We start from the raw sequence: 57,671 nt of genomic DNA, 5'->3' as shown, positions 1-57,671 counted from the left end.
TTTCGATCTCTATATTGATGATTGAACTATGGATTTGTGCAAAACCTCAAGTAAGATAACATTGCCTTTAAATTATGAATTTGATGACTCTGCTAAAAATATACCATGCGGTCTGCGACGATACAAGCCCTAAGCCGGGAACAATCAAGATTCAGCAGCCAATCATAGTACCGTGCCTGTGCCAGTACGGGTATGATTGCGGGTTTCAGGGGCATGAATGATGCTATAATTAGAAGAAGAGGGACAAGCCTGGACGGATAAACGTTAAAGGGGATGACAAAGAATGCATTACGATGATCAGGTGAAGAACCGCGTTAAGCGGATTGAGGGACAGCTTCGGGGGATATTGAAAATGATGGAGGAGGCGAAGGATTGCCGGGAGGTCATTACGCAATTAACGGCTGCCCGAACGGCGATCGACCGCACGATCGGTGTCGTGGTCAGCGCCAATCTGGTGGATTGCGTGCGCAAGGCCGAGTTGGACGGCGAGAATACCGAGAAGCTCGTGCAAGAAGCGGTGAACCTCCTCGTCAAGAGCAGGTAGGCCTCCCGGCAATCCCAAGCGGCGAGAAGGGGAGAAGCACGGGTGCGCTGCGTCTTAAATGTTAATTTGCTGCGAGTGGTTCATGAAATGGATCAGGATCGGACAAAATGGGTAAATAAATGTAATGACTTCTTAAAGGAGGGTACTCATATGTCTGTCAATGAGCAAATTATTCTGGCCAAGCGTCCGCAAGGGATGCCGAATCAGGCGGATTTTGCGTTCGAGGAACAGCCCATGCCCGTTCCGCAGGCCGGCGAAGTGCTGGTGCGGACGGTGTATCTTTCGGTTGACCCGTATATGCGGGGAAGAATGAGCGAAGCGAAAAGCTACGTCAAGCCTTATGAGGTGGGCGAGGTCATTCAGGGCGGCGCGGTCGGCCAGGTCATGGAATCCACGCACCCGGGATTTCGGGAAGGCGATTTCGTTGCAGGCAATTGGGGCTGGCGGCGGTACGCGGTTGTGAGCTCATCCACGCTGCGCAAGATCAATCCGGAGCTGGCTCCCGTATCGACCGCACTGGGCGTGCTCGGGATGACCGGCTTGACGGCGTACTTCGGGCTCCTCGACATCGGCCAGCCCCAGGCTGGCGAGACCGTCGTTATATCCGGGGCCGCCGGGGCCGTCGGCATGATCGTTGGACAGATCGCCAAGATTAAGGGAACCCGGGTGATCGGCATTGCCGGATCGGATGAGAAGATAAGGTATTTAACGGAGGAGCTGGGTTTTGACGCGGCTCTGAATTATCGCTCGGAGACGTTTGAGGACGAGCTTCGGGAGGCTTGTCCCGACGGCGTGGACATTTACTTCGATAACGTCGGCGGGGAAGTTTCCGATGCGGTGCTGCGTCTGATTAACAAAAATGCGCGCATTCCGATTTGCGGACAAATTGCGCTGTACAATCTGGAGAAGCCGGATACGGGTCCGCGGATTCAAAGCCTGCTGCTGACCAATACGGCCTTGATGAAGGGATTTCTCGTCGGCGATTATCAGAGCCGGTACAATGAAGCGCTTCACGAACTGGCCGAGTGGCTGCGGGACGGAAAGATCAAGTATGCCGAGAATATCATCGAAGGCTTCGAGAATACGCCGGAGGCGTTCCTGGGGCTGTTCAGCGGGGAGAATCTCGGAAAACAGCTGGTGAAGGTAAGCGAGGAGCAGAATTGACCTATTGGATTCGGGCATCCGGCAAATAGAAAAAAGAGTGGCGGCCGCACAAAGGCTTGGCTCAAAGGAGCCCTTGCACCGTGCGATCGGCACTCTTTTTTTCGTGACACGCCCTGGCTCACATGGCCGCTTCGGGGCCCGTGATTTGCTGATACTGGCGGTACATGGAGATGCGCCAGTGTACGATCATTCCGTATGCGAGCAGGAAGAACAGCGCCGCGGTCTGCGGAATGGAAATATGCTGCTCAATATACCCGTGCAGCAGGAGCCGGAAGGCCAGCAGGCCAAGCAGGATGTAGACAAAGCTGCGTGACTTCTGCATGAAGATCTGCCCGTCCACCTTCTCGAACCGGGTGCTTCGAATGAGCGGATAGGAGAAGATAAACCAGCCGACAAGAAATGCGATGATCCCCCACCAGATCGGGATTCGCACCTGCTTCTCCACGAACATCAAAAATCCTGTGCTCATCGCAAGCGGCGGAATAATGATCTTCCTAACGGTTACCGGCCGGTGGCTGGCCTTCATCCGAATGAATATCACCGTCAAGGCCATGACGAGCATCGCGACCGTGGAGCCTATTTGAAGAATTGGGGAATTGAAATCAACCACAATTCAGAACCTCTTTCCCTAAGTAAGATGAGATGGCTATATTCTGTTCCTTGATTATAGCATATTCTCATGACAGGCAAAATCAGGGGCGAGAGAAGCTGTTTTTCGGCGAAAGAAGCTGTCGCAAGCTTAGTTGTCCATACGCCGGTTCGCGAGACATCGGGCAGCAGCCATCATTTACCGCGCCGCCTGGCGCCTGAAAGAGGCACCCGGCAAGAGCTTGATCGAGGGTTAATGCTGTCTGCGCTGAGCGTTCAGCCCCTGGATGAATATCTCGATCATGTACGCGAGGCTATCGTCCAGGGACAGATTCATGGCGAACTGGCCGCCGCGTTCCAGGGAGGAAAAGCCGTGGCACAGGCTTCGGAGCGTTCGCACTGCGTGCAGCGCCCCGGCTTCTTCGAGTCCGTAAGGAGCGAGCACCTGCAGCAGCAGCCTGACAATCTCATCGCCGATCTGCTTCGTGTCGGCCTGATCCGGCTGGATCGGCTGAAGAGCGGCCTCATATAGGCCGGGGTGCGTTCTGGCGAACTCGACATAGGCGATGCAAACGTGTCGAAGAGCCTCCTCGCCGGAACGGCCGGCGACAGCCTTCAGCAGCCGCTCATGCAGTATCTGGAGGCCGTACTGCGTTAAAGCGGCATGCAGGCCGGGAAGCCCATCGACATGGTTATACAGCGACGGGGATCTGACGCCTAGCCGCCCGGCCAGCGCGGCCAGCGTAACGGAGTGGAAGCCGCCCTGGTCGGCGAGCTCCGCCGCGGCCTGTAGGAGCTGGTGGCGATCAATGCCGGGTCTTGGACTCATTGCGCAGCCCTCCCAATGCGTCTTTGCGCCTCTTCAATTGCACGCTGCATGCGCGCCTCCGGCTTCACAAGCATTGGACCATGCCCGACGGCCAGAACGGCAGGCTGAAGCGCTGCATGGGCAATCGCGGTCGACAGAGCCAGCTCCTTGCTCCAGGTTGCCATTGCCGGGAAAGGGAACCACGGGCGGAGCACGCCGGAGACTGCCAGCCCGCCGCGGGTCTGCCAGGCGTCGCCGGCGATCAGAATGCCGCTGCGCTGATCCAGAAACGCCATATGTCCCGGCGTGTGGCCCGGGGACGCGAGCGCTTTAAGCGAGCCGACGCTGTCCCCATCCTCAAGCAGCACATCCGGCACCGCCTTTACCGCTTTAGGCTTAGGCACGCCGCCGCGGATCGCGGTTTGCGGCTCGCCCGGGAGCAGATCCCGATTGCCTGCGAGCAGCTGCGCATCCCGCCTGGAGATATAGACGGCGGCCTGAGGCAGCGCCTTCGTCAACCCGTCGAGGGCGCCGATATGGTCATCGTGGGCATGGGTTAACAGGATGCGCATAATCGGCTTTCCGATAGCCGCTGCGGCTTCGAGGATGCCTTTCTCGGAAAACGGCATGCCGGCATCAATCAGCGTCAAGCCGTCATTTTCTTCAACGAGATAGACATTAACGGGAAATAGGCGGGGCAGAAACGAAACTTGGGTAACCTGTTCGATCGTGCGGGTTAACATGGAAATCAATCCCCTCTCGCTCAAACTAATTATGTTAGTATATTAATTAATATTATTAGTTTATGCAAGCCTGATTTTAAATATTTCTTGAACATGCATGAAACGACACTAAAAAATTTATAATTTTACCAAAATTTGAGTGCAATTTTATAGCGTATACGTTACCATAAAGAATAGATATTACGGAAAAAAATGTAGATTATTTTTAAACATTTATGCAAAGGGTGAGAGGGCGGACGAGATGGACTTTTTCAAGCGTATCGTTCTGTTGATGCTGATGTATACCTTCTCGGCAGTGCTGCTGTACGTGGCCAGCGAGCATGCGCCGTATCTGCTTCCGGTCATCTGGTTCTCGGCGCTCTTGCTGTTGCTGTGCGGAATTGCTTACTTAGGCTATCATTATTTATATAAGGGCCGCAGAAGAAGCTAGCAGATGGCCGTATGATTCGCCTGTCCGACCGCCGGATAGGCTTTTTTGCTGTCTTTTTCAAAAAAATAAAACGATTCCCGATGCTGTACGGTCTTTACTATAGTGAGGATTTTGCAAGAATTTAAAGGACAACTTTCCAACAGAGCAACAAATCGAGCGAACGGTTGAGTTCGTAATTTATTGAACCCGGGAGCTGCCGGAATCGAATTTTGCAAAACTCTGATCGTGTGACACTTTATACAAATGCTGCAGGATTCATGGGGGGAAGGAGCGGCGGATGGACGAGAAAGAGCTTGCGCTGGCTGCATGCCGGGGGGATGAAGAAGCGTTTTACACGCTTGTCGCAAAGCACCGGAGACGGTTATACGGGGTCGCGTACAGCTATCTGCATAATGAGATTGATGCGCTGGAGGCGTTACAGGAGACGGTGTGCCGGGCATGGATGAAGCGCCGGAAGCTTAAGCAGCCGGAAGCGTTCGTTCCGTGGCTGATTCGGATCTTGATTCATTGCTGCATCGATGAGCAAAAGCGAAAAGCGCGAACGGTGCCGGTGGAGCATGTGCTGGAATCCGGGACGATGTTCGAGATGATCCATGACAGCAAGCTGGATTTGGAGCGTGCGTTAAGCCGGATGAAGCCCAAATACCGGCATGTGCTGATTCTTAAATACTATCAAGACATGACCGTACCCGAAATCGCCGACATTCTGGACTGCCCTGAGGGCACGGTTAAGACGCGGATCCATCAGGGACTAAAGCTGCTGCGGCAGAAAATCGGGGAACCGGGAGGTGCCTTATTCCATGTTTGAGAAGGAAGAGCGGCTGCTTGCTGAAATGAAGCATGAAACGGAGAAGGAATCCATGATGGTGCCCGATGAGGCGCTGGATTCGGCGATTCGGAGCGGGATTCGAGCGGGGGAGCGGAGATGGAAGAAGCGGTATCGCCTTCGCGCTGCTTCTGCCGTGGTCATCGCTGCCGCCGCAGCGCTGCTGCTGACCCTTTGGGGAGGCGGCAGCACGCCGGGACCCTCGCCGCAGCTCGCCCAAGGGCCGTATCCGCCGCTGACAGGATTCGATATCGCGGGCGATATTACGGCTAGCACGGCGAATCGGCATGGCTTGATTCAGCCTGTGAACCAATCCAAGTCATCAGGCGAGTACACAGTCACTGTTCAAGGTGTACTGACGGGGCCTCAGCGGCTGCAGGTCTTCTACACGATAGAGAATCACTCAGGCCGGAAGGCAATGGTGCTCCGGGAAGAGCTGAAGCAGCCGGGCTCTGACTATAAGTTGTCATACGGATCCAGCACTGGAGGCGGGTCGTTTCTTGAGACAGGTATGTCGACGAAACAGGTGAATTATTATTTTGATGAAAGTACTCCAATACCTGAATCAGTCACCTTCGCCGTTGCGGTAGCCCCGTACTCGACGAATACGGTGTACAGCAGGAAGTCCCCGGACGAGGAGGTCATGGAGATGGACCTGAGCCTCGATCTGGAAACGATGAGACGGTTTACGAGCACCGTGCCGTTAAACCGAGTGATTGAAATCCAGGGGCAGACCATGACGCTTAAGGAGGCCGTACTGTCGCCGGCGGGCATCACAGTGAAGGCAAATATTTCAAGAGAAAATTCGATGAAGGTGTCCGGACTGTTCCAGCCTTATATCGAGTCCAGCAAAGAAGGTTCCTCTGCCGTGCAGCTCGGCAATCCCCTGACGTGGATGCCGGGTGCTCAAGGAGACATGACGTATTTCTTTGAGAGCGATGCACTTGATCAGCCGGACACACTCGTTTTGAAGGCTGGAGGGATGCAAGCTGTAAACCAAGAGGAGATGCAGATCGTCGTGGACGTTAAGCAGAAGAAGGTGCTGAGTTCGCCGGAGGATCGTATTCAGTTCGGAGACTATACGAAGAGCAAGGACAAATATACGCTATCGCTAAAATATGAAGAACGCGATTTCAATCATGGAGCAGTCTCCATCGACTCTCTGGGTTTTACGGATGGGAAAGGAAAGCGACATGCATTTAATGAAGCGGAAGGCTCCAGGACCAATGCGGAATCGACCGCGGGAAACGGCTACCGGTATACTACGTTGTACCTGTATCTGGAGCCGGAGGATTATCCGCAGCCGCTGACCTTTGACGTCAGCAGCTTTCCCGGCGTCATCGAGCAGGCGATCGAAGTACCGATCCAGTAACGGGCTTGATCGGCAATTCAAGTCGGGACCGCGAGAAGTGCGTTCGGTGCAGCTTGGAAGCTCCACGATGCTCACGGTGCAGTCTCTGCCCTTGCTCTGCTCCCGGTGCAGTCGCAAGCCGACGCTCGGCTGCGGGTGCATACGGCCTGCCTTTTTTCCCGCCCCCAAAATGACGAAGCCCTCCGGGATTTCCCGGGGGCTTTTTGTATCATTATCTCAATCGATCTACTTCCTGCGTTCGGTCGGCGAGCTTCCTTCCGGACGCTTGGCGTCGAACAGCTCGATGAGCGGTTTCGGCACGCCGTTCAGCAGCAGCCACTGCCGCAGCGTTTCAATAGCCCGGACGTGGCCGTTCCCCTCGTCCTTCCAGGTCAGCAGCTCGGCGACTTTAATCACCAGGAGCGTAAGCTCGAGCTTGTCCCGTTCGGACTGGTCGGCCCGAACCTTATGGAAGACGGCCTCCTTCTCCCAATCGAGCAGTATTTCTTCCCCAATGGTCGGCCGCATTAGGGAGTAGCTGTGCTCGCAGCGCGGACAGTGAACCGTGGTGAACGGTTCCTCATGGAAATGGGTCTCTACTTCGCAGCCGCACTTGCGGCAGCGGAAGGTGACGCGTACTTCAGTATTGGTCAACATGTCTTGGATGCCTCCTTCGAAGAGAACGGTACCTATCCTTACCCAAAACTTGGAGGAGGTGACCCACACGGATCATGACAGGCTGCCCGCCCGGCACGAAAAAACGGGTCATCCAAGGGGCATTCTGCGTTGAAGCCGCATTCCTTGGATGGCCCGTACAGCTCTTCGCTCGGCCAAGAACAACTCCTACCGTCTTGCACCTTCCCGGACGTTTGCCAACACGTTGTACAGGAAAGCCAGAATACCAAGCGTGACCAGGACTCCGCCTACTGCGACGACCGGCTCGACCGATTCGGTTCCGCTGATCAGCAGGAACAGACCGATCATCATGATGGGCAGGCCGATGTTATGGAGCCAGAAATGAACCTTCCCTGCGGCTGACTCCCCTGCGGCGGGGAACAGATAGTAAACGATCCCTGCCAGAGCCAAAGACGCCCAGCCGAGCAGGTTGATGTGCGCGTGAATCGAGCTGTAGGTATAGCTGTGGGAGATCGACATATACATGCCGAGCAGGACACCGATGACGAAATAGACGGCTGCAATTTTGATGAGTTTGATTCCCATAATAGGCCCCCTTCATGGATAACTACTATGATATATGTCCGCTGCGGTGAAGTAGAACCGAAGGAAGGCGGGATTTATCTATCCAAAATAGAAAACCGGCGATTCCGTAGGGAACCGCCGGTTAAGCATGTGTCCGGTTCATAGGCCGGGCCAGCAGGTTTAATAAGAATTCTATTATTCCAACTCGAGCACATCGTAGATCATCCACTTGCCTTCCGACTTCGTCAGCCAGTATAGATAGGTGGTAGATATCATATCGCCGTCGGCATCATCGCTTTCCTCGATATACAAGACCGCGTCCTCCCCGTCGTAGAAGAGAGGATGGGTCACCTCGGCCTTCAGGTTGAAGTTCAGCTCATCGAAGATGCCGTCTGCGATGCTGCTCTGGAACAGCTCATAATATTCGGAGTTCGGGTGAATGACGGACATCAGCAGCGGGCCATTCTCCGTGTTAAAGCCCTTGTACTGGGTATCGATCACATCCTGAATCGCCTTCAGCTCCGCTTCAGGCACGTTGGCCCGGGAGGCAAGAAATTCGTCGGAGACGTTATATTCCTGCTCGTACTCCCCCGGGAACGCGAGCTTCCAGACGCCGGAGGCATCCTTCTTGAAGTAGTTATAGCTGTAGATCGTAGTGTCCCAAGTGAAGGGCCCCGAGACGCGCTGGACGGTCGTGGCGACGAACGCTTCAGCCGTTGTGCCCGCAAGCATGACGTCCGATACCTCGCTGGATACGTTAAGGTCAAATTGGAATTGATCCTTATAATATTCGTCGAGTCCTGCCAGAAGCGGGGATTGCGGATGGTATGCCGTTTTGGCCTTGGCGAGATCCTTGGCATTCTCGGCCGCATCCAGCGTGCGGTACAGCTTCTCGATATCGGCTTTCGCCTTTGCGGTCGGCCCTTGGCGGTCGATCTTGATCGTGCGCGCCTTGGCATCCCATTTGACCGGCAGGCCGGTCGCTTCCGCGACGAACCGCAGCGGAACGAGCGTGTTGCCTCTTTGCGAAAACGGAGCGCCCGGAAGCTTGCTCTTCACGCTGTTGACATATGCCACGGACTGGCCGAGCGTCATCTGCAGCTTTTGGTCGATGTATGTCCCCGTAATTTGCTTCTTGGCTCCATCCCATCCAACCGTGTAGTTCAGTGCCTGAAACAGCGGCCGGAATTGGACGTAGGTTACCCCGTTCTTCATGATCGGCGGGGCCTGGAACTTGATTTCCTGGCCGTCCAGGTACACGCGGATACGGCTTTGTTCCTTCGCCTGCACGGCCTGGGCAGCACCGCCGAACAGCAGAAGGAAGGCAATGGCGAGAAGGCTGATTTTTTTGTACAAGTTACTGTCATCTCCCTCATCTAATGATAGAATAGAGTAGTAATCGTGGTAATCGTACATGATAAAACCAGCTCCGGCAATACTTTTCTATGGAACTAATATATGGAACGCCCTGCTGTCTACGCTTGCCCGTTTTTTGCTCAAGTAACGGTAAGACCGGGGCGATGCTGGGTAATACATAGTAAGCGAAGACAAACGCTGGTGGATTGGCTTTTCTATCCAATGATAAAGGAGTGGATCACATGACAGCAGGACAGGAACTGATATTTTACATAGGAACGTATAATTCCGAGAAAGAGAATGCCATTCATTGGGGAGCGATGGATCGGAATACCGGGGAGCTGAGGCTGCTTGGCGGTACCGCCGGCATCGAAAATCCGACCTATTTGGATTTTGACGAGTCCATCTCGGTGCTGTATGCCGCCAGCGAGATCGGCGAGAGCAAGGTGGCTGCGTATTCTGCGAATCTCGTAACCGGTGAATTGACCATATTGAACGTCCAGCCTACCGGCTCGTCCGGTGCTTGTCATGTGTCGCGCACGTCCGACGGGAAATATCTGCTTACGACGGGGTACAGCGACGGACATATTTCCGTGCTGGCTTTGGAGAAGGACGGCAAAGTTGGCGAAATCGTCTCCAAGATTAAGCACAGCGGACGCGGGCTTCGCGATGACCGCCAATCCGAGGCGCACCCTCACTCGGTGTTTGAAGACCCGCAGCATAAATATATCGTCGTGAGCGATCTTGGCATGGATGACGTCAATTTATACCGCCTGGATGAAGGCAAATTGGTGACGCACCGCGAAATCAGCCTGCCGCCGGGTTCAGGTCCGCGCCATGTAGCCTTCCATCCGAGCGGGAAATGGGTGTACGGCACCAATGAGCTGAACAGCACCGTAACGGCTTATGCGTATGATGCAACGTTCGGGGATTTGAAAATTCTTCAGCATGCGTCCACGCTGCCGGAGGATGTCGTGATGGACAACAACACGTCCTCCCATCTGCTGGTCTCCCCATGCGGCCGCTGGCTGTACGCTTCCAACCGGGGGCATGACAGCATCGTCCAGTATGTCATCGACCAGGATACCGGCATGCTGAGAGCCGTGAATTGGGTTTCTTCCGGTGGAAAAACCCCGCGCCACTTCAATATTCTCCCGGGAGGATTTCTGCTTGCGGCGAATCAGGACAGCAGTTTGATCGCGAGCTACCGGATCGATCCGGACAACGGAAACCTGGTATCGACCGGCTATACGCTGGAGGTTACACGTCCGGTATGCATCTGCCCGGTGGAAAAGGCGAAAGCGAAAGTGATTAGGGGGTAGCATATTGAAGGAAGACGGCCGAGAACAGAGGCTTCTCCCGCGCATAGATAAAGGGGCAGCGATCACCGCCTGACGGTGCCGCTGCCCCTTGCTGTATACCCATTAACGTAGTTGTAATTCCCGGTCACAGTATGCCCGGAGCAGACCTCGGCCAGCCGGAGGTTATCGGGCGAATATATGCTTGCCGATCTGCACCGTCTGCGGTCTGGACCAGATCCAGGTGCTGGTCGCCGTGACCGGATTGAAATAATAGAGCGACTCGTAGGTCGGATCCCAACCCCGCACCGCATCAAGTGCCGCCCTATAGGCGGTTCGGTTCGGCGTCAGCCAATACTGGCCGTCATCCACGGCTGTGAAGGCCCGCGGCTGGAATACGACTCCCCTAATGTCATTCGGGAATTCGCTCGACTGGATACGGTTCATGACAACGGCTCCGACCGCGACCTGACCTTTATAGGGCTCGCCGCGGGCTTCGCTGTAGATGATTTTGGCCATAATGTCCATTTCGGACTGGTTCAGCGTATATTTTTTCAGCTGTCTCCAGGTTTGCGGACCCGTGATGCCGTCGGCAGGCACGCCGTACTCTTTTTGGAAACGCAGGACGGCTGCTTTGGTGTTCGGTCCGTATTTACCATCGAGCGGCTGGGTATAGAAATCAAGCGTTTTCAAGCGATACTGAAGATCCCATACATCTCCGCTGGCGCTTCCGGGCTTTAATGTGGCTGCTGCCTGTACCGGCTGCGCGAATACGGGGATAAACAGAAGAAAGCTTAAGATAAGAGCAGAAATGTTTTTCCGCAATTTCGTTCGTATGATGATCATCTCCTTTCGGGTTGAATTATAAGGACGGAAGCGGCTGCATACAACCATCAGGATATGGAAAATCGCGTAACGGCGGGGGATTTTCCATGAAAAATGGTGCTTTGGACCGAGCATAAATTTACTGGATTTTATTCAAAAAAAAGGTTTGACAGCAGCACCGTGACTCATTACAATTACAAATAACACACTAAACAGGTAGGAATTATTATATATCGTTCTCACCGTACGGACGGAGGAACGCTCCCAAGCATGAAGCAGGGTCCTAAGCTTTAACAGGCCGGGTCCCACGCTCATTTCATGCTGCCGAGCCTTCCTCTGTCTTTTTTTTGGACTGATGATCCTGCGGCCTGTTTAGTAGAGAAAAATAAGGGAAGTGGTCTGGTATGAACAAAGCGTTGAAATTAGGGGTTCTGTCAGGATTAACGATGCTGCTCGCCGTCATGCTCACGGCGTGCGGATCGGGTACGCAGGGAGAGGGCAAGAATGCGGCGGAAGGAAATGCACCTAAAGCTTCGGAGCCCGCACCAGAGGGCGCCAAGGAGAGCGTAGAGCTGCTGAATGTGTCATATGATCCAACGAGAGAGCTCTACGATCAGTACAATAAGGCATTTGCCGCGTATTGGGAGAAGGAGAAGGGGCAGAAGGTTACATTTAAGCAGTCGCACGGCGGCTCGGGCAAGCAGAGCCGATCGGTTATCGACGGCCTGGAGGCCGATGTTGTAACGCTGGCGCTCGGCTATGATATCGATGCGATCCGCCAGGCCGGGCTAATCGAAGAGGGCTGGGAGAGCAAGTTCGAGCATAACAGCTCCCCGTATACGTCTACGATCGTGTTTCTCGTTCGCAAAGGCAATCCGAAGGGGATCAACGATTGGCCGGATCTGATCAAGGAAGGCGTCGAGGTTATCACCCCGAACCCGCAAACCTCCGGCGGAGCACGCTGGAACTATCTCGCGGCATGGGGCTATGCCCTCAAGGCGAACAACAACGATGAAGCGAAGGCGCAGGAATTCGTGAAGGAACTGTTCAAGCATGTACCGGTGCTCGACAGCGGGGCGCGCGGCGCGACAACCACCTTCGTGGAGCGGGGCATCGGCGATGTGCTCCTGGCATGGGAGAATGAAGCCTACCTGTCCATCAACGAACTCGGTCCCGACAAATTCGAAATCGTCAATCCGTCCGTCAGCATCTTGGCCGAGCCGCCGGTCGCCGTCGTGGATAAGAATGTCGACAAGCGCGGCACACGGGAGATCGCTGAAGCCTATCTGAAGTACCTGTACAGCGAGGAAGGACAGACGATTGCGGCTGATAATTACTACCGGCCGACGCTGGCTAGCGTAAGCGAGAAGTATAAGGACAAGTTTCCGGAGATCGAGCTGTTTACGCTGAAGGACGTCTTCGGAACATGGGAGGAAACGCAAACGAAGCATTTCAATGACGGCGGAATCTTCAATCAAATTTACGTGCCGGGCAGCTGATCGGCCTAAAAGGCCGAAGGCGGAAAGGAATGAGTGAGATAATGGCTGTGCTTAAGCGACAGAAACGGAGCGGCAACCGCAGCGTGCTTCCCGGATTCGGGGTCGGCATGGGAGTTACGGTATTTTACATGAGCTTGATCGTGCTGGTGCCGATGTCGGCTTTGCTGCTGAATCAGACGGGGCTGACCTGGGAGAAGTTCTGGTCGGTCGCAGCCGACCCGCGGGTACTGGCATCCTATCGGGTCAGCCTGACGACGGCCGCATTGGCGGCTCTCGCGGATACCGTGCTGGGCTTGCTGCTGGCATGGGTGCTGGTCCGCTATGACTTTCCTGGCAAAAAGCTGTGGGATGCGCTGATCGACCTGCCGTTCGCCCTGCCGACGGCGGTGGCCGGCGTCGCGCTGACGGCGATCTATTCCGCCAATGGCTGGATCGGGTCGCTGCTTGAACCTCTCGGGATCAAAGCCGCGTTCTCGCCGCTAGGCATTACGCTGGCTCTGATGTTCATCGGCATTCCGTTCGTCGTGCGAACGGTGCAGCCGGTGCTTGAGGACGCGGAGCGGGATACCGAAGAAGCGGCTGCAACGCTTGGCGCGGGGAGATGGCGGACCTTCCGCACGATTATCCTTCCGACGCTGATCCCGCCCCTGCTGACGGGCTTTGCCCTTGCTTTCGCCCGCGGCATCGGGGAATACGGCTCCGTCGTCTTTATATCCGGCAACATGCCGATGAAGACGGAGATCGCGCCGCTCCTGATCATGTCGAAGCTGGAGCAGTTTGATTACGCTGGGGCAACGGCAGTGGCTTTGCTGCTTCTGCTCATCTCCTTTGTGCTCTTGCTCGGCATTAACATCCTGCAGCATTGGACGCGAAAGACCGCGCGCTGACCTTGGAAGGAGGGAATGACGATGGCTGGAATTGTTCCTGCGGCGGCATCCGTGAAGAAGGGGGCCTCGGCGTCCCCGGCGGCCGAGGAGAAGCGCTGGGTGAAGTGGACGTTGATCAGCCTGGCCGGACTCGTGCTGCTGTGGCTGATCGTCCTGCCGCTCGTCACGGTGCTGACGGAGGCGCTTAAGAAGGGCTGGGATGTGTATATCGCGGCTTTGTCCGACCCGGATGCGCTGTCCGCGCTTCGGCTCACCTTGCTGGTGGCCGCCATTGCGGTGCCGCTCAATACGATCTTTGGCGTCATCGCAGCCTGGACGATTACGAAGTTCAGCTTCAAGGGCAAGCAGCTGCTCGTTACGCTGATCGATCTTCCTTTTGCCGTATCGCCGGTGATCGGCGGGCTGATCTTCGTGCTGGTCTTCGGCCGTCAGGGCTGGTTTGGCCCATGGCTTGCGAGCCATGATATCAAAATCATATTTGCCGTCCCCGGCATCGTGCTGGCAACGCTGTTCGTGACATTCCCGTTCGTGGCCAAGGAGCTCATTCCGCTCATGGAAGAACAGGGCACGAAGGAAGAGGAGGCGGCCGTGACGCTCGGCGCGAAGGGCTGGCAAATCTTCACGCGGGTGACGCTGCCCAACATCAAGTGGGGCCTACTGTACGGCATCATTCTGTGCAACGCGAGAGCCATGGGCGAGTTCGGCGCCGTCTCGGTCGTTTCCGGTCATATCCGCGGAGAGACCAATACGCTGCCGCTGCATGTCGAGATTTTATACAATGAATACCAGTTCTCGGCATCGTTTGCCGCAGCCTCCCTGCTCCTGCTTTTGGCGCTAATCACCTTATTATTTAAAAATTGGCTTACTCGGAAAAATGTCCATTGACAGTCGTTTCCATCCCGTGCTAATGTAAAGTTAATTCATAGTATACGGGTTGGAAAAGAGAGAATAAACCTTCGGATGCAGGAATGTTATCTTGTACCCCCGCAAGCATAAACAGATCAAGCATCCGCATATTCACATATTTTGGGCCCTGCCCGTTAAGGAGGCGTATCCATGGCTAAACCTCTTAAAGTAGATGAAAAGTGGCTTGAACGCATTGCAGGTCTGCTAAACGACATGGAATTTGGTTCGCTGCAAATTGTGGTGCATGAGGGACAAATCGTTCAGATGGAACGAACGGAGCGTAAGCGGTTTGAGAATACGGCCTCCGGAGCGGCCAAATCGGCAGGGCAGTCCCGGGGTTCGGGTCAGCAGAACCGGAGTGCCAACGTGAAATAATCGTTGGGGCCGGCAGAACCGGATTGTCAACGTGAAGTATAAGTGACATAGAGAAAAAGAGCACTTCCGCGTATCGTAAGCTAACTTACGAAGCGAAGGTGCTTTTTTTTTGTATCCACTATAACCCGGTTGGCCGGGTACCGTCGGCAGGTCGCGCACATGGAATGAACGCGCACCAGCCTGCGGCATTAGCACGGAAGTCTGCGGCTTTAGCGTCCGCCTTCTTCGTCCGGGGATGCCGGATCGCCGCAAGTCTGAGCGGTGCCCGGCTGCTGCACGAACTGATCAAGCAGCTCCGGATGCCCCGCATACGGACGCTCCCGTCTTCTGCGCGTCACCGTGAAGCGAAATCCGGCAATGTACAGGAGAATCTGGGTTGTCAGTACATAGGGCGAGGCTTCGGCCCATACCAGATTGAGTAAGGCTAAAGCGGCAATCAGCAGATGAAGCAGGATGTAGATCAGCCCGTGGGATTTCTTGCGGGAGTCCATGAGCAGCCGGTAAAAAGAAACGGTAGCAATCATATTCGACAGCCATAAGCACCATTCATAAGGGTTGGTCCAGCCTTGGTGCTCCTGTAGTCCCTGGACAAGGTTTGCGGTCCACACAATAGCCGCCGCCAGGGATAAAGCCGGTATGGCCGGCTTCAGCAGCAGCCACAGTCCCATGCCCCAGCCAGGCTGCTCCAGCCGTTTTACAAGCTCGTCGCGCTCCTGCACCAATTGATTGATCTCGCGGTTCAGCTGCTTATACAGCATCATGAGCCTCGACTCATCGCGATCGCTCAGAAAGATATCGATCTGCCCGTGAAGCTCGTGTGTCAGCCGATCCGCGGTTTTGCATTCCTGCAGCAGCCGGATCAGCTGCTCCTCGGGAACAGCGCTTCGGCCCGGATGATCAATCAGGGTGCTAAGCGGGCCTGCCAGCTTCGTATAGAGCGATAGGGATTGCCGGATGCGGGAGAGCGAGTCCTTGCGCGCTCCCAGCAGGCGTGATGCGCTATATATGTATAGGCCCGAAAATACGGCAGCAGCAAGCAATACCGCCAGCAGCCCGTTCAGCGAGCCGAACAGATCGTAAATCCAATCCGTAAGGGACAAGCGGATCCCTCCTTCATTATTCTATTTTCACTATTGCATAAGAAGGAAATGATTTCAAGCCGATTCGAAGATCGATAGGGACAGATTAGGGGACATAAACGCAAACGACATAATTATGATTAACCCTGGAAAGGGAGAACGCGAGCAGGCAGGGGTTCAGCGGGGGTTGCCTATAACGTTACGTTATAGACTATAGTGGCCTCAGGAGGGGATATGAAATGAAACGGAAAAAAAGATGGATCGTCCTGGGCAGCATTCTCTTTGCAATACTGGCCATACTGACGCTAGTCGGTTTTCTATTCAGAGATGATGGTTTGATGAGCGGCTTTGTTACAGCGGAAGGGCGGAAGGAATATATGACGGCTTATCGCGAGGCGATGGGTTACTTGCCGAAACCGGCGGAATCCCTGAGGTTCCGTACGGATTTCGGAGAGGCGCAGGTCTACAAGTTCCAAAACGGTGACACGCCGGATAAAACGCCGCTGCTGCTGCTTCCTGGAAAGGGATCCGCAACCCCCATGTGGGAAGCCAACCTGAACGATTTCCTTGAGCATCGCCCTGTATATACGCTTGATTTGATCGGAGAGCCTGGATTGAGCACGGAAACAAGCCGCATTCGTACGGCTGCTGATCAAGCCGTCTGGCTGCAGCAAGTGTTGGACCAGCTGCCGGAATCGGAACTCCATTTGCTGGGACTGTCGTTCGGCGGGTGGAGCGCGGCTAATGCGGCACTCAAGCATCCCGGTAACATTCAGTCGCTCATCTTGGTGGATCCGGTCTATGTGTTCGGCCCGATTCCCTTTAAAATGATCTTAGCATCCATTCCTGCGACCGTTCCCATTGTACCCAAACCGATCCGGGAGAAGATGCTCAGTTATATCTCCGGCGGAGCCGAAGTGGATGATAGCGACCCGACCGCCAAATTAATCGAAACTGGGATGCGGACGTTTAAGAGCAAGCTGCCCATGCCGGAAACCATCAAGCCGGAACAATTAGCCGAATTGAAGATGCCGGTGCTCGGTATATTGGCCGGAAAGTCAACGATGCACGATTCGAAGAAGTCTTATGAGACCGGCGTGAATTCCTTGAAAGACCCTTTGAGCAAGATGGTGATTTTTGAAGAGGCCTCTCATGCCATTAACGGGGAATATCCCGATGCATTGTCTGAAACGATAGAAGCCTTCTTAGATAAACTCGAGTGAGGGATGGGATTATGGGAAAAAAATATTCCGTAAAAGAAATCAGCCAATTGTCGGGAGTCACGCCGCGAACCGTTCAGTATTACGACAATGAAGGGATACTGAAGGCGGAACGGGACGAGTCGGGGCATCGGGTTTATTATGAAAAACAACTATATTTGCTGGAACAGATCATGTTCTTTCGGGCAATCGGCTTTTCATTAAGCAAGATCAAAGAACAATTGATCGTAGGTACTGAGGTTAAAGACATCGAGCGTATTCTGGATTATCAGGCATCGGTGCTGTATTCGCAAAAAGAGAGCATACAGGCCAAGCTTGACGGCTTGCATGTGGCCAAGGAATTGATGAGCGAAGGTTACGAGGTTCCTTGGGAGCTGTTATCCCATCTTATGCGATCCCTGGACGAGGTCGATATGTCGACGTGGGGAGAGTACGAATATTCGGAAGAAGACTTGCGTTTGTTTCAGGAAGTTTTTGATTCGGAGCAGGCGGCCCTGGATTTTTACAATAGGTTCCGAAAAATATCGCTCCAAGCGGCAGCGTATAACGCATCCGGCGTTCCCGTCGAGTCCGAATTAGCCAGAACCTTGGCGAAGGAATGGCAGGGAATGGTCCGCCACGCGACACAGGGTGACGAACGGATCCTCTCCGCCTTCACGTCGGTCGACCATAATCGAGACCGATGGAATGCCGGAGAGCGCCGCCTGATCATAGAGGCCGAGGAATATTTGCAAGAAGTCTTGAAGCGCTATCCTGACGACCTGTAAAGCAGAAACGCATTACTTTTAGGTTTTTGGTATTGCCCCAAATAAAAAGTGTTTCCTCAGGGAAACAAAAAGGGGGCGAGCCGCATATATTGAACTAAATCATCACTGCTTGCAGGGAAGAGAGGGAGGGGCGGGATCATGGAAATGCAGGTGAAAAAAGCGCCGTTTTGCCGCGCGAAGATGACGGTGGGATATGTCTTGCTTCTCTTGTTAACCGTTTGAGATCGGACCGGGCGAGATGCACGGCGGAATGGACGAATTGGGAAGCCAGCAAAAAAGATGGCGTCAGAGGAACAGCCTCTTGAATACGCCATCTTTTTTATGTTGTCTGCTGACATTGCAGAAATCTAAGCTTATCGGCAATTTCCAGGCAAGGGGCTGACCCTCTTATCGGCCGGATTCGTACAGCGCTCTCCAGCTTCGGTATTCATGGATCGCAACACCGGAGAAGGAGGAATGTGAGCCCGCCATGGCGTCGACCTTGAGCAGCTGCTCTTCCATAAAGGAGACGCCCTCCTCGTAGAAGGTGATAAACTCCCCTTCATTGCTGGATTTCGTTTCGACGGCGATCAGCGCTTCTTTTCCGAGGGCATCTGCTTCTTTAAGCTCCGCAACCGCCAGGTTATAGATATTCGCAGCCGTGTCGCGGTAAGCCATAATCGCGATTTGATCGAACTGGCCGATCATCCAGCGGCTGATCGTCATCGATTGATCCGGAAGGCTATACGTATGCAGCCAGAACGTAATATCCGCGCCGACCGGCAGGTCCAGGCAGTGGGCCCGGCTGACCAGATAGCGGACATTGGATTGCCACTGCTCAACGAGCCAGTCGCGGTCCGTTTTCCATTGGGGCAGCGTATGCGGCTCGATATCGACATGAATGCCGGTAAAGCGTTCTTCCGGAGCGGCAGCAGCCTGATATTCGGCGGTCCAGTTGAGGAACGTATCGATCCGGTGCCGCTCCGACTCCAATGCCCAATTCGACGCGCCGCCGAGCACATGAACCTGAATTCCGTTCTCCCCGGCAAGCCGGATGAATTTGCGGTAATGCTCGGGACGTACATCTTGATTCATTTGGAGATAGATGAGATTGACGCCTTGACGGGAAGCGAAGCCGATAATATCATCCGCCGAGCTTTGGATCATCGAGGTGTGCCATAACCAGGTGGCTTTGAGATGGGACTGTGCCTTCGCAGGCCCGGGGTGGACGGACATGCCGGTCAGCAGCAGCAATCCGCAAGCGAGACAGAGCGTCAGGAAGCGAAGGGCGTGCTTTTTCATTGTTGAATGGCTCCTTTAATAAAAAATCGGGTCTACCTAGCATAATTCGACAATCGAAGAAACGTTGTCAGGGCGGATGATCGATTTTATATGCAATCGAATTTCGCAATTATGCACTTACGTTTACTATCGGAAATGTACATCATGCTTTATATAGGTCTATAGTCTCTATGTTTGGAGAAAAAATGAAATTGTGGGAGTTTGAACCCCGCTGACTGGGGATAAGTAAATAGAAGGCGCGTCTTGCGTCTTGCGTCAGCCTGCCAAAAGAAGCTTGGTGGTGAATGGATTGTTCCATATTCGATCGACTGAAATGTACTATAATTGTGAACAGAAGGAGCGATGAATGATGAACATAGCATTGATAGGAGCAAGCGGTACGATCGGGCGGCGAATTGCAGAGGAGGCTTTGCGGCGCGGCCATGAGGTGACGGCGATTATGCGCAACCCGGAAGGGCTTGACACCGAGCGTGAGCGGCTGAAAAAGCAAAAGGCGGATGTCATGGACCCTGCCTCGCTGGAAGAGGCCATTCGAGGTCATGAGGCGGTGATTTCCGCCTTCGGCCCGTCATTCGGACAGGAGGAAGAGCTGGTCGCTGCGGCCCGCACGATCGTGGAAGGGACAAGACGCGGCGGCGTATCCCGTCTGCTCATCGTCGGCGGCGCGGGCAGCCTGATCACGGACAGCGGCGTTCCGCTCATGGAGACGCCCGAATTTCCTGAGGAGATCCGGACGCTCGCGCGTGCCCATGCGGATGCTTACGATCTGTACGCGCAGAGCGGTCTTGAATGGACATATGTCAGCCCGGCGGCGATCATAGAGCCGGGGAAACGCACGGGCCAGTTCCGCATCGGGATGGACCGGCTGGTGACGGACGAGAGCGGTGCAAGCCGCATATCCGCGGAGGATTATGCGGTAGCCATGATCGACGAGCTGGAGGATCCGCAGTTTATCCGGGCCCGCTTCACGGTAGCGTACTAGATACGCCTGAGCCTTCTGCTGTAGCTGAATTTGTGTCGAATAAGCTTCAATAAAAGCAGCCCAAGGTTTTGGGATCCTTGATCCTTTGGAGGCATGTTTCAATCGTTGATGGTTCGATCCAGCGAACAAGCGAACCACAGGGCGATTGTGCCAGAACCGAAGCACAGGAATATATCGAAGCGAAGGGGAGAGCTTGGATGTATGTTGTAACATCGGAGCAGATGAGGCTGCTCGACCGCCATACGATCGAGAAGATCGGCATTCCGGCGGCAGCGTTGATGGAGAATGCGGGCAGGGTGATCGCAGAGGAAGTGCTGAAGCTATGCCTGCACAAGAGAGCCGGAAGCGGATGGATGGCGGAAGCCTGGCATGGCCCGGCGGCGAATGATGCTGCGCCGCAATGCGGCGCTGCGGATGGTGCTGCGCGGCGGGGCGTCTGTCCGCCCGCCGACGCATCCGAAGCGGGCGCGTCAGCGCCGCTTCGGGGCTTGGGCCCTGCCTGCCCGCCGCCTGTGGCGGTGGATGAGCTTCTGCCGGCCGAAGCGGCCGGGCAGGAGCACTGGCTCATCCTGGCGGGCAAGGGCAACAACGGCGGCGACGGCGCAGCCGCCGCCCGCTATTTGCGTGACGCCGGCATGCGCGTCACGCTGCTTTACGCCGCCGAGCCGTCGACGCTTGCCGGCGAGGCGGCACTGCAGCGGGATGCCGCAGCTGCGCTCGGCATCCAGGTCCTGGTCCACGGCAGAGATGCCGTGGACTTCCGCGCGTTCACCGGGATCGTGGACGCGCTGCTGGGCACGGGATCGGCGGGCGCCCCCCGCGGGGCTTACGCCGAATTGATCCAGGCCGCCAATGCGAGCGGCCTTCCGATCGTGGCCGCGGACATTCCGAGCGGCCTGGACGCCGACACCGGCGCCTTGCACGAGCCGTGCATCTCGGCCGAGGTGACGGTGTGCCTCGCCTTTCTGAAGCGGGGACTGGTGCAATATCCCGGCGCCGGGGCCGCGGGTCGTGTGGTCGTGCGATCCATCGGCATTCCCGCCTCCCTCTGCCGGGACCTTGGCATCGGCACCTACCTGCTGACGCCGCATGTTCTGCGGACGGTCCTTGATGCCGATGTTGCCCGCCCCCGCTCTCCGGAAGGGCATAAGGGCACCTACGGGCACGTGCTTACTGTAGGGGGCAGCCGCACGATGAGCGGTGCAGGCCTGCTCGCTTCCCGGGCGGCCCTGCGCGCGGGCTGCGGTCTCGTGACCTGGGCCTTGCCCGCAAGCCTGGTGCTGCCGCTAAGCGGTGCGGCCCCGGAGGTCATGCTCGCCCCCGCTACAGGCGAGGAGAGCGGAGGCTATTGGGACGAAGCTTCCGCCGAGCGGGTGCTGGAGCTGGCCAAGACGCGGGACGTACTGGCAGTAGGTCCCGGGCTTGGCCGCTTCGAGGGGGACACCGGATGGCTGCGCAAGCTGTGGGAAGGCTGGGACGGGCCGATGGTCGTGGATGCCGATGCGCTGAACATGCTGTCATCGGCAGACGTCGTTGACGCCTGGAAGGTTCGTCCGGCGGCAACGGTGCTCACTCCGCATCCCGGCGAGATGTCCAGGCTGCTCGGCATCTCTACGGCCGAGGTGCAGCGGGACCGAATCGGCGTCGCTACCGAATATGCGGTCCGGTACGGGGTTACGCTCGTCCTCAAGGGCGCGCGAACCATTGTCGCCTCACCGGACGGCAGCGCCTATATCAACACAACCGGCACCTCCGGCATGGCGACCGGCGGAACCGGGGATGTGCTGACCGGCATCATCGCCGGCCTGCTGGCGCAAGGATATTCCGGTCCCGGTGCCGCTGCGCTCGGCGTGTGGCTGCACGGGCGGGCCGGCGAAGAGGCAGCCAGACGCCGCGGGCACCCGGCTTCCATCCTTGCCGGCGACGTCATCGATGCCCTCTAAAACATACGCTTCCGACGGCACGGGTGCTTAGATCGCCCAGCACAGCAGCGGTACGGCAATGGCAAAGATCGGCGTGATCAAAGAATGGGCAGGGAAGGCATGCTTCCCCCATAGAAACAGCAGCAGCGTCACTGCTCCCAAGGCGGCCCGGATCCACAACTGGTCCGGGCTTCCGCCGTTGAACAAGGCGAAGAAGCCAAATCCGGCCGCCGCATACAGCCCGATTTGCAGGCTTTTGGCGCGCTTGGGCAGAAGGGACAGCAGGGCATCGGCAACCAGCGAGGCAATCAGCGCATAGCCGTAGACCCATTCCTTCTGCTCCATGGAAAGTCCGAGCAGCTCGGCCGGCTTCTCCGTCCCGGAGGGCCATACCTGACCGATTACCGTGAGCAGCAGCAGTACGACGCCGGCGCTGGCCAGCTTGTTTAATGCGTAGAGTCCGACGTCCATCCGTCCACTGGACCATTTGGCATTTCCATTGTTCATACCGACACATCCTCTGTATATGATGACAAAGTTTTGAAGCTATGGAGCTTCTGAAGTTAGCGGCCCCGGATTAGCTGGTCACCATCTGACCTCCGTTTACATGGATTGCTTGACCGGTCACAAACGATGAATCGATGGAGGAGGCCAGGTATACATAAGCCGGAGCAAGCTCATAGGGCTGTGCCGCCCGCTTCATGGGCGAATCGGTGCCGAATACGGCGACTTCCTCGGCCGGGAAGCTGGAAGGAATAAGCGGCGTCCAGACCGAGCCGGGCGCAACCGTGTTGACGCGTATGCCTTGATCGACCAGCGAGAGGGCCAGTGACCGGGTAAGCGAGACGATCGCCCCCTTAGTGGAGGAATAATCGATCAGCTCCTTGAAGCCCGCGTAGGCGGTAATCGATGCCGTATTAATGATCGAAGCGCCGGCTTTCAGATGCGGCAGAGCGGCCTGGATCATAAAGAAGAACGGGAAAATATTCGTCTGGTAGGTCTGGTACAGCTGCTCCTCCGTAATGTCCAAAATACTCTGCTGGACATATTGGACGCCATGATTGTTAACGAGCACGTCCAGCCTGCCGAACTCGGCAAGGGTTTGCCGGATGACAGCCTCGCAATTTTTTTTGTAGCGCAAATCGATTTTAATCGGGATGCAGCGCTGCCCATACTGTTCGATTCGGGCTTTGGTGACTTCCGCATCCGATGTCTCATATAAGTAGGGGATGACCAGATCGGCGCCTTCCTTGGCAAAAGCGATGGCTACCGCCTTGCCGATTCCGCTGTCTCCTCCGGTCACGATGGCGACTTTGCCTTCCAGCTTGCCGCTGCCGCGATAAGCCGGGTCTTCCGTAATGGGAACCGGCTTCATCAAGCTTTCAAGACCGGGCTGAACGGGTTGATGCTGCGGCGGGAACGCAATAGGCTGCTCCTTGCATACCGTTTTGAAGCCGATATAAGGGATGGGCTGCTCAGCATTCATGACAATCCTCCTCGGGCATAGATGACATTGCATCCACGGTGATGTTTTATCTCTATGCATTCGCCCAGTTCGGGGTGCGGCCTCATTACAAGATATTCACAACATCCTGCAAATAGTGTGTTAAACTGTTTCCAAATTGATGGAAGTGTTGGGATTAACGGGAATGGTCCGCGAGGGGAGAATGGGAAGTCATGAAACCGGTGAAACGCTCTAAACTAAGGCTTTGGGCGGGAAAACAGTATTTTACCTGCCGGCGCTATTGGGAATGGCTGAAGCAAGGCAGAAGAGGCATGGCACGGATAAGGTCTTCCGAGCCGCTGCACTATCCCGTCTTCGAGCATCGGACGCCGCTGATGCGCCGGCTAAAGGATGTCGACATGTGGTACCAGCATAATAAAGTAATCAATCTGCGCCTTGCGGTGCGACGTCTGGACGGCCTTCTCATCCGTCCCGGCGAAACTATGTCCTATTGGAGAATGATCGGCCGTCCTACCCGGCGCAAAGGTTATGTGGATGGCATGGTGCTCTTTTACGGCGGCTTTAGGGCAGGCATCGGCGGAGGCCTGTGCCAGCTCTCGAATTTGATATACTGGATGACGCTGCATACGCCGCTTCAGGTGACAGAGCGTCATCGCCACAGCTACGACGTGTTTCCGGATTCTGGCCGCACCCAGCCGTTCGGCAGCGGAGCGACCTGTGCTTACAATTATTTGGATCTACAGATTTATAATCCGACGGAGGATATTTATCAGCTGTCGGTATATGTATCAGACGAGGAGCTGATCGGGGAGTGGCGCTGTACGGCTCAGCCGCTGTACCGCTATCAGGTGTATGAGCGGGAGCACCGCATCACGCAGGAAGCGTGGGGCGGATATGCGCGGCATAACGTGATCGGCCGGAAGGTGTTCAGCCGGGAAGGCGAGCTGCTTGACGATGAATGGATTACGGAGAATCATGCGCTTATGATGTATTCTCCCCTGCTTGCCCAGAACGCAGAGGACACAGAGAGTACAGAGAAAGCACAAGCAGCACAGACAGCAGAGAACACAGAGAAAGCAACCATTTTTACCGGCTGATGAATCGTCCATGTTCATGCACTACCTGCAGAGCGATATATGTCGTAGGCGTCCATTGACAAAGACGCAGACACATTGATACGATGATAATAATTCTGACTAATTTGCTCTGATTTGACATTCCGTAACGTTCCGGGAGGGCTAAAACGGCCCTTATTGATGAACGAAGACTTTGCGGGTGCGTTTATGTAAAGCCTTGGTATATGGAAGTGGAGCATACATACCGTCCGATCGTTCCTGAAGGGGGACATTAGCGAGGTCGTCCGGAAGGGGATGACGGGAAACATTATGAAAATAACCGAGGTGAGAAAAATGGCGAAAGCTGTCATCATTAACGGGAGTCCGACAGCAGGCTCCCGCTTGAATGCGATTATGGAATATGCCGAGCAGGCGCTGACTGCCGCGAATTTCGAGGTGAGCCGGATTGATGTTGCTTCACTTCCGCCTGAGGATCTGATCCATACCAAATTCGAGAGCGAGCATATCGTCAAAGCGAACGGCCTCGTCGCCGAGGCCGATGCCGTCATTGTAGCGAGTCCGGTATATAAGGCTTCCTATACGGGGGTGCTTAAGACGTTTCTGGATTTGATTCCGCAGAAGGGCCTGGCCGGGAAAATCGTGCTTCCGCTCTTTATCGGCGGTTCATTGGCACATTTGCTGGCGATTGATTATTCACTGAAGCCCGTGCTCTCCTCAATCGGAGCCCGCCATATTCTCGGCGGCGTGTATGCGGTGGACGCCCAGGTGGCTCGTACGGAGGATGGCGGCTTTGATGTAGCGGAGGTGCTTCAAGAGCGCCTGGCTCAAGCGATAGAGGAGCTGATCGAGGAGACTCGTTACCGGACCGAGCGCGGTTAACCGCTTGCCGCTGCTGGCCACTTGATAGATGGAACCAAGATACTTTGAACCTATATACATCAAACCTATATACATCAAACCTATATACATGAAACCGTGGAGGGATACCAATTGCAGAAGCTAGTGTTTTTTGTCGGAGTCGCAGGGACGGGGAAAACCACCGTTGCCAAGAAACTTGCGGTACGTATACCGGCCGCTTTTCTTGACCGCGATACGGTAGGCGGCCGTTTTGTTGAAAAATTCCTGGAAAGCAACGGACTGGATCCGAATGACCGGGACTCTTCCTTCTATAAGGAGAATCTGCGCGACCTCGAATATGATACAACGAAGGATATCTGCATCGAGAATTTGAATGCGGGGCAGAACGTATTCATGATTTCGCCGTTTACCGCCGAGCTCAAGAACCGCGAGTGGATCGAGGAGGTCATCACGGCCGCTGGCCTGACGAAGAGCGATGTGGACGTGAAGGTGATCGTGGTGACGTTAAAGGATATGGATCTGCAGAAGGAGCGGATTATCGATCGCCAAACGGAGCGGGACCAGTGGAAGCTGGACCATTGGGATGACTTCAAGAAGCGGGTGGATTTCGTGCCGGAAGTGAATTGGGACATTCCGCAGACGTCGATCAAAGTATTCGACAACAGCGGTGATCTTACCGAGGATAAGGTGGACGAGCTGTACCAATTCATCGTGCAGGAATAGAAAGGCCCCCCTTTTTGGCAAAAGGACCGGCTTTTCGTTCACCACGAAGCTTATGCTGCGCGCATGGCAGGCTATCTTCATGAAGCCGTCATGCGCGCTTGTCGTATAGGGAGATGCAGGATAAGCAGGTGCCGAGCATTATGTAACCCGCCGGATCGTAGATTTTAATCATAGGACGCAAGGAGGGAAGGCCCTTGGAGAGCTCTGCCATGCTGGCTTATTTACGAAGCGTTGTGCTTATGAGAGACCGGATACCTTCATTTCGGGAATATCCTTTCAATCTGCCGGCTGTAAACGCGATGGACGGCTTGACGTTCCATCCGAAGGTCACCTACATCGTTGGGGAGAACGGAATGGGCAAATCGACGCTGCTGGAGGCGATTGCGGCGGCACTCGGCTTCAATCCGGAAGGGGGAACGATGAATTTCTCGTTCGCTACCGAGGAAACCCATTCGAGGCTGTATGAATACATCCGAACGGTCCGGGGCGTCCGCAAACCGCGGGACGGCTTCTTCTTCCGGGCGGAGAGCTACTACAACGTTGCGTCCGAGGTGGATGCGATGGAGCGGGAGATTCCCGGGCTGTACGATTCCTACGGAGGAAAATCCTTGCATGCGCAGTCGCACGGGGAATCCTTCTTTGCCACCTTTTTGCACCGGTTCCGCGGGAGCGGGCTGTACATTATGGATGAGCCGGAAGCGGCGCTGTCCCCGTTTCGCCAAATGGCGCTGCTTCGGAGAATCCATGATCTGGTTCAGGAGGATTCGCAGTTCATTATTTCGACGCACTCCCCGATTGTCATGGCTTACCCGGACTCGGTCATTTATAAGCTGACCTCTGAGGGCGTAGAGGAGTCCAGCCTGGAGGAGACGGACCATTATATGATCACCAAGGAATTCGTAAACAACCGGGGAGCGATGCTGCGCGAACTGTTTGCGGACGATGAGGAATAGCGTGATTTTATTCGTAAAACCCGTGTTTCAGCAGAACGCTGCACTAAAAAAGTCGAACCTTACCATGTAAGGATTCGACTTTTTTAATAGCAGGGTCCCTAACCGTTATACCAGTGATCTTTCCTGTCGGAATGCTTTCCCTTTCCTTTGACCAGCTTTAACGTTGCCACGATCAGAAAGCTGACAATCACCAATAAGAGCCATGAGCTCACCTTCCCCAGATGAACGAGACTCCAGGCTTCGGCCTGGTTTGGATATTTCCACGCGCCAAAGAATGTTGCGATATTTTCGGCAACCCATATAAAAAATCCGATCAGTACAAAAGAAAGGGCAAGCGGCATCCGATAACGAGTCCCGTTCACCTCGTAGGTGACCCAGGATGGCCAAAAGACGAGGATGACGAGTCCGGATAACCACCATCGAACGTCGATCCAATAGTGGTGCGTGAAGAAATTTAAATAAATCGCGGCTGCCAGCGTTACAACGAGCCAGAAAGGAGGCCATTTCACCAGTTCAACCTTCAGCCGCCTCCAAGCCTGGCACAGATAACTTGCTACGCTTGCGTACATGAATCCGCTATACAGAGGCACGCCAAAGATTTTAAAATATCCCTCCTCCGGGTATGACCAAGAGCCCATGTGAACCTTGAAAATTTCAAGAGCGAGTCCGATCAGGTGGAACAACGTGATCACTTTGAGTTCATCCCGTGTTTCAAGCCCGGAACGCACCATCCACCACTGCATCAGCAGGCAGATAATGAGAAGCCAGTCGTAGCGCGGAAGGAAGGGAAGCGGCACGAATTTCGTAAAGGCCAATGAGGCAAAAATAACGACCGGAAACAAGCACGATAAGGCCTGCTCCCAACCAAAACGAACGAGCTGTCGTAGTGCCCTCATGCTGCGCGTCTCCATTTTTGAATGGTCCATGAGCAAGCTCCTCTTCTGGAATGGATTCATTGAACTAACTCCCTGAGGTATGAATCCCGTTTAATCCTGGACGTCTTCATCGCGGTATTCTAAAATATCTCCGGGCTGGCAGTCCAAAGCCTTGCAAATGGCTTCTAACGTTGAGAAGCGAATCGCTTTGGCCTTTCCGTTCTTCAATATCGACAGGTTTGCCATGGTGATTCCTACCCTCTCCGACAGCTCGGTAACACTCATTTTCCGTTTGGCCAGCATCACATCAATGTTGATTATAATTGCCATTGTTTTCACCTCAGACCGTTAAATCATTTTCGGATTTGATATGAATCGCTTCTTGTAAAAGTCTTTGGAGAACAGCGGCAAAGACGGCGATCACGGATGAAGCAAAAATAATGACCAGTCCGAGCACGATGATCCCCGGGGCATCATCTTTCTCCGCCAGGAGATAGAAGAGCGGCATGCCGGCCGCATACAAAATGCTGATCGTAATGGCGCAGTTCCTAATACTCTTTAATGCCTTCACGGACAATTCGGAGAAGGCTTTATTCTGATCGATGTAGTTTAACAGCTTAAAAGCCTGATACAGAGCTAAGTAAAAGGGGATCGCCGATGCATACAAATCGATGGAAACGAGATATTTTAGATAAACATGGTCCGGATACAATTCAGCCGCGAAACTCGCGATATTAGGCACCACAAATATGCACAAAGCAAGAACCGGAATTCCAATCAGAATAACCGCGATTCTTAAAAAGAGTGTTGTTCCTTGTTTCATAACATGCACCTCGCTTATTTATTGTTCATCATAATAACACGACTTTTATCGTTTATCAATAAATTAATATTGATTAATATTATATTATTGTTGTTATGGAATATTCCTGTCGTCATAAATCCATAGCTGCGATTAGACCTTCAGTCCAGGTAGAATCGGGATGGTAAGGGGATGCGGCGGCGATTTGCCAACCGTTTTGAAATGATGTATTCTATGGGGGATTAAGAACGTACGGCAGGTTAGGAAAGTTCATTTTTTAACGAAGAGGAGGAGTATTCGGATGAAGAAGAGATCGCTTGTTTCGTTGTCCCCCGGCATCGGATACTCCACCGCTGTTTTCTTTGATCTTGGCCAATCACGGGAGAAGTGTGTCCACAATTGGAAACTGAACGCGACCGTTATCCTGCGATCGGCCTCATGATCATGTAAGGATACAGTGGAATAAACGCCACAGGTCGCTTACCTGTGGTGCATGGATCGGCAGCGTACGCCACAGGTATAACCTGTGGTGTTTTTTGTTTTGCCGCATAGGAGATGCGGCCATATCATCCTATCGAAGAAGGAGAGATTTGCATGCAGCTGCAAGGGGAACGTATTGTTGTGAAGCCGGTGGAGCTTTCGGATGCCGAGGCTCTGCTGAAGCTGGAGAAGGAGAATCGGGAGTTTTTTCAGCGGTTTACTGGCAAGCGTGACGAGCATTTTTTTACCAAGGAGGGACAGATCGAACGGATCCGGAAGGCGGTGGACGATCGGGAAACGGATCAAGGCTACTTGTATGTCATAGTATTGCGGGACACCGGGCAGATCATCGGTGAAGTCATGCTGACCGAGCCGGTGCGTGGGAATTTGCAGAGCTGCTGGATCGGCTATTTTCTGGATAAGTCATTCAATGGGCAGGGGTACATGACGGAAGCCGTACGGCTGGTCGTCCGCCATGCCTTCGAGGAGCTGAGGTTCCACCGGATCGAGGCGGGAGTCATGCCGCATAATCTCGGCTCGATGAACGTGCTGTTGAAGGCCGGGTTCCATAAGGAAGGCATCGCCCGTAAAAACGTCAACATCAACGGACGGTGGGAGGACCATCAAACGCTGGCGATCCTAAACGAAGCCGATGAGGAGAAGCGGTCCGGAATTGAACGTTGCAACCCGCCCGTCATTGCGCCGCCGCTCGGTCCGTACACCCATGTCACCAAGGTGCCGCAGGGAGCCGCGCTGCTGGTCTTCTCCGGCCAAGTCGGAACCGATCCGGAAGGGAAGCTGCCGGATGACATGAAGCAGCAGGTGGAGCATACGCTTGCAAATATTCAGCGGTTGCTGGAAGCCGAATCGCTCACGGCGGACCATATCGTCAAAATCAATATTTGGGCAGTGGAAGAGGTCGATTGGAGCCATTTCCATGAGGTGTGGGCGAAGTTCCATGGCGGTCGGCCGCCGGCGATGACGATGGCTTATGTGCCGGGGCTTGCGATGCCGGCGCTGAAGGTCGAGATCGAGGTATGGGCGGCTGCCGGATAAAAATCATCATGTCATCCATTCAAGGAAATTCATCATCATCCACCGTGTAATCCATCCATGTAAAAAACCTCCGCCATCCCTTTGCAGGGATGGCGGAGGTTTTGTCTATGAGCGATAGAAGCTTAGCAGATCCGAGCTCACCGGCTGGTGCAGCTTACAGATCGTCAAACCCGTTATCGTCGCCGACTTTCCCGTAGTTGCGAGACTTCGCTTCGAAGAAGTCGGTCTTCGTCGCATTCAGCGCTTCGTCGGAGAACGGCTTGATCCATGGCATGCAGTTCACGTCCACGCCTTCATACGCCTTCTCCAGTCCCATCATGGTGATGCGGCGGTTGGCGATGTATTTGATGTAATCGGACAGCTCGTTCAGATCGATGCCGCGCACATTGCTCAGCGTGTAATGCGCCCAGTTCGTCTCCAGCTCGACCGCGCGATCGATCGTGCGGTACACGTAATCGATGTTCTCCTTCGTGTTCAGCTCAGGGAAGTCCTTGAGCAGCTGCTTGAACACTTCAGCGAAGAAGTAGCAATGCTGGTTCTCGTCACGCTGAATGTAGGAGATCATTTGGCTCGTTGCCATCATCTTCTGATCACGGGCCAGGTTATAGAAGAAGGCGAACGTACTATAGAAGAAAATGCCCTCGAGAATCAGGTCGGCGACCATCGCTTCAAAGAAGGATTGCGGCGACGGATTGTCCCGGAAGCTCTGGTAAATGTTCGAGATGAACTGATTGCGCTCCAGGAGAACCGGATCATGCTTCCAATATTCGAAAATTTCCTTTTGCTCCTGCTCCGTAACGATCGAGGAGAGCACATAGGAGTAGGATTGGTTATGAACGACTTCCTGCTGCCCGATAATGGCCGAGATGGCCTCAAGCGAGGAGTCGGTGAAATAGCGCTTCACGTCGCCGACAAACATCGTCTGCATGGAATCCAGCACAGCCAGTAGGGAGATGTTGATCTTGAAGGTGCGCTGCTCCTCCGGATCAAGGTGCGGGAATTGCTGCGCATCCTTGGACATCGGGATTTCGTCCGCGATCCAGTGGTTCAGCAGCAGCACCTTGTACAGCTTGTACATATGAGGCATCCGAATATCGTTCCAGTTGAGGATCCCTGAGCATTCGCCCTCAATGATCCGTGTGGAGCGGTTAGGTGCTTCGGTATTGAATATTTTTTGCATTTGCATAACCATTCTCTCCTTGCATTTATAGTAGGGCGGGTATCAACAGGACGGGTATCCACTCTCCGGCCGCTGTTGTCCGCCCTTTGCCTGAATGTATTGTGAAGGGTGCAAAGGGCTCCCAAAGGCGGACGTAAACTCCTCCGATTGGATACCCTTACCCTTGTAGTCTTTTTTATAGCTTACTCAACGGATGTTCGCTTCGCGCTCGACTAAACGCAAGCAGCCCGCTCATTGTGTTTGCGCCACATGAGCAGCGAATCCCCAAAGGGAGAGCGATCCTTGCAGGAAGTTGCACCAAACACGCAAGCAGCCCGCTCATTGTGTTTGCGCCGCATGAGCAGCAAATCCCGAAGGGAGAGCGATCCTTGCAGGAAGTTGCACCAAACACGCAAGCAGCCCGCTCATTATGTTCGCGCCGTATGAGCAGCGAATCCCAAAGGGAGAGCGATCCTTGCAGGAAGTTGCACCAAACACACAAGCAGCCCGCTCATTATGTTCGCGCCGTATGAGCAGCGAATCCCAAAGGGAGAGCGATCCTTGCAGGAAGTTGCACCAAACACGCATGCAGCCCGCTCATTATGTTCGCGCCGCATGGGCAGCGAATCCCGAAGGGAGAGCGATCCTTGCAGGAAGTTGCACCAAACACGCAAGCAGTCCGCTCATTGTGTTCGCGCCGCATGAGCAGCAAATCCCGAAGGGAGAGCGATCCTTGCAGGAAGTTGCACCAAACACGCAAGCAGCCCGCTCATTGTGTTTGCGCCGCATGAGCAGCAAATCCCGAAGGGAGAGCGATCCTTGCAGGAAGTTGCACCAAACACGCAAGCAGCCCGCTCATTGTGTTTGCGCCGCATGAGCAGCAAATCCCGAAGGGAGAGCGATCCTTGCAGGAAGTCGCACCAAACACGCAAGCAGCCCGCTCATTGTGTTTGCGCCGCATGAGCAGCGAATCCCAAAGGGAGAGCGATCCCCGCTGGAAGCATCGCCAAAAACGCACGCTTTAACTCATTCGTCCCTGCGCCAACATTCCAGCGTTCCCGCAGGGAGAAAGCGCTCCTAGCACCAAAGTACCTGGAAGAAGCGCCGCATCCGTCTCATTTCACAAGCTTGCGGGTGTCCAGAGGGCAGAGCCCTTGGGGCCCTCCCTTGGAAGGGAGGGTTTGGGTGGGTTCGTTAGCTAGCACAGCTTTCGCATTCCTCAATCGTCAGCGCACGGCTGCGCACATAGTACGTTGTCTTGATGCCGGCTTTCCAGGCATGCAGGTGCAGGTCCAGGAATTCCGATGCCCGGATGTCAGGACGAACATACAGGTTGAAGCTTTGCGCCTGGTCCACATGACGTTGACGGGCAGCAGCCATTTTAATGGACCAATGCTGGTCGATCAGGAAGGCTGTTTTGTAATACCAGATTGTTTTTTCAGACAGATCCGGAGCCGGGTTGGCTACTTTATATGTCGTCTTTTCTTCATAAGACAGCAGCTCATACAGCGGGTCGATGCTTGCCGTAGAACCGGCAATGATCGACGTGGAGCCGTTCGGTGCGATCGCGAACATCCACGCGTTGCGGACGCCATTCTCTTGAACTTCCTTCTGCAGCTCGCGCCACTGCTCGGTCGTTACGAATTTACCTTCATGCTCGCCGTCGGTGTAACCGCGGAACGTAAAGTATTCGCCGCTTTCCCAGGCAGAGCCTTTGAATTTCGGATAGTGGCCTTTTTCCTTGGCCAGCTCCATGCTGGACTTCACGAGCAGGTAATTGATGTGTTCGTACAGATTATCATTGTATTCAACCGCTTCGTCGGATTCCCAGCGGATGCCTTCGAGAGCCAGCAGATGATGCAGGCCGAAGGTGCCGAGTCCGACAGCGCGGTACTGGCTGTTCGTATATTGAGCTTGCAGCACTTCGATATTGTTGATGTCGATTACGTTGTCCAGCATGCGAACCTGGATCGGTACGAGCCGCTCCAACACGCCGGCAGGCACTGCACGCGCCAAGTGAATGGAGTTCAGGTTGCAGACAACGAAATCGCCAGGGATTTTCGAAATCACGATCCGGGTTTGGCCGTCTTTGGTGACGAGCTCTTCTTGCTCAACCACGGTTGGCGACTGGTTCTGCATGATTTCCGTGCACAGGTTCGAAGAGTAGATCATGCCGTGTGCGGAGTTCGGGTTCGCACGGTTTACCGTATCGCGGTAGAACATGTACGGAGTTCCGGTCTCCAGCTGGGATTTCATGATCCGCTTCATAATATCGATCGCTTGTACGGTAATGCGCGGCAGGTTCGGATTCGCCAAGGCCTCCGCATATTTCTCGCGGAACGCGCCTTGACCCGGCGTTTGATCGTAGAAGTCCTCAAGACCGAGCGGGCGGCCGTTCTCATCTTTCCAGCCCATGATCTTCTTCACTTCATGCGGGCAGAACAGGCTCCATTCTTCACGGGCTTCAACAGCCTCCATGAACAGGTCAGGCAGACATACGCCGTGGAACACGTCATGCGCTCTCATGCGCTCATCGCCGTTGTTCAGCTTCAGATCAAGGAAGGACAAAATGTCCTTGTGGAACACGTCCAGATAGACCGCAATGGCGCCTTTGCGTGTGCCGAGCTGGTCAACGCTCACCGCCGTGTTGTTCAGCTGGCGGATCCAAGGGATGACGCCGGAGCTGGTGTTCTTGTGGCCGCGGATATCGGAGCCGCGTGCGCGGACCTTGCCGAGGTAGACGCCGATGCCGCCGCCCATTTTGCTAAGACGGGCTACGTCGGTGTTGGAATCGAAGATGCCTTCCAGGGAATCGTCAACGGTGTCGATGAAGCAGCTGGAGAGCTGGCCTGCGACCTTCTTGCCGGCGTTGGACATCGTTGGCGTTGCGGCCGTCATGTACAGATTGCTCATTGCCCAGTACGCTTCCTTAACAAGCTCGAGGCGTTTGTCTTCAGGCTCCTGGTGCATGAGGAACATGGCAATGACCATGTAGCGCTCCTGCGGGAGCTCCATCACGCGCCCGTCGAAATCCGTTGCAAGGTAACGCTCGGCCAGCGTCAAGAGACCGATGTAATCGAACAGCAGGTCGCGGCTTGGATCAATGCACTCGCCAAGCTCCTCGATTTGCTCCTTCGTATAGCAGGTCAGAAGGTCTTCACGATAGATGCCCTTCTGGACGAGCTCCGTAATGAGCGGATAGAAAGCGCCGTATGGCTCTTCCGGATAGGCTTTGTAGCGGCGGTTGTGGGCCGCCTTTTTATATAAAGATGTCAGGAATGAACGAGCCGCCGCAAATTTCCAGTCAGGCTCTTCCTTGGATACGAGCTCAAGCGCGGACATCGTGAAGGCATTGCTGATTTCCTCGCCGGTAACTTGCTCACCGCGGAGTTTGGAATTCACGCCTCGAAGCAGGCGCTCCTTGTCTAGCATGTCCAATCCCTTCAGGATCCGGTCGGCATAGACGGAGAGGCGGATTTCATCGAAGGCAAGCTGACGGTTGTTTGGTTTAACTACGAGCTGGGGCATACAAAAATCCTCGCTTTCTTTGGGGGAAATTGAAAAAAGAACATGAAAAAAACATTTTCTAAAACCTAAGGGCAGGCTTGAAAATGTCCGTGCGCTGTGGATGGTTTGAATAAAGCTGACATAAGCCCATATGCGGGCATGATGTTATGTACAGACGCAAGTTTCACGAACACATCCCTATAACCCCGTAGGTCGGTGTCTGAAGTATACAGGCAGGTCTCCTGACTTAGGCCGTACATATTCGGCGTCTTCCCAAAGTTCGCTTTCGGGGAACTTCAGTGACGTATTGCCAAACTGCCGGCAGCTGCGTATGCATAACAGCCCCGAGGCCTTTACAGTGGCGGGTCCGTGATGGATTTTCACCATGCTTCCCTATTAAGCCGGGCTGCCTGATAGGCTAGCGCGGCACCTGTATACACTATATTTGGTTGTCGTTAATCTAATTTAACCCAATATCTTGTATCTGTAAACCAATTTCTTAAAAATAAACGCAAGGAGAATTATAGCAAACGGACAGGTAATATGCTAGTTGGCCAACCGTCAAAACCGCTCAAGATTCCATGGATTGTGACCAAATGCGACGGTTTTTGCGCGGATTCCGCATCGGTTGCGTTTTGACAACGGATCGTATGACCCATATAAAAATTTGATCTTGGACATACAAGATATTGTGTGTTGACGACTTTGCGAAATTTTGAAAAGACGCCCCGGAATTTGATATGATATCTATATCGGATTCAACCACGGTGTGGATGAATGGAATGCTTCGAGGGAGGTTATTGTGATGGCAATTGCAGAAGTAACGGTCATTCCGATCGGAACGGCAACGACCAGCTTAAGCTCATATGTGGCGGAAATGCAGCGTATATTGAAGCAACAGGAGGGAATTACGTACGAATTGACTTCGATGAGCACGATTATTGAAGGGGAGCTCCCTATGATTTGGCGTGCGATCGAGGCGTTGCACGAGGCGCCGTTCTTGTCAGGGGCTAAGCGGGTATCCACCTCCGTCAAAATCGACGACCGGCGCGACCGGGCATCCTCAAGCAAGCAGAAGATCCAATCGGTGCAGGAGAAATTAGGCGGGTAATGCAATCCCTCCTGTAGGGTGTTTTTTCCATTAATGAGGGGCTTGCATTTTCCCGCCGAAGGAATATAATATATTTTGTTGTTTCAAAAACGAATGACAACTTCAATAAATTTGCTGGTGTAGCTCAGGGGTAGAGCAACGCACTCGTAATGCGTAGGTCGGGGGTTCAATTCCCTTCACCAGCATCCTTAGAAAGTCAATAACGGCGCGGTTTTCCGAGTTTTCGGAGACCGAGTCTTTTTTGTGTTTTTGGCCGATCTTCTACCATTTTTCTACCCTTTAGTCAAGTAAAGTGGGTTTTTCGCCATCAATTAGGGATTCAATATCCTTTTGAAAAATAAATTCTAGACTAACACACAGAAAACTAAGCGGGAACGTAGGTCAACCTGATCACCTGCTCGCCAATGCGATCGCTTGCCACGAGGCGCAGCGGCGGCCGCGGACCGGCGAAGAACGGCTTGCCGTGACCCAGCACGACGGGATGGAGATAGAGTCGATACTCATCAACGAGACCGAGCTCCGTTAGACTGTGCGCCAACTCCGGCCCGGCAACTTCAATATCCCCTTCATGCTGAGCCTTCTTCAGCCCCCGTATGGCCGCTGAGAGGTCGCCCTCGATCAGAGAAGCGTTCGGTCCGACGGACTTTAACGTCCTCGACACCACCCACTTCGGTTTGCTTTGCCACGCAGCTGCGTATTCCCGTTCCTGCGCATCCCATTCAAAAGGGTCTCCGTCCCAATATCGCATAGTCTCGTACATACGGCGCCCGTACAGCATACCCGTCAGACCGCGCACGTCTTCGATGAAATGAAGGAATAGCATGGGGTCGCGCTGAAGTGCCATGTGGTCGACGAACCCGTCCAGAGACTGATTCAACGCGAAAACGATTTTTGCCATGTGATTGACTCTCCTCCCTGTTTTTCTTGCACATTCATCATCAGGATTACACGTTCTATATGCAGCCTCCTCTATGTCTAAAATTTTATCATCCAACGGCATGCCCGGTTTCTCATGGATTGCTAATGTGCACAGCCCGACCGGATACCAACGTTAGCTTAGACGATTCAACCATTTATCCCGATTTACATTGCTGATGTTATATCATTGACTTCAACCATAAAATCCGAATACCCATTAAAAATCCCCGAAGTATTAGCTCACGGGCTTCAGTCTTCTAACAGAACTTCTAACAAATCTTCTAACGGCCAAGAAATACTTCGAGAACCTTAAACGGATTTAGGCGCATAAAAGCCCATAACTAATAGACCTCCGGAACCCTGTAGAACCTTTCCGAAACCTACGGTGTCGCACTTGTAATGCGTAGGTCGGGGGTTCAATTCCGCGTTTTTTTATTTCCTGCAGGGGCGTGATAGTTCGTGAAATGAATTAAATGGTTGATCAGAAATCTATCTCCATGATACATTCGCACATTCTGAACATTATTACCGAAATGTCCAGTCTAAGGGCGTCTATGCTCATAAACTGTACTATTCCAAAATGCGAGGAGGTAAATATCAGTGGGTTACGAAAAACCTTGTTACAACGGCTATGGGAATACAGTAGGTATTGTCCTGGTTTTATTTATTCTCTTGGTTATTATCTTAGGAACTTTTTGGATTTAATCACACAACGGCAAGAAAAACATTGTAAATTTGTTTAGAATTCATTATCTCTGTTGTGATGTCATGTCAAACTCATGGATCATCCCTTTGGTTTGGGGGCGGCGATTTACCGTCCCCATGAAAGCTCTCCTACACGATAGTCAGCTTATTCGGAATGCCAAATACATAAGCAAGAGGCAAAATCATCGACAGAAAGCTTTTTCGACGTTGTTCAGGTTAGTAACTGCTTAAAAAGTAAGAGTATCGTCAATAGACCAGTCGCTTATAAACGCCCAAGCATATATTGAGTTGAACGATTGGTGAAAGGAGGTGTTGTTTTGCCGATTTCCGACTTGTATAAACTTCAACCAAGTGCTCCAGTTACCGTAGATGGACATGAAGAAGAGAGTGTCAATTTAGCACTTCAAGCCTCACCCAACACCTCCGTTGGTGTCGTGCAGGGGACAGTGCTGCTGCCGAATGGAAATCCGATCCCCTTTGCCACAGTACAGTTATATACTTCTCAAGGGGTGCCATTTGAGCATGTTAACAGCAACCCTCAGGGGCAATATATCATACCAGATATTCCAGTAGGCTCTTATTTAATCACTGCTGCTGAACCTGGCTACCTGACACCTGTCCGTATTCCGCTAACAGTTACCCAAGGTCGACCAACACAAGTTTCGATTACTTTACAGCCAAACCCCGCAGCAACGAGAGGAGCATTGTTTGGCATCGTAAGGAACGTTTCGAATAATGAACCTGTGAATAATGCTTTGGTTAGTCTTTTTCAAATCAATGGGGGCACGGTTACTCCGATCGGAACCTTGACATCCAACGCATCCGGACAGTATTTGTTTGCTGAGCTTCCGGACGGTACCTATTTCGTTCAGGCTACCCTAGCCGGATTTTTATCAAGCCAAAGTGCCACTGTAACGATCCAAGGTCCTGAATATGCCCCCCTTGACATCAACCTGACAGTCGATCCGGATGCAAATACAGGGACTGTAAGTGGTATCGTGACAGACCAAGCAACTGGAGCAGCGATACCCAATGCCCTAGTGGCGCTCTATAGGTTAAACGCAGGAGTGGAACAGATCATCCAGATTACGCGTACGAATCAAGGGGGGCTCTACCTATTTGGCGATTTGCCCCCGGGAACCTATCGTGTGAAAGGGACCGTTCAGGTGAATACAGGATGAAGGAGACTAAAATTCTTACAGGCAGTTCTGTTTTTTCAATCGGTGCTGAAGAAAGTAGATGGGTTCCGCTGGCGCTTAAGGGCAAGAATCATTCCGTCCGGCATGGCTTCAGTCCCGTTCGAGTCACGTTTTGTTTGGTTGTCAGAAAAAAACGAACCGTCTATAAGCATCGGTTTCAGCTCTACATTCGCAGCAAAGCAGGTTGCAGAAACACAATAAAATGGAGCAGTAAAAGAGAGCGAAACTCATGCCTAAAATACCGTAGAATATGCCCGGTAGACATCAAACTGGGGGTGTCGGTGAGGAATAATAAACGGGTAAGCCGCAAGAAAACTAAAGCTGTTATATAAAACACATTTTTTAATCATCCGAATAAATTAAAGTGCTAAAGGTGTTCTTCGGCAATTAGAAGAACGTCTTTATTTTTTGTGGCTAGCTTCCATGTGATTTGAGCGTTGAAATGGACGCTCTTTCTATTTGGGGAGGCACCGGTCAGGCAGTGGAAGTACCAAGATAAGCGGGCTTCCGATTTGAAAGGTAACGTTAATAAACGCGCCGCTCCCAAAGGGAACTAAAACGCGACGGGAAACCCCGGCGAAATTTTCCTGTCCCAGCAGGATATCTGATGAGGAATTTTTGTGAATTAGCTCTTTAATTGATTTTTTGTTCTCCAGTAGCATATTGAAACATGCCATCCTCATACGCTCTGATAACATGACAATATCTATGGTTGTCTTGTAGTGTGCTGAAAGGTGGGAGATGGTTTGTCGGATCCTTTTGTAATCAGATCATTAGACGAAATACGTTTTTGGTCACGCATTATGAAAGAACATTCTTTATTTCTTCGACTTGGATTTAGGTGTGAAGATACGCAGTTAATTAATGAGGCTAACCAATTCTATGCAATATTTGAGGATATTGAAAGAAGAGCACATTCATATCAAGCAGATACGGATCCCGAAACCATTAGACAGTTTAATTCAGAAGTCCGCAATGCAGCTTCACACATTTGGGCATTTAAGAGAAAGGTCCTTGGGCTTATACTTAGGTGCCAGCTTCCTGGGGGAAACAATTTTCCCTTGCTTGTCGATCATGTTAGCCGGGAAGCAAATTACTTTAGAAATCGGTTGGAGGAGCTCAATAGCGGGAGACTTGAACCATTGCCTGATGCGATTATTGATGAAAATGTCTTTTTCCTGAAAATAATGGCTGACCATGCAAAATTTATAGGTCATCTGCTTGATCCATCCGAGCGAAAATTAGTGGAACAGGCTAGAGAGTTTAGCCAAGAATTCGATACGTTGATGTTTCAAGCCATCGACTTAAGTTCCATGCGTCCACAATCGCAAACACATCCACTGCTTAGTCAATTTGTTGATGAAAACCGCGTTTCAGTCAAATCCTTGCGAGATTTTAAGAAGACTGCGCGCGATTTGATTGAGCAGTGTCGAATCAAAAGCATCATTCACCCTCTATTAGCAGATCACGTGTTTCGTGAAGCCGAACGATTCTTATTCATACTCGACATGTTCGACCGGTCATTGAGCGGCATGAAGGTAAACAAAAAAGAAATCCTGTTTTAATGTAAGGGAGGCCTTAAGTGATGGAAATACAAGTAACGGGATTTGTTGTTCATTCCGATGACTCCGGTTCCGGACATTCACATCAACTTTTTCTTACATCTTGGGATGGAAGGCCAGTTAACGTTCATGTTCATCCCTTTGAAGGAGATACATCCTTTGATGTTGGACATTACCATCATTACGTGGGTGTAACTGAACCAGCTCCGAGTGGTGTTCCACACGTCCATAACTATCATGCTCAAACATCGTTTAATGACCAGCACAAGCACATGATTAGAGGAACAACGGGTCCTGCCATTCCCTTGGCAGGTGGTGGGCACTATCATTATTTTGAAGGTTATACCACCGTTGATGGCAGAATCCCGCATGCTCATCGATATAGTGGAAATACAGGCAATGAATACGGCTGACCAGTGATTCGGTATAGATGCATTTTGTATGAGGTTGGTTCTAATGATCAGAAAAAGAAAAAGCTTGATTAACGAAAGAAAGCAAACACAGATTTTCCTTTAGGGAAAGTGTTTGCTTTCTTTTTCATTGAAATAACAAGATCGCCCAATCCAGAGCATGTACCATTCATTGAGATGTTTCACGGTTGATATTATGCATGATTGCACTGTAGAGAAAATCGGCTAACTCTTCATTGCCATATTGATTAAAATAGTTTTTGAATCGTGCATCGAATTTGTAAGTATGGGCAATGCAAGCCAGTAACTCTGCATCACAGGTCATGAATTGCATCAGATTATTTTTCCATTCCTCGATTAATCGCTGAACTTCATCGGAGGAAGGATCCTGATCGATACAAGACGCAATTCGTTTGAATATGTCCTTCATGGCTTGAAAGCTTTCCTCTTTATCATCCGGTGACAATTCTTCCAACGATTCATTAAACTCTTTATACGCCTCGGTTTCGCCATAAAAGAATCTCGCCTCATTTGCATACTGCTCTTTCAATGGCAGGACGGAAGTGCCATTGAAGAGCTGCAAATCACTAATATCATTTCCCGAAACGTATTCTTCGAGAGCCGCCATGATCGTTTCTATTCTTTGTTTTCTCAATAATAAGGCTTGACGCTGCTCCTTTAATATTTGATTTTGCTCTTGTCTGGGCAGCTTTAAAATGTCCGCAATTTCTTTCAAGGAAAAATCCAATTCCTTTAGGAACAAAATCGTTTGAAGTTTTTCCAAACTGCTTTGTTCATATAGTCGATACCCTTTTTCCGTCAGATGTGTCGGTTTGAATAAATCAATTCTATCGTAATAATGCAAGGTCCGACTTGTAATGCCTGTAATCTGAACAATATCCTTAACCGCTAATAATGGTTTCTTCATCCCAGAATCCTTTTACTTCGTCCAGTATTTGAGCAGCAGGCGTGATGGTGGCCTCAAAAATCGTTCTTCCTGTTTTTCTTAAATAATATTGGATCAAATAATATCCGCAGGCGTATCCGGCACTATAAGGCATATTGACTGGTTGAGAATTTTGAAGCTTCGCGATCTCGTCACCGTAAAGATACGGAGCAATTTGATCAAACCCCGTTAACTGCAGCTGCTCTCTAAGCACAGGTTTTATGCGCCGGTTAAGCGTTTCTGCGTTTGTTTTCGTTACCCAAGGACCGAGCAATCCTTTCCCAAACATAAACGTAGCATAATTTTCAGCCAATCCTTCACTTACAATGAGCTCGCCCAAATTCACGGTGTGATCCCACTGGATAAATTGGTATCGCACATTATGGTTGCATTCGTGCGCCAGCGCAGCCTTCATTCGAGGCATCGTGTATTCATTTGGCAAGAGCGTACCCCAGATAAACCCGGGAATGCCACCAAAACCGCTATATCCTTCGTTTATGGTTAAGGCACGGTTTTCCGGATTCCCGAGTTGAATGGTAAACAAATAATCGGAAACGGGAAGATTTATATCGTGCTCAACAAATAGATTCAAGCTTTTCTTCACGGCATGCTCACACTCTAACCAAAAGGCTTCGGACGAAATCAGCTCGATCTCTGCCGAAATCTGCGGGCTAATCTGATGAGGGGCTCGATGCATCATACTATTAAACGTAATCACGTCAAAACCGTTGGCCTCTTCAGCTTTAAAAGGGAGCTGTTGAATTTGCCACTGCTTCATAAAGGGAGCCATCATTTCGTTTCTGAATAATTCTAGCTTTTCCTCGGGCGGAGCTTGGGCAACTTTTTGATAAATTTTGTCTGAACGCAGTGTTTGTATGTTCATATCTTTCACTCCTAGTTTTGTTTTCATAGCGAGATTATGCACTATGACCTAACGTCATAGTCAAGCGCTTTGAATCAAATCATGAAAAATTAGGTAAAGACGTACCCAGATGCATTCATCTTCCAGCTCCCCGTTCAATAAAAAAACGGAAGCCGCGTATCGTTCGATCGCTGCGTCCGTTCTGTGCGAAATTATTCGTGTAATGGTTGTGAGTCGCGAATACTTTGATCATCATTCTTAGAATGGAAGCTCTTGTTTACAAGCATATTCGCCTGATCCATTGTTTGTTTGACAATTGCAGCGGCAGATCGGTCTTTAGCCAGTCTCAAGCCTTGTCCAGCCCACAGTGACATATACTCCGGCTTATTCGCCATTGCCGCAGCCTGCCTGATATCCCGTGTCATGACGTGCTGAATGGGATAAGGGGGAATCTTACCGGGATACATATGCATACCGCGTATGAATTCTGTACGAATACCACGCGCTGCTTTGCCTGAGTAAGCACATGTAATTACTGTAGCGTCCTCGTTTGCCGAAAGTATCTTTTGTTTGTACGTAGGATGTGCGCCACTCTCTGTACAGGCCAGGAAAGCAGTGCCCATTTGAACCGCTGCTGCTCCTAAAGCAAGGCTGGCTACGAGACCCCGTCCATCCATGATCCCCCCTGATGCGATCACGGGAATCGAAACATGATCACAAATTTGGGGAACCAGAGCCATGAGTCCTATTAAAGCATCGGAGCCGTTCTTCAGAAATGTTCCTCGGTGTCCCCCTGCTTCGCTGCCCTGCGCTACAATAGCGTCAACCCCCGATAGCTCCAATTGTATAGCTTCATCTACTGTGGTAGCAGTACCCATTACAAATGTTCCACGCTGCTTCATACTTTGAATAACACCCGGTGATGGTATACCAAACGTGAAACTAAAAACGGGAACGCGCTCCTCCAGCAGTACTTGCACCTGCTCTTCAAACGATTCCGAATATTGGGGAAGTGGTGGATTTTGCGGGATTCCAAGCTCCTTACGGCTGGAGTTCAGGTATTCAGCCATTTTGGCAATGGTTTCTTCGGATTCCTCCGGTTGCTCCAGGACAAACAAATTCACTCCGAAAGGCCGGTCGGTTAACGCTCGGATCTTACGGATGGCATGACGGAGTTGTTCAGGGGTTAAATATCCGGCCCCTAGGTTGCCTAGTCCACCTGCGTTTGAAACGGCTGCGACTAACTCAGGAGTCGTTGGCCCGCCTGCCATCGGTGCCTGAAAGATCGGATAGCGAATGTTGAGCTTGCTTGTGATCGCTGTTTCAAACATTTTTAATGCCTCCTGTTAAATGTATATTTCGTGCCTCCATATGGGCGAGGACATGTTTAGCTTATGACTGCAGATAAAGGCTGAGCTTGAGATCGAGCGCCATCACCACGGCAACCATTACGAAGCTGGATGATGAAACGTAGGTAAGAATCACTGCCTATTTTACCTGCCTTCATATATCAAGTAAAATGAATCTAAATGATGTTTAACATTAAAAATTTTAATGCCTAATACGGAGGTATGCAGTGGACATCCGGGACATGCAGATTTTTTTGGCTGTAGCCAATGAGGGGAGCTTTACCCGAGCAGCCGAGAAGTTAGAATACGTTCAGTCAAGCATAAGCATAAGGATTCAGCAGCTTGAAAGCGAACTAAACACAGAACTGTTTCATCGCGGTCGTCAGGGAGTTCGGCTCACATCATCCGGAGAAGCGTTAAAATCTTATGCCGAAAAAATTATCATCCTTACTCAAGAAGCACAGCGCGTTGTATCCGATCGTTCAATCCCTCGGGGGCCTCTTCGAATCGGATCGCTTGAAACCACAACGGCGATTCGGCTTCCATTGATTCTCGCTGAATACCATAAGTCGTATCCCAATGTCGATTTAGTACTCAGAACGGGAACGACGGAGGAGCTCGTCCAATCGGTACTGAAATACGAGCTGGACGGTGCTTTTGTGTCCTCACCAGGTGAGCATCCAGAGCTTGAAACCGTAGAGGTTGGGGTTGAGGAGCTAGTTCTTCTATCAGGCGGGCAAACTGACCCGATCCATCGGCCGGAACAACTACGCCATCTGACCATATTGGTATTTCGTGTTGGATGTCATTACCGTCGAATACTCGAGGATTGGCTGCATGGTAAGGGCAATTCCGCAAAAATCATGGAATTCGGAACTCTGGAGGGGATTCTGGGATGTATTCATGCCGGGCTCGGCGTTTCGCTTTTGCCTCGGTCGGTAATCGAAAGAGCCATGATGAAATATAACTTACAAGCTCACAACATCTCGGATGAGTTCCTCAGAACACCTACATTGTTTATACGACGTAAAGATACCTTTAAAACAGCAGCGGTATCCGAATTCATTAGGATTTCCAAAGAAAGATTCAACGATATTTAATAAACAAGACGTAGAGAATGCGGATTTTCTGGATTTGGGGGGCCGTGTCTTTGTGGTTGCTGCAGCAGGGAATCAGCTATCGGTCCTAACTTATACTTTTTGTTCTCAGCATCAGGTGAGTGATTAAGGAATCGGGAGATTCTAAAAGAGACCTGTCGCCTCTATGCGACAGGTCTCTTTGCTATTATGGCAGTTGTCCAGAACCCTTATATTTAAGCTTATTTGGGTCCCAGGTGTAAACCGCTTTAGCGGCTTCCCATCCGCCTTCCGGGAAGTACTTCTTCCAGTACTCGACAACTCTGCTTTTAGAGTCTATGAACACTTGCAAATCCCCCATAATGTTTAGTTTCTCTATCAAGGTTCCGTTTTGTAATCGGTATACGTACATTCTTGTATTGGAAGGGAAATAGTTAAACGAGACCGCAACATGCATTTCTTTCTTCGTAGCGGAGAAGATCTGAATCGATGGGTCATCAGCGTCATCATCGCTCAAAATTCCTGTATTTATCAATACAAGGATTCCTTTTGAATTAAGAAGATAAAAGTTACCCGCTTCGGTAAGTATGAAGTACTCTTTTTTGTTGTCGTTATTAAGGTCGGCAGATTTTATTATCTTTACTCTTTCATTAGGGTATTTCTGATTCAGTATTTTCATTGGATTGTGTGGTTCAGCGTAAGACAAGTTCGCTGATAAAAAGATGAGGCTTAGCGCAAAAATAGACAATGTAAGTTTCTTGAAAATAGGCAATGGTCCCTTCTCCTTTACAGCAGTAGTAGGTATATTATACCAAATTGCGTCGGATAGGTTCATAAAAATTGCAGGTGAGATTATGGCTGAAAGCGGAGCGGGCAAGTGTTTTTTTATCTTTCACTAATCCAGCTTTAAGCTTCCTTTAAGATTCGAGAACTATGATAAAGACACCCCTTACAATAGATTGGAAGCCCCGCCGAGTGAGCATCGGCGGGGCTTCTTCGCGTATAGGGCTTATGCAGCGGATTAGGCCTTCTTACACAACAATCTTATAATCCCAGCAATCGGGTGATGTAGGCGGTCACGGCCTGGTCTTGGAATGCCTGCCAGTTATCAAATGGTGTGTGCTCCGCCATGAACCGGCTAATCGAGGAATGCTGAATGAAGCGGTCGAAATCCTCGTCGGTTGTTCCTTGATATCCGGCGGACTTCAGAAGCTCTCCAATGGAGGGAAATCCGGTATGCCGCTGCACGAAAGCATCCGTGAACACTTCCTCAACGGGCACTTCCTGCTGCATCTCGGACAGCTTCGAGGCGTTATCCCGAATTTCCTGCAGCTTCTCTTCATTAAGCCCATCCAATGGGTTTATCTCCGTATTCATGATGTGCACCTCCGGTAAGATCACGCAGCGATGGCGTACGTGGTATTGATCCATTCATTATATCTACGAGTTTATAAATATCCGACTTCGATTTTTATGCATAAGGTGGTTGTTATGTGTTGGGAAGGTCAGCTTTTTTGCTTATTTAACCTCATGAACCATCATCAGAATCAACGGAAGCGTTAGAATCTCCTTTCATGACCGATCTACATGACAGACTGTTGTCAATGATCCATATACTATACCACTGGCTGCTTGCGCCGGGAAGGAACTTTATAATCATTCTTTACCTAGGAAAGGCCGGGTTTATCATGTAAACTGGTAATGATTTACTGGTGAGCGGCTTGATCCGATCATGGCTTCGTAAAGGTCGACATCCATATTGGTTGCATAATGGGGGTGGGCACTGTGCCCAAAAAAGAAAAGATATCCATGTCCTGGCTCCTGCGGTACTTGAGTCCGGTCAAGGGAAGGCTGATCATTCTGCTCGTCATGCTGCTGACATCAAGCGGTCTGCAGCTATTGAATCCGCAGATCGTGAAGCGGTTCATCGACACGGCAGCGGGCGGAGGGCTGCTTGGCACCCTGCTGCAGCTGGCAGGGCTGTTTCTGATTGTCGCCGTTGTTAATCAGCTGATTACGGTGGCGGTCAGCTATTTAGGCAACGACATTTCCTGGCGGGCGACGAACCGGCTGCGCGGAGATCTGCTGAAGCATTGCCTCCGCTTGGATATGCGGTTTCATAATACGAAAACGCCCGGCGTCATGATCGAACGCGTGGACGGCGATGTGACCAGCATCTCCAATTTTTTCGCGATGTTCATCGTGCAGGTTATCGGCAGCTTCGTGCTTCTCGCCGGCATATTAGGATTCATGTTTACGGTCAATCTGCCGATTGCCATTGTCATGACCGTCTTCACGCTGCTGTCGATTATGTTTATGGTGATCATCCGCAACCTGGGCGTTCAATCGTCCAAGAACGAGCGCGAAGCAAGCGCATCCCTGTTCGGGCTGATTGAGGAGCGCATTGCCGGGATCGAGGATGTGCAGGCAAATGGTAACGTACCGTATGTGATGAACCGGTTTTACCGTTTGATGCGGGCCGTGTTCCTGAAAGGGCGGAAGGCCTGGATGCTTCGCGTCATCCCTTGGAACACCACGGTTATCCTGTTCGCGCTTGCGGTCACGGGCGTGCTTCTGCTCGGAGTTCGCTACTATCTCATCGGCGAGATCAGCCTCGGGACGTTGTTTCTCATCTATCAATACACGCAGATGCTGAACGATCCGATTGAGATGCTGGGCGACCAGGTGCAGGAATTTCAAAAAGCCAAGTCCGGCATGCTCCGCTCCAGGGAACTGCTCTCGAATCGCAGCGAGATTGTAAACGGGAAGAAGGAACAGCTGCCGGAGGGGCCCCTCGGCCTGGAGTTCGAGCGGGTGAACTTCAGCTACAACGAGGATAAGCCTGTCCTGAAGGACATTACGTTTACCGTGAAGCCAGGGGAGCGCCTCGGCATCATCGGACGCACCGGAAGCGGAAAGTCGAGCCTGAGCCGGGTGCTGCTGCGGCTGTACAATATCGACGGCGGGGTCATTCGCGTGGGCGGCACGGATATTACGGAGCTGACGCTCCCGGCCCTGTACCGGCGGGTCGGGATGGTGACGCAGGACGTTCAGCTGTTCGACGGCACGCTCCGCGACAACTTGACGCTGTTCGATGCCGGCGTATCGGATGACTTCATCCTGGAAACGACGGAGCGGCTTGGACTTCGTCAATGGATTGATGCGCAGCCGGAAGGGCTGGACACCCATCTATCGACGGGAGGGTCATCCTTGTCTGCCGGGGAAGCCCAACTGTTCGCGTTAACGCGAGTCTTTCTGACACAGCCGAGTCTCGTCATTCTGGATGAGCCTTCCTCGCGCCTGGATGCAGCCACGGAGACGATGCTGCAGGCGGCTGTGGATCAGCTGATGCGTCAATGCACGGGAATAATTATTGCGCACCGGCTGGCAACGCTGGAGCAGGTGGATAAAATCATGGTGCTCGGCGACGGACGCATCCTGGAATTCGGGGAGCGTGAGGCGCTGGCCCAGGATCCGTCTTCCCATTATGCCAGACTGCTGACGACAGGCAGAGAGGAGGAGCTTGCATGACGGTAGCCGGTTTTATCGGGCGATTGTTTCGTTTCCGCCCCGCATTGTTTTTGATTAACGGCGTCTTGTGGTGCGTATTCCACTCTTTGCCGCTGTTGATCGGGCTCGGGATGCAGTGGTTCTTCGACCGGGCGACTGCAAGCTCCGGGGCTGCCGACTACCTGTGGCTGGCTGTGCCGCTGATTTTTATTGCGGCTGTGCGGGTCGCGAGAGTCGGGACTTTCTTCGCCGCGTTCTATGAATGGGTAACCTATATCTACCACATTCAGGCGATTCTGCGCACGAATATGCTGGCCGGCATTATGCGCTGGCCGGGGCGGAATCTGCCCGCTTCGCCGGGCGAGGCGATGAGCCGCTTCCGCGATGACGTGGATGAGGTTGTCGAATATGTCGAGTCCTGGGTGGATTTCTGGGGCCGTCTCGTATTTGCATTGGTGTCCGTTGTCATTATGGCGAGCATTAACTGGAAAATCATGCTGGTCGCGGTGCTGCCGCTGGTCATCGTAACGCTGCTGAACAATCTGTCCGGCAACCGGGCGCGGAGATACGGTCAGAAGAACCGGGAAGCGACCGGTAGAATCACGAGTTTTATCGCGGAGACCTTCGGCGCGGTTCAGGCGCTCAAGCTCGGCCAGGCTGAGGATCACGTGCATGAGCGCTTTACGAAGCTGAACGAGGAGCGCCGCCAGGCAGCGCTCAAGGATAATCTGTTCAAGCAGTGGATGCGGTCGCTGAACCAGCATGTGCTCAGCATTTGCACAGGATTAATCCTGCTGATGTGCGCTGCGGAAATGCAGGCCGGACGGTTTAGCGTCGGCGACTTCGCCTTGTTCACGAGTTATTTGGCGAACATCGGATTCAGCATTTCCTTATTTGGTTACATGGTGTTCCAGCATAAGCGGCTGAAGGTATCCTTCGACCGGATGCGGATGCTGTTCCGGCCGGGCGAAGAGGACCGGCTCATTGAAGCGCGGGAAACGTACCTGAACGGGGAGCCGCCGGAACTGCAGGAGCCCGTCAGGGATCCGAAGCTGCAGCTTAAGGAGCTTACGGTGAGCGGGCTAACTTACCGGTATCCGGGTTCCGAGAGCGGAATATCGGATATCAGCTTCCGGCTTGAGCGCGGCAAGTTCCTGGTGGTTACAGGGCGGATCGGTGCGGGCAAGTCCACGCTTGTGCGGACCCTGCTCGGTCTGCTGTCGAAGCAAGAGGGGGCAATCAGCTGGAACGGCACGGAGGTGGATCCCGCTGTGTTCCTGGTTCCGCCGAGAGCCGCCTATACGCCGCAGGTGCCGCGTTTGTTCAGCGATACCTTGAGGGAGAACATCGTCCAGGGCAAAAGAGACCATGCGGACGAGGCGTTGAATCGCGCAATCCGTCTCGCCGTTATGGAGAAGGATATCCAGGACCTCGACCAGGGCCTCGAGACCTTCGTCGGCCCGCGGGGCGTCATGCTCTCGGGAGGACAGATCCAGCGTGCGGCTACGGCGCGCATGCTAATGACGGGGGCGGATCTGTATATTTTCGATGACCTGTCAAGCGCGCTGGATGTCGAGACGGAGCAGCAGGTATGGGAGGGGCTCTTCCAGGAAAGCGATGTTACCTGCATCGCGGTATCGCACCGGAGGGCGGCGCTCGCCAAAGCGGATCATATCATCGTCATGAAGGACGGCCGGATTGAGGCGGAAGGCACGTTATCCGAGCTGCTCGCGACAAGCGAAGAAATGAGGCTGCTGTGGGCGGGAGAACAAACGGCCGCGGAGCGTGAAGAGCCGAAGGTCACGGTAAGCGAAAAAGTCGTTCTCAGGTAACGAACGCAACACGTAAGATTTTATTGGAATTGGGAATTGGCAAGAAGAAGATGACGCGTACCCGTATAATACGGGGCGCGTCTTTTTTTATGTGGTCGGGCAAGGGCTGAAGCGGAAGCAAGGATCGATCAAGTTGTGCTATATCCATCCGCTTCTTCTCAAAAACTCTGAATATTCCACCTCCTGTCCCGCATACCTTGATAGTAGAGGAAGAGTACGTTAAGTAACCCTAAGTACCCAAGCGAAATTCTTCATTACGCATTGGGTGCTTGGCAGCTATGGACGGTTAACAGTGGCGCAGAGACTGCTTGGCATGCCTCAAAAATGCACTCAGAAATGCAAAGAATCAAACAATGACAGCCAAATAAAGGCTTGGTTAGCGGGACTGCACAAGGTAGGGGGTTACAGGGCATGAGTCCAAGCAAATCGATAGATTCCGAGAATAGGATGTAGTAGAAAGACATCAGAGGAAGGGTAGGGATATGCCATGGAATGGAGCATTATTGCACAGATGATCGACCCGAGGCTGTCCTTGGTAGTTGTCGCCTGCTGGGTCATCGGCTACGTGCTCAAGCAAACGCCAAAGGTTCCGAATTGGAGCATCATCTATGTCGTTATCGTGGTATCCATTTTGTTCACGGCAGGCCTTATAGGCTGGAGCGTTGAAAATATCATACAAGGTATTATCGCGGGCGCATTTGCCGTATTCGGCCATCAGGCTGTAAAGCAGACGGCAGAGGCGATTTCCGGAAAGAAGAAGTAAATGCCCGGCTTATCTTCGAGTACTCCAAGCGATTAGAGGCGGATATACGGCTTGGAGGCATAAGGACTGATAAAAAATCCAGCTCTTCTTCCTAAACAGCATCGGACAAGCAGACGAGGGAGGAATCGTTACGGGCGGGTGTCAAACGCAATCTGGGTAATCGCTCGAATCCCGGGAAGAAATGCTTCGTGCACCGAAGCATTTCTTCCCACAAAAAAGAAGGTGTTTCCTAAGATCTATCGATCTTATGGGGCACCTTCTTGTGTTATGCTCGGCATTTTTAGACTGTAATAAGGTAATGAGAATTACGGGACTGCCTCATAAAATCCTTACATGCGCTGAAACATAGCCGTATCCCGGCTGTAGTGGCTGACCAGACCGGTTTCTTCATTCCGGACACGGACTACGTCGGGCGTATAGCATTCGATGTATCCACGCTCAACCTCCACATACACGCTGGCGGGATCCTCTTCCCATACGGATACGAGCGTTTCCGACAGCGCAGCTGCAAAGAAATGAACGTCTTGCGACAAGTACCTACTATTTCGTTCTATATTCATTGTTTATCCCCTTGAGTGTTATTTTTCGGACAAAATCCGGCCGACCAATTCGTTCATGCCCTTCCAGGAATCCTTCAGGATGAATTCATGCTGAATATGCGCATTCCATGGACGCGGGATAAGGATCGTCTGCTTCCCCGCTTCCCTTGCCGCAATCGCGTTATGCGGACCGTCGTCGATCAGGAGATCGAACTCTACTAAATATTTGCGTTTGGCGACGAAAAAATTATCGAACGGTATAAACGGCATATGCGTCTGCAGCCATTTCCATTTCTCGGGCACGGAGGACGGGCGGGCAGCCGTAATGATAATGACGTCATAATCGTGCGTCATCCGCTCGACTTCGTCAATGGTATATTCATCAAAAATGTCGAGCTCCTCATATAAACCGGGCTTTCCGAAGAAGAAATCCTCCGAGCATTCGGGATGCCAGATTTCACTCAGGTTGTAGTCCGTAATCTGATCCAGCGTAAGCTGCGGGTCTTTATACTGTAAATTATGATAGTGAATGGCTTTGGGAATCAGGTGGCAGATCGTGTCATCCATATCAATCGCTACGATTTTTTTACTCATATCTCTATTATTCTCCCATAATCCGGAACCGGAATAAATATGATTTTCCCGTAATTGTAACGGACTGGATGAGCAATGGCAAACCATTCATTATTTTTTGGTCTTTTCCTTCAATTAAGACAGTACATGTCATGATTCATTCTTATAATGGAAGCACATTACAGGGCATAGGAGGATTTTAGGATGTCACATTCGTTTATCGACATTCAGGGAGCAAGGGAGAACAACCTGAAGAACGTGTCACTGCAAATTCCGAAGCGGAAAATCACGGTGTTTACCGGCGTGTCCGGTTCCGGCAAATCATCGATCGTGTTCGATACAATCAGCGCGGAGGCCCAGCGCCAGCTGAACGAGACCTTTACCGCATTCGCCCGCAATCGCCTTCCTCGGCATAAGCAGCCGGATGTCGATTCGATCGATCATCTGTCCACGGCCATCGTCATCGATCAAAAGCGGCTGGGCGGCAATTCCCGGTCGACGCTTGGAACGATTACGGATCTGTATTCGATTCTGCGGCTGCTGTTCTCCAGAGTGGGGAAGCCGTTCATCGGGTATTCCAACGCGTTCTCGTTTAATGACCCGCAAGGGATGTGCCCGGAATGCCAGGGGATCGGCAAGAAGGTCGAGCTGGATCTTAATAAGCTTCTGGATCCGTCGAAATCGCTGAACGAGGGAGCGGTGCTGTTCCCGATCTTTTCGGTAGACAGCTGGTATTTAAGAAACTACACGTATTCCGGTTTCTTTGATAATGACAAGAAGCTCTCGGACTATACCGACGAGGAGTGGGAGCTGCTGCTGTACGGCAAGGATCGCAAGGTGTCGTTTCCGTCCAAGGGCGGGCCGATCGAAGCCGAATTTGAAGGGCTCGTTCATAAATTTAATCGGCTCTACATTCAGCGGGACAGCAGCGAGCTGTCCGAACGGACGATGAACCATGTCAAAAATTTCATCACGCACGCCCCTTGCCCGTTATGCAAAGGGACCCGGCTCAGCCAAGCGGCTTTAAGCTGCCGGATCAACGGCTACAATATTGCTGAGTGCACGGCGATGGAGATCCCGGAATTGAAGAAGGTCATTGAGAGCATTCGGGAGCCGAGCGCGCAGACGATGGTGGACAGCTTAACCGAACGGCTGCAGCATTTGATCGATATGGGTTTGGATTACCTGACCTTGAATCGGGAGACGACCACCTTGTCCGGCGGCGAGTCCCAGCGGGTCAAGATGGTCCGTCATCTGGGCAGCAGCTTAACCGATATGATGTATGTCTTCGATGAGCCGAGCGTCGGGCTCCATCCGCGGGATGTGCAGCGACTGAACGGGATGCTGCGCAAGCTGCGCGATAAAGGGAACACGGTGCTGGTCGTGGAGCATGACCGGGATGTGATCGAAATCGCCGATCATGTGGTGGATGTCGGGCCTTACGCGGGAACCCGTGGGGGAGAGATTGTTTTTCAAGGAACGGTGGAAGAGCTGTACAGCCAGGAGGACACCTTAACCGGGCGCTTCATGAAGCAGAGCTTGCCGATTAAAACAAGCTTCCGAAAGCCCTCCGGCCATATGAGGATTTCCGGCGCGAACGTGCATAATTTGAAAAACGTGACGGTCGATATTCCGGAAGGCGTGCTGACGGTTGTCACTGGGGTAGCAGGGTCGGGCAAAAGCTCGCTCATTCACCATGCCTTCCTGCCGGAGCATCCCGAAGCGATTGTCATTGACCAGTCTGCCGTAAGCACCTCGATTCGCTCGAATCCGGCCACCTACACCGGAATCATGGACGATCTTCGGAAACGGTTTGCCAAGGCGAATGGACAGAGCCCGTCGCTGTTCAGCTTCAATTCGAAGGGAGCCTGCCCGGAATGCCAAGGGTTGGGCTTTATCTACACGGACTTGGCCTTTATGGAAGGCGTTGTGTCGCCATGCGAAACATGCGAGGGACGACGCTTCAGGGACGAGGTGCTCCAATACAAGCTGAATGGCAAAAGGATCACCGAGGTGCTGGATATGACGGTGCTGCAGGCGCTGGATTTTTTCGAAAACAAGGAGATCATCCTTCGTCTCCAGGCGCTGCATGATGTCGGGCTGCATTATTTGACGCTTGGTCAGCCGCTCAGCACCCTCTCCGGGGGAGAGAATCAGCGCATCAAGCTGGCGAGCGAGCTGCACAAGCAGGGCAAGGTGTACGTGATGGACGAGCCGACGACCGGGCTGCATATGTCCGATGTCGGGCATTTGATCGAAATCATGAACCGGCTGGTGGATAACGGTAGCTCGGTGATCGTCATCGAGCATAATCTGGACGTCATCCGGCAGGCGGATTGGATTATCGATATGGGGCCGGAGGGCGGCAGCCGGGGCGGAACGGTTGTGTTCGAGGGTACACCTGCGCAGCTGGTGAAGGCGAAGCATTCGCTCACCGCCAAGTATGTGGTGTGATTAATCATCCTTAAGACCTGCGATGCTGGAGTTGTCCTAAACAGTGGTGTTTACTGCTGCGGGGCAGCTCTTTTTCAGTAAGTCCCCCAGCAGCTCCGATTCAGGAGGCCCCCCAACGTCTCCGATTCACACGAAGTCCTCAAACAGTGCCAATGAAGAAGTCGCCTTAACAGCTCGTTTCAGGAAGCCTCACCGACCAACTCAGGATGGCCTCCCACATGGAGGGCTTATAAGCAGGGCAATCCGGCAATACTGGATGCAGCGGCAGGTACAGGAGAGGCATGGAGAGCAGTTTCCGAATGATGAGCGGGCCGCTCTTACGCCGGGTGCAGATACGCCGGCTGAAGATGCGTCAACTGAAGTTACGTCAACTGAAGATACGCCGGCTGCAGTTAGGTTAGCTGCAATTACGCCAGCTGAAGTTCCGTCAGCTGAAGTTACGTTAGCTGCGATTACGCCCGCTGCAGTTACGCCAGCCCTCTCCTGCCTGCACCATTCAATCATTGCAGCGTCCTGTCAGCTACCGCACGGGCCGCATACATAACGGGGGATACTAACAATGCGAACAGTATGGTGGAAAGAAGTTGTCGCTTATGAGATATACCCGCGCAGCTTTATGGATACGAACGAAGACGGCATCGGCGATCTTCCTGGCGTCATTTCCCGCCTGGATTATTTGAAGGAGCTCGGCATCGACGTGATCTGGATCTGCCCGATCTATAAATCGGCCAATGATGACAATGGCTATGATATCAGCGATTATCATGCCATCATGGAGGAATTCGGCTCAATGGAGGATTTTGACCGGCTGCTGGCGGAAATTCACGACCGGGGCATGCGGGTGATCATGGACCTGGTCCTGAACCACACGTCGGATGAGCATCCGTGGTTCATTGAATCCCGGTCTTCCCGGGACAACCCCAAACGGGACTATTACATATGGCGCGACTCCAAGGAAGGGGCAGAGCCCAACAATTGGGCGTCGATGTTCAACGGCTCCGCCTGGGAGTACGATGAGCAAACCGACCAATATTACCTGCATCTTTACTCGAGAAAGCAGCCGGATCTTAATATGGAGAATCCGGAGGTGAGGCAGGAGCTGATCCGGATGATCCGCTGGTGGCTCGACAAGGGCATTGACGGCTTCCGCGTGGATGCCATAACGCATATCAAAAAAGCGCCGGGTCTCCCGGACATGCCGAATCCGGGCAATTTCCGCTATGTCGATGCGAATCCGGGCCACCGCAATATTGAAGGCATTCATGACTTTTTACAGCAGTTCAAGCGCGAAGCCTTTGCGGAGTATGACATTATGACGGTGGGCGAGGCCAGCGGAACCGATGTCTCCGAGGCCGATCTGTGGATCGGTGAGGAGAACGGGGCCTTCAATATGATTTTTCAATTTGAGCATGTCAGCATGGATTTCGGAGCGGAGGGCCGCTGGGATTTTGCCCCGTGGGATTTGGCGGAGCTGAAGCGTATTACCCGCAAGTGGCAGAAGGGACTTGAGGGCGTCGGCTGGAATGCGCTGTTTATGGAGAATCATGATCAGCCGCGCTCCGTCTCCCGTTTCGGCGATCCCGTGAATTTCCATAAGGAATCCGCCAAGATGCTGGCTACCTTCTTCATGCTCCAGCAGGGGACGCCGTTCATTTATCAAGGACAGGAGATCGGCATGACCAATGCGGATTTCAGCGAGCTGAGCCAATACCGGGATGTAGAGATCTACAACTATTACCGGGAGCGGCTGCTGGACGGGAAGGACGTGGAGGAGACGATGCGGAGAATCGCATATCGGGCACGCGATAACGCAAGAACCCCGATGCAGTGGGATGACTCGTTGTACGGAGGCTTTTCGACCGTTGTGCCGTGGATCCGCACGAACCCGAATTACCATGAGATCAATGTACAGCAGCAGGAGAAGGATCCGGACTCGATCCTGAACTTTTACAAAGCATTGATTCGCCTGCGGAAATCCAGTCAAACGCTCATTTACGGCACCTATGACGATTGGCTGGAGGAACATCCGGAAATTTTCATGTATTCCCGAAGCTTAGAGGATGAGGCTTATTTGATCGTCTTGAACTTTTTTGGAAACACCCCCGAGCTTCGCATGCCCTCCCCGTGGCGGGAGCGCAAGCTCGAAGTCGTTCTCTCCAATTATACGCCAGCCGAAATTCTACAGGACCGATTCACGCTGCGCCCTTATGAAGCGGTTGTATATCGTGTTACACTACAGGGGAAAGCGATTACTTGAGATTCGAGGTGTTGTCAGTATGTCACAATCGAAAATGATGGCAGCGGCCGTTCTGGACAAGCCGATGTCGATCGGCGTGAAGCAGGTTCCCGTTCCCGAGCCGAAGCCGGATGAAGCGCTCATTCAGGTTTACTGCATCGGCATTTGCGGTTCGGATGTCCATTACTATGAACATGGGCGCATCGGCAGATATGAGGTTAAGGAGCCGCTGATTCTGGGACACGAGCTAGCAGGCATTGTGGTTCAGACCGGGGATCGAGTGACGAACGTATCGGTAGGAGACCGTGTCGCCGTCGAGCCGGGCGTAACCTGCGGTCGCTGCGCGTATTGCAAGAGCGGCCGGTACAACCTCTGCCCGGATGTCGTATTCATGGCTACCCCTCCGGTGGATGGGGCATGGGCGGAATACGTGGCGGTTCGCAGCGATTTTCTGTTTAAGCTGCCGGACGATATGTCTTTTGAAGAAGGGGCGCTGCTGGAGCCGCTGTCCGTTGGTCTCCATGCGGTTCGCCGCGGCCGGATCCGCCCGGAGGACCGGGTGCTGGTGCTCGGCCTCGGACCGATCGGCCTCTTGGCCATCGAGGCGGCCAAGCTGTCCGG

Annotated in this window: 54 protein-coding genes, 1 tRNA gene, 1 pseudogene and 1 riboswitch (1 of these 57 cut by a window edge); of the genes and pseudogenes, 32 read left to right on the top strand and 24 right to left on the bottom strand. The window is 52.6% G+C overall.

From position 1 onward, the window contains the following. The first annotated feature begins 283 nt into the window (after nt 1-283). Nucleotides 284-544, top strand: coding sequence for a metal-sensitive transcriptional regulator (locus NST44_RS02445; protein WP_007130503.1), 261 nt, complete (start codon nt 284-286; stop codon nt 542-544). Nucleotides 545-694: 150 nt separating this feature from the next. Continuing rightward, on the top strand, nt 695-1,708 hold the full coding sequence (locus NST44_RS02440; RefSeq protein WP_007130502.1) for an NADP-dependent oxidoreductase: 1,014 nt from the start codon (nt 695-697) through the stop codon (nt 1,706-1,708). 118 nt (nt 1,709-1,826) lie between these two features. On the opposite strand, the gene NST44_RS02435 is transcribed toward NST44_RS02440, so the two are convergent. The 3 genes from NST44_RS02435 to NST44_RS02425 form a co-directional block, all read right to left on the bottom strand. Next, nucleotides 1,827-2,318: a CcdC family protein gene (locus NST44_RS02435; RefSeq protein WP_007130501.1), complete on the bottom strand. Its 492-nt coding sequence runs from the start codon at nt 2,316-2,318 to the stop codon at nt 1,827-1,829. A gap of 231 nt (nt 2,319-2,549) precedes the next feature. Beyond that, a complete protein-coding gene (locus NST44_RS02430) occupies nt 2,550-3,125 on the bottom strand; it encodes a TetR/AcrR family transcriptional regulator (RefSeq protein ID WP_340897644.1) in 576 nt (191 codons plus the stop codon). Continuing rightward, the gene (locus NST44_RS02425) at nt 3,122-3,847 is read right to left on the bottom strand and encodes an MBL fold metallo-hydrolase (protein ID WP_340897642.1); all 726 of its coding nucleotides are present in this window, start codon (nt 3,845-3,847) and stop codon (nt 3,122-3,124) included. The genes NST44_RS02430 and NST44_RS02425 overlap by 4 nt, the downstream gene beginning before the upstream one ends. Before the next feature lie 241 nt (nt 3,848-4,088). Between NST44_RS02425 and NST44_RS02420 the strand changes: the two genes are divergently transcribed. The 3 genes from NST44_RS02420 (at nt 4,089) to NST44_RS02410 (ending at nt 6,475) form a co-directional block, all read left to right on the top strand. Continuing rightward, a complete protein-coding gene (locus NST44_RS02420; protein ID WP_007130498.1) occupies nt 4,089-4,277 on the top strand; it encodes a hypothetical protein in 189 nt (62 codons plus the stop codon). A gap of 277 nt (nt 4,278-4,554) precedes the next feature. Then, a complete protein-coding gene (locus NST44_RS02415; RefSeq protein WP_340897640.1) occupies nt 4,555-5,085 on the top strand; it encodes a sigma-70 family RNA polymerase sigma factor in 531 nt (176 codons plus the stop codon). Continuing rightward, complete coding sequence (locus NST44_RS02410; protein WP_028404754.1) at nt 5,078-6,475, top strand: DUF4179 domain-containing protein; 1,398 nt, start codon at nt 5,078-5,080, stop codon at nt 6,473-6,475. Before NST44_RS02415 ends, NST44_RS02410 begins: the two co-directional genes overlap by 8 nt. 225 nt (nt 6,476-6,700) lie before the next feature. On the opposite strand, the gene NST44_RS02405 is transcribed toward NST44_RS02410, so the two are convergent. The 3 genes from NST44_RS02405 to NST44_RS02395 form a co-directional block, all read right to left on the bottom strand. Further along, on the bottom strand, nt 6,701-7,111 hold the full coding sequence (locus NST44_RS02405; RefSeq protein ID WP_007130495.1) for a hypothetical protein: 411 nt from the start codon (nt 7,109-7,111) through the stop codon (nt 6,701-6,703). A gap of 186 nt (nt 7,112-7,297) precedes the next feature. Next, a complete protein-coding gene (locus NST44_RS02400; protein WP_340897636.1) occupies nt 7,298-7,675 on the bottom strand; it encodes a cytochrome-c oxidase in 378 nt (125 codons plus the stop codon). A gap of 174 nt (nt 7,676-7,849) precedes the next feature. Further along, the gene (locus NST44_RS02395) at nt 7,850-9,010 is read right to left on the bottom strand and encodes a copper amine oxidase N-terminal domain-containing protein (protein ID WP_340897634.1); all 1,161 of its coding nucleotides are present in this window, start codon (nt 9,008-9,010) and stop codon (nt 7,850-7,852) included. A 242-nt stretch (nt 9,011-9,252) separates the two neighbouring features. On the opposite strand from NST44_RS02395, the gene NST44_RS02390 reads away from it, so the two are divergent. After that, complete coding sequence (locus NST44_RS02390; RefSeq protein WP_028404757.1) at nt 9,253-10,332, top strand: lactonase family protein; 1,080 nt, start codon at nt 9,253-9,255, stop codon at nt 10,330-10,332. Nucleotides 10,333-10,494: 162 nt separating this feature from the next. Here NST44_RS02390 and sleB read toward each other — a convergent pair whose 3' ends face one another. Next, entirely contained in the window at nt 10,495-11,154 is a 660-nt protein-coding gene (gene sleB, locus NST44_RS02385; RefSeq protein ID WP_028404758.1) for a spore cortex-lytic enzyme, read from the bottom strand. Between the two features lie 383 nt (nt 11,155-11,537). Here sleB and NST44_RS02380 point away from each other — a divergent pair, with 383 nt between their 5' ends. From NST44_RS02380 to NST44_RS02365, 4 genes are all read left to right on the top strand, one after another. Further along, nucleotides 11,538-12,632: a sulfate ABC transporter substrate-binding protein gene (locus NST44_RS02380; protein ID WP_340897632.1), complete on the top strand. Its 1,095-nt coding sequence runs from the start codon at nt 11,538-11,540 to the stop codon at nt 12,630-12,632. Nucleotides 12,633-12,661: 29 nt separating this feature from the next. Next, on the top strand, nt 12,662-13,519 hold the full coding sequence (gene cysT / locus NST44_RS02375; protein WP_007130489.1) for a sulfate ABC transporter permease subunit CysT: 858 nt from the start codon (nt 12,662-12,664) through the stop codon (nt 13,517-13,519). Nucleotides 13,520-13,540: 21 nt separating this feature from the next. After that, a complete protein-coding gene (gene cysW / locus NST44_RS02370) occupies nt 13,541-14,404 on the top strand; it encodes a sulfate ABC transporter permease subunit CysW (RefSeq protein ID WP_007130488.1) in 864 nt (287 codons plus the stop codon). 171 nt (nt 14,405-14,575) lie between these two features. Beyond that, a complete protein-coding gene (locus NST44_RS02365; protein WP_007130487.1) occupies nt 14,576-14,800 on the top strand; it encodes a YezD family protein in 225 nt (74 codons plus the stop codon). Between the two features lie 209 nt (nt 14,801-15,009). Here the strand turns inward: NST44_RS02365 and NST44_RS02360 are convergent, their stop codons facing one another. Beyond that, nucleotides 15,010-15,900: a hypothetical protein gene (locus tag NST44_RS02360; RefSeq protein ID WP_340897628.1), complete on the bottom strand. Its 891-nt coding sequence runs from the start codon at nt 15,898-15,900 to the stop codon at nt 15,010-15,012. A 218-nt stretch (nt 15,901-16,118) separates the two neighbouring features. On the opposite strand from NST44_RS02360, the gene NST44_RS02355 reads away from it, so the two are divergent. Both NST44_RS02355 and NST44_RS02350 read left to right on the top strand, forming a co-directional pair. After that, on the top strand, nt 16,119-17,102 hold the full coding sequence (locus NST44_RS02355) for an alpha/beta fold hydrolase (RefSeq protein WP_340897626.1): 984 nt from the start codon (nt 16,119-16,121) through the stop codon (nt 17,100-17,102). An 11-nt stretch (nt 17,103-17,113) separates the two neighbouring features. Next, complete coding sequence (locus NST44_RS02350; RefSeq protein WP_028404762.1) at nt 17,114-17,866, top strand: MerR family transcriptional regulator; 753 nt, start codon at nt 17,114-17,116, stop codon at nt 17,864-17,866. 387 nt (nt 17,867-18,253) lie between these two features. Here NST44_RS02350 and NST44_RS02345 read toward each other — a convergent pair whose 3' ends face one another. Continuing rightward, a complete protein-coding gene (locus NST44_RS02345; RefSeq protein ID WP_340897623.1) occupies nt 18,254-19,147 on the bottom strand; it encodes a hypothetical protein in 894 nt (297 codons plus the stop codon). Nucleotides 19,148-19,496: 349 nt separating this feature from the next. On the opposite strand from NST44_RS02345, the gene NST44_RS02340 reads away from it, so the two are divergent. Further along, nucleotides 19,497-20,129 carry an NAD(P)-dependent oxidoreductase gene (locus NST44_RS02340; RefSeq protein WP_340901411.1) on the top strand — a complete coding sequence of 211 codons (633 nt, stop codon included), beginning with the start codon at nt 19,497-19,499 and terminating at the stop codon, nt 20,127-20,129. A 197-nt stretch (nt 20,130-20,326) separates the two neighbouring features. Next, entirely contained in the window at nt 20,327-22,072 is a 1,746-nt protein-coding gene (locus tag NST44_RS02335; protein ID WP_340897621.1) for an NAD(P)H-hydrate dehydratase, read from the top strand. Between the two features lie 27 nt (nt 22,073-22,099). Here the strand turns inward: NST44_RS02335 and NST44_RS02330 are convergent, their stop codons facing one another. Further along, on the bottom strand, nt 22,100-22,558 hold the full coding sequence (locus tag NST44_RS02330) for a hypothetical protein (RefSeq protein ID WP_340897619.1): 459 nt from the start codon (nt 22,556-22,558) through the stop codon (nt 22,100-22,102). 70 nt (nt 22,559-22,628) lie between these two features. Further along, entirely contained in the window at nt 22,629-23,537 is a 909-nt protein-coding gene (locus tag NST44_RS02325; protein WP_340897618.1) for an SDR family oxidoreductase, read from the bottom strand. A gap of 191 nt (nt 23,538-23,728) precedes the next feature. Between NST44_RS02325 and NST44_RS02320 the strand changes: the two are divergent. From NST44_RS02320 to NST44_RS02305, 4 genes and pseudogenes are all read left to right on the top strand, one after another. Beyond that, a pseudogene (locus NST44_RS02320) lies at nt 23,729-24,544 on the top strand (VanW family protein); the annotation flags it as partial. Between the two features lie 381 nt (nt 24,545-24,925). Then, entirely contained in the window at nt 24,926-25,471 is a 546-nt protein-coding gene (gene ssuE, locus NST44_RS02315; protein ID WP_007130476.1) for an NADPH-dependent FMN reductase, read from the top strand. A 111-nt stretch (nt 25,472-25,582) separates the two neighbouring features. Then, nucleotides 25,583-26,173, top strand: coding sequence for an AAA family ATPase (locus NST44_RS02310; RefSeq protein ID WP_007130475.1), 591 nt, complete (start codon nt 25,583-25,585; stop codon nt 26,171-26,173). Between the two features lie 194 nt (nt 26,174-26,367). Further along, nucleotides 26,368-27,126, top strand: a complete 759-nt coding sequence (locus tag NST44_RS02305; protein ID WP_340897616.1) for an AAA family ATPase — start codon at nt 26,368-26,370, stop codon at nt 27,124-27,126. 98 nt (nt 27,127-27,224) lie between these two features. Here the strand turns inward: NST44_RS02305 and NST44_RS02300 are convergent, their stop codons facing one another. The 3 genes from NST44_RS02300 to NST44_RS02290 all read right to left on the bottom strand — a co-directional run bounded on the left by NST44_RS02300 (nt 27,225) and on the right by NST44_RS02290 (nt 28,824). Further along, nucleotides 27,225-28,022 carry a DUF817 domain-containing protein gene (locus NST44_RS02300; RefSeq protein WP_340901409.1) on the bottom strand — a complete coding sequence of 266 codons (798 nt, stop codon included), beginning with the start codon at nt 28,020-28,022 and terminating at the stop codon, nt 27,225-27,227. A 90-nt stretch (nt 28,023-28,112) separates the two neighbouring features. Then, on the bottom strand, nt 28,113-28,331 hold the full coding sequence (locus NST44_RS02295; protein ID WP_007130472.1) for a helix-turn-helix domain-containing protein: 219 nt from the start codon (nt 28,329-28,331) through the stop codon (nt 28,113-28,115). Between the two features lie 10 nt (nt 28,332-28,341). Continuing rightward, entirely contained in the window at nt 28,342-28,824 is a 483-nt protein-coding gene (locus NST44_RS02290; protein ID WP_007130471.1) for a DUF2975 domain-containing protein, read from the bottom strand. A gap of 280 nt (nt 28,825-29,104) precedes the next feature. Here NST44_RS02290 and NST44_RS02285 point away from each other — a divergent pair, with 280 nt between their 5' ends. Then, on the top strand, nt 29,105-29,245 hold the full coding sequence (locus tag NST44_RS02285) for a hypothetical protein (RefSeq protein ID WP_007130470.1): 141 nt from the start codon (nt 29,105-29,107) through the stop codon (nt 29,243-29,245). A gap of 152 nt (nt 29,246-29,397) precedes the next feature. Beyond that, nucleotides 29,398-30,339 carry a GNAT family N-acetyltransferase gene (locus NST44_RS02280; protein ID WP_340897615.1) on the top strand — a complete coding sequence of 314 codons (942 nt, stop codon included), beginning with the start codon at nt 29,398-29,400 and terminating at the stop codon, nt 30,337-30,339. A 154-nt stretch (nt 30,340-30,493) separates the two neighbouring features. Here NST44_RS02280 and NST44_RS02275 read toward each other — a convergent pair whose 3' ends face one another. Continuing rightward, a complete protein-coding gene (locus NST44_RS02275) occupies nt 30,494-31,525 on the bottom strand; it encodes a ribonucleotide-diphosphate reductase subunit beta (RefSeq protein ID WP_007130468.1) in 1,032 nt (343 codons plus the stop codon). A 1,167-nt stretch (nt 31,526-32,692) separates the two neighbouring features. Beyond that, complete coding sequence (locus NST44_RS02270; RefSeq protein ID WP_007130467.1) at nt 32,693-35,026, bottom strand: ribonucleoside-diphosphate reductase subunit alpha; 2,334 nt, start codon at nt 35,024-35,026, stop codon at nt 32,693-32,695. Nucleotides 35,027-35,220: 194 nt separating this feature from the next. Further along, nucleotides 35,221-35,454, bottom strand: a riboswitch (cobalamin riboswitch). Between the two features lie 356 nt (nt 35,455-35,810). Between NST44_RS02270 and NST44_RS02265 the strand changes: the two genes are divergently transcribed. Both NST44_RS02265 and NST44_RS02260 read left to right on the top strand, forming a co-directional pair. Then, nucleotides 35,811-36,116, top strand: coding sequence for an MTH1187 family thiamine-binding protein (locus tag NST44_RS02265; RefSeq protein WP_007130466.1), 306 nt, complete (start codon nt 35,811-35,813; stop codon nt 36,114-36,116). Between the two features lie 113 nt (nt 36,117-36,229). Beyond that, nucleotides 36,230-36,301 (top strand) — tRNA-Thr (locus tag NST44_RS02260). A 179-nt stretch (nt 36,302-36,480) separates the two neighbouring features. On the opposite strand, the gene NST44_RS02255 is transcribed toward NST44_RS02260, so the two are convergent. Next, a complete protein-coding gene (locus tag NST44_RS02255) occupies nt 36,481-37,014 on the bottom strand; it encodes a dihydrofolate reductase family protein (RefSeq protein WP_340897612.1) in 534 nt (177 codons plus the stop codon). 1,042 nt (nt 37,015-38,056) lie between these two features. Between NST44_RS02255 and NST44_RS02245 the strand changes: the two genes are divergently transcribed. The 3 genes from NST44_RS02245 to NST44_RS02235 all read left to right on the top strand — a co-directional run bounded on the left by NST44_RS02245 (nt 38,057) and on the right by NST44_RS02235 (nt 40,913). Beyond that, a complete protein-coding gene (locus NST44_RS02245; protein ID WP_007130464.1) occupies nt 38,057-38,920 on the top strand; it encodes a carboxypeptidase-like regulatory domain-containing protein in 864 nt (287 codons plus the stop codon). 764 nt (nt 38,921-39,684) lie between these two features. After that, nucleotides 39,685-40,503 (top strand): DUF2935 domain-containing protein, encoded by an 819-nt coding sequence (locus NST44_RS02240; RefSeq protein WP_028407332.1) that lies wholly within the window; start codon nt 39,685-39,687, stop codon nt 40,501-40,503. Nucleotides 40,504-40,523: 20 nt separating this feature from the next. Further along, nucleotides 40,524-40,913, top strand: coding sequence for a YmaF family protein (locus NST44_RS02235; RefSeq protein WP_007130461.1), 390 nt, complete (start codon nt 40,524-40,526; stop codon nt 40,911-40,913). Nucleotides 40,914-41,079: 166 nt separating this feature from the next. Here NST44_RS02235 and NST44_RS02230 read toward each other — a convergent pair whose 3' ends face one another. The 3 genes from NST44_RS02230 to NST44_RS02220 all read right to left on the bottom strand — a co-directional run bounded on the left by NST44_RS02230 (nt 41,080) and on the right by NST44_RS02220 (nt 44,049). Then, complete coding sequence (locus NST44_RS02230) at nt 41,080-41,838, bottom strand: MerR family transcriptional regulator (RefSeq protein ID WP_340897604.1); 759 nt, start codon at nt 41,836-41,838, stop codon at nt 41,080-41,082. After that, nucleotides 41,813-42,739 (bottom strand): DUF2268 domain-containing protein, encoded by a 927-nt coding sequence (locus NST44_RS02225; RefSeq protein WP_007130459.1) that lies wholly within the window; start codon nt 42,737-42,739, stop codon nt 41,813-41,815. The genes NST44_RS02230 and NST44_RS02225 overlap by 26 nt, the downstream gene beginning before the upstream one ends. Nucleotides 42,740-42,930: 191 nt before the next feature. Next, nucleotides 42,931-44,049, bottom strand: a complete 1,119-nt coding sequence (locus NST44_RS02220; protein ID WP_213613126.1) for an NAD(P)H-dependent flavin oxidoreductase — start codon at nt 44,047-44,049, stop codon at nt 42,931-42,933. Nucleotides 44,050-44,294: 245 nt separating this feature from the next. On the opposite strand from NST44_RS02220, the gene NST44_RS02215 reads away from it, so the two are divergent. After that, nucleotides 44,295-45,167, top strand: coding sequence for a LysR family transcriptional regulator (locus NST44_RS02215; protein ID WP_213613124.1), 873 nt, complete (start codon nt 44,295-44,297; stop codon nt 45,165-45,167). Nucleotides 45,168-45,351: 184 nt separating this feature from the next. On the opposite strand, the gene NST44_RS02210 is transcribed toward NST44_RS02215, so the two are convergent. Beyond that, on the bottom strand, nt 45,352-45,915 hold the full coding sequence (locus tag NST44_RS02210; protein ID WP_213613122.1) for a hypothetical protein: 564 nt from the start codon (nt 45,913-45,915) through the stop codon (nt 45,352-45,354). Between the two features lie 272 nt (nt 45,916-46,187). Continuing rightward, nucleotides 46,188-46,520, bottom strand: coding sequence for a hypothetical protein (locus tag NST44_RS02205; RefSeq protein WP_144872333.1), 333 nt, complete (start codon nt 46,518-46,520; stop codon nt 46,188-46,190). A gap of 408 nt (nt 46,521-46,928) precedes the next feature. Here NST44_RS02205 and NST44_RS02200 point away from each other — a divergent pair, with 408 nt between their 5' ends. The 3 genes from NST44_RS02200 (at nt 46,929) to NST44_RS02190 (ending at nt 51,248) form a co-directional block, all read left to right on the top strand. Further along, entirely contained in the window at nt 46,929-48,674 is a 1,746-nt protein-coding gene (locus NST44_RS02200) for an ABC transporter ATP-binding protein (protein WP_007130455.1), read from the top strand. Beyond that, on the top strand, nt 48,671-50,485 hold the full coding sequence (locus NST44_RS02195; RefSeq protein ID WP_210094197.1) for an ABC transporter ATP-binding protein: 1,815 nt from the start codon (nt 48,671-48,673) through the stop codon (nt 50,483-50,485). The genes NST44_RS02200 and NST44_RS02195 overlap by 4 nt, the downstream gene beginning before the upstream one ends. Nucleotides 50,486-50,972: 487 nt before the next feature. Next, nucleotides 50,973-51,248 carry a phage holin family protein gene (locus NST44_RS02190; protein ID WP_007130453.1) on the top strand — a complete coding sequence of 92 codons (276 nt, stop codon included), beginning with the start codon at nt 50,973-50,975 and terminating at the stop codon, nt 51,246-51,248. Between the two features lie 329 nt (nt 51,249-51,577). Here NST44_RS02190 and NST44_RS02185 read toward each other — a convergent pair whose 3' ends face one another. Both NST44_RS02185 and NST44_RS02180 read right to left on the bottom strand, forming a co-directional pair. After that, complete coding sequence (locus NST44_RS02185; protein WP_007130452.1) at nt 51,578-51,808, bottom strand: hypothetical protein; 231 nt, start codon at nt 51,806-51,808, stop codon at nt 51,578-51,580. Between the two features lie 18 nt (nt 51,809-51,826). Beyond that, nucleotides 51,827-52,381: a 5' nucleotidase, NT5C type gene (locus tag NST44_RS02180; RefSeq protein ID WP_007130451.1), complete on the bottom strand. Its 555-nt coding sequence runs from the start codon at nt 52,379-52,381 to the stop codon at nt 51,827-51,829. A gap of 183 nt (nt 52,382-52,564) precedes the next feature. On the opposite strand from NST44_RS02180, the gene NST44_RS02175 reads away from it, so the two are divergent. From NST44_RS02175 to NST44_RS02165, 3 genes are all read left to right on the top strand, one after another. After that, entirely contained in the window at nt 52,565-54,814 is a 2,250-nt protein-coding gene (locus NST44_RS02175; RefSeq protein WP_210094195.1) for an ATP-binding cassette domain-containing protein, read from the top strand. A 559-nt stretch (nt 54,815-55,373) separates the two neighbouring features. Continuing rightward, a complete protein-coding gene (locus tag NST44_RS02170) occupies nt 55,374-57,071 on the top strand; it encodes a glycoside hydrolase family 13 protein (protein ID WP_007130448.1) in 1,698 nt (565 codons plus the stop codon). 19 nt (nt 57,072-57,090) lie between these two features. After that, a protein-coding gene (locus tag NST44_RS02165) for an NAD(P)-dependent alcohol dehydrogenase (protein ID WP_007130447.1) crosses the window boundary here: on the top strand, nt 57,091-57,671 show its 5' portion. The gene runs 481 nt beyond the window's last position; only the first 581 of its 1,062 coding nucleotides appear in the window; its start codon is at nt 57,091-57,093; its stop codon lies off the right edge, out of view.

The organism is Paenibacillus sp. FSL W8-0919 (genome assembly GCF_038003785.1).
In the GTDB taxonomy this organism is placed as follows: Bacteria; Bacillota; Bacilli; order Paenibacillales; family Paenibacillaceae; genus Paenibacillus_AQ; species Paenibacillus_AQ lactis.
Note: the sequence above shows the minus strand (reverse complement) of the source record. Positions and strands in the feature narration are given on the sequence as shown.

Excerpts from the sequence above, each read along its gene's own strand:
- NST44_RS02445 (WP_007130503.1), top strand. The coding sequence starts at position 284 with ATGCATTACGATGATCAGGTGAAGAACCGCGTTAAGCGGATTGAGGGA.
- NST44_RS02440 (WP_007130502.1), top strand. The coding sequence starts at position 695 with ATGTCTGTCAATGAGCAAATTATTCTGGCCAAGCGTCCGCAAGGGATG.
- NST44_RS02430 (WP_340897644.1), bottom strand. The coding sequence starts at position 3,125 with ATGAGTCCAAGACCCGGCATTGATCGCCACCAGCTCCTACAGGCCGCG.
- NST44_RS02425 (WP_340897642.1), bottom strand. The coding sequence starts at position 3,847 with ATGTTAACCCGCACGATCGAACAGGTTACCCAAGTTTCGTTTCTGCCC.
- NST44_RS02420 (WP_007130498.1), top strand. The coding sequence starts at position 4,089 with ATGGACTTTTTCAAGCGTATCGTTCTGTTGATGCTGATGTATACCTTC.
- NST44_RS02415 (WP_340897640.1), top strand. The coding sequence starts at position 4,555 with ATGGACGAGAAAGAGCTTGCGCTGGCTGCATGCCGGGGGGATGAAGAA.
- NST44_RS02410 (WP_028404754.1), top strand. The coding sequence starts at position 5,078 with ATGTTTGAGAAGGAAGAGCGGCTGCTTGCTGAAATGAAGCATGAAACG.
- NST44_RS02405 (WP_007130495.1), bottom strand. The coding sequence starts at position 7,111 with ATGTTGACCAATACTGAAGTACGCGTCACCTTCCGCTGCCGCAAGTGC.
- NST44_RS02400 (WP_340897636.1), bottom strand. The coding sequence starts at position 7,675 with ATGGGAATCAAACTCATCAAAATTGCAGCCGTCTATTTCGTCATCGGT.
- NST44_RS02390 (WP_028404757.1), top strand. The coding sequence starts at position 9,253 with ATGACAGCAGGACAGGAACTGATATTTTACATAGGAACGTATAATTCC.
- sleB (WP_028404758.1), bottom strand. The coding sequence starts at position 11,154 with ATGATCATCATACGAACGAAATTGCGGAAAAACATTTCTGCTCTTATC.
- NST44_RS02380 (WP_340897632.1), top strand. The coding sequence starts at position 11,538 with ATGAACAAAGCGTTGAAATTAGGGGTTCTGTCAGGATTAACGATGCTG.
- cysT (WP_007130489.1), top strand. The coding sequence starts at position 12,662 with ATGAGTGAGATAATGGCTGTGCTTAAGCGACAGAAACGGAGCGGCAAC.
- cysW (WP_007130488.1), top strand. The coding sequence starts at position 13,541 with ATGGCTGGAATTGTTCCTGCGGCGGCATCCGTGAAGAAGGGGGCCTCG.
- NST44_RS02365 (WP_007130487.1), top strand. The coding sequence starts at position 14,576 with ATGGCTAAACCTCTTAAAGTAGATGAAAAGTGGCTTGAACGCATTGCA.
- NST44_RS02355 (WP_340897626.1), top strand. The coding sequence starts at position 16,119 with ATGAAACGGAAAAAAAGATGGATCGTCCTGGGCAGCATTCTCTTTGCA.
- NST44_RS02350 (WP_028404762.1), top strand. The coding sequence starts at position 17,114 with ATGGGAAAAAAATATTCCGTAAAAGAAATCAGCCAATTGTCGGGAGTC.
- NST44_RS02345 (WP_340897623.1), bottom strand. The coding sequence starts at position 19,147 with ATGAAAAAGCACGCCCTTCGCTTCCTGACGCTCTGTCTCGCTTGCGGA.
- NST44_RS02340 (WP_340901411.1), top strand. The coding sequence starts at position 19,497 with ATGAACATAGCATTGATAGGAGCAAGCGGTACGATCGGGCGGCGAATT.
- NST44_RS02335 (WP_340897621.1), top strand. The coding sequence starts at position 20,327 with ATGTATGTTGTAACATCGGAGCAGATGAGGCTGCTCGACCGCCATACG.
- NST44_RS02330 (WP_340897619.1), bottom strand. The coding sequence starts at position 22,558 with ATGAACAATGGAAATGCCAAATGGTCCAGTGGACGGATGGACGTCGGA.
- NST44_RS02325 (WP_340897618.1), bottom strand. The coding sequence starts at position 23,537 with ATGAATGCTGAGCAGCCCATCCCTTATATCGGCTTCAAAACGGTATGC.
- ssuE (WP_007130476.1), top strand. The coding sequence starts at position 24,926 with ATGGCGAAAGCTGTCATCATTAACGGGAGTCCGACAGCAGGCTCCCGC.
- NST44_RS02300 (WP_340901409.1), bottom strand. The coding sequence starts at position 28,022 with ATGAGGGCACTACGACAGCTCGTTCGTTTTGGTTGGGAGCAGGCCTTA.
- NST44_RS02295 (WP_007130472.1), bottom strand. The coding sequence starts at position 28,331 with ATGGCAATTATAATCAACATTGATGTGATGCTGGCCAAACGGAAAATG.
- NST44_RS02290 (WP_007130471.1), bottom strand. The coding sequence starts at position 28,824 with ATGAAACAAGGAACAACACTCTTTTTAAGAATCGCGGTTATTCTGATT.
- NST44_RS02285 (WP_007130470.1), top strand. The coding sequence starts at position 29,105 with ATGAAGAAGAGATCGCTTGTTTCGTTGTCCCCCGGCATCGGATACTCC.
- NST44_RS02280 (WP_340897615.1), top strand. The coding sequence starts at position 29,398 with ATGCAGCTGCAAGGGGAACGTATTGTTGTGAAGCCGGTGGAGCTTTCG.
- NST44_RS02275 (WP_007130468.1), bottom strand. The coding sequence starts at position 31,525 with ATGCAAATGCAAAAAATATTCAATACCGAAGCACCTAACCGCTCCACA.
- NST44_RS02270 (WP_007130467.1), bottom strand. The coding sequence starts at position 35,026 with ATGCCCCAGCTCGTAGTTAAACCAAACAACCGTCAGCTTGCCTTCGAT.
- NST44_RS02265 (WP_007130466.1), top strand. The coding sequence starts at position 35,811 with ATGGCAATTGCAGAAGTAACGGTCATTCCGATCGGAACGGCAACGACC.
- NST44_RS02255 (WP_340897612.1), bottom strand. The coding sequence starts at position 37,014 with ATGGCAAAAATCGTTTTCGCGTTGAATCAGTCTCTGGACGGGTTCGTC.
- NST44_RS02235 (WP_007130461.1), top strand. The coding sequence starts at position 40,524 with ATGGAAATACAAGTAACGGGATTTGTTGTTCATTCCGATGACTCCGGT.
- NST44_RS02230 (WP_340897604.1), bottom strand. The coding sequence starts at position 41,838 with ATGAAGAAACCATTATTAGCGGTTAAGGATATTGTTCAGATTACAGGC.
- NST44_RS02225 (WP_007130459.1), bottom strand. The coding sequence starts at position 42,739 with ATGAACATACAAACACTGCGTTCAGACAAAATTTATCAAAAAGTTGCC.
- NST44_RS02220 (WP_213613126.1), bottom strand. The coding sequence starts at position 44,049 with ATGTTTGAAACAGCGATCACAAGCAAGCTCAACATTCGCTATCCGATC.
- NST44_RS02205 (WP_144872333.1), bottom strand. The coding sequence starts at position 46,520 with ATGAATACGGAGATAAACCCATTGGATGGGCTTAATGAAGAGAAGCTG.
- NST44_RS02195 (WP_210094197.1), top strand. The coding sequence starts at position 48,671 with ATGACGGTAGCCGGTTTTATCGGGCGATTGTTTCGTTTCCGCCCCGCA.
- NST44_RS02190 (WP_007130453.1), top strand. The coding sequence starts at position 50,973 with ATGGAATGGAGCATTATTGCACAGATGATCGACCCGAGGCTGTCCTTG.
- NST44_RS02185 (WP_007130452.1), bottom strand. The coding sequence starts at position 51,808 with ATGAATATAGAACGAAATAGTAGGTACTTGTCGCAAGACGTTCATTTC.
- NST44_RS02180 (WP_007130451.1), bottom strand. The coding sequence starts at position 52,381 with ATGAGTAAAAAAATCGTAGCGATTGATATGGATGACACGATCTGCCAC.
- NST44_RS02175 (WP_210094195.1), top strand. The coding sequence starts at position 52,565 with ATGTCACATTCGTTTATCGACATTCAGGGAGCAAGGGAGAACAACCTG.
- NST44_RS02170 (WP_007130448.1), top strand. The coding sequence starts at position 55,374 with ATGCGAACAGTATGGTGGAAAGAAGTTGTCGCTTATGAGATATACCCG.